Source organism: Stenotrophomonas sp. DDT-1 (assembly GCF_001580555.1).
Taxonomy (GTDB): domain Bacteria; phylum Pseudomonadota; class Gammaproteobacteria; order Xanthomonadales; family Xanthomonadaceae; genus Stenotrophomonas; species Stenotrophomonas sepilia.
In genome coordinates this window covers 1-56501 of record NZ_LEKR01000015.1, presented here as the reverse complement: position 1 = coordinate 56501, position 56501 = coordinate 1, and the positions used below count along the sequence as shown (strand labels likewise).

At 66.9% G+C, this 56501-nt stretch carries 51 protein-coding genes; 34 read left to right on the top strand and 17 right to left on the bottom strand.

Annotated elements, in window-relative coordinates; translation table 11 throughout:
- The first annotated feature begins 145 nt into the window (after nucleotides 1–145).
- Nucleotides 146–577, top strand: coding sequence for an OsmC family protein (locus tag AB839_RS09845; protein ID WP_061479212.1), 432 nt, complete (start codon nucleotides 146–148; stop codon nucleotides 575–577).
- A 99-nt stretch (nucleotides 578–676) separates the two neighbouring features.
- Here the strand turns inward: AB839_RS09845 and AB839_RS09840 are convergent, their stop codons facing one another.
- Nucleotides 677–1555: a PhzF family phenazine biosynthesis protein gene (locus AB839_RS09840; protein WP_061479211.1), complete on the bottom strand. Its 879-nt coding sequence runs from the start codon at nucleotides 1553–1555 to the stop codon at nucleotides 677–679.
- A 113-nt stretch (nucleotides 1556–1668) separates the two neighbouring features.
- The gene (locus AB839_RS09835) at nucleotides 1669–2544 is read right to left on the bottom strand and encodes a PhzF family phenazine biosynthesis protein (protein WP_061479210.1); all 876 of its coding nucleotides are present in this window, start codon (nucleotides 2542–2544) and stop codon (nucleotides 1669–1671) included.
- A 75-nt stretch (nucleotides 2545–2619) separates the two neighbouring features.
- On the opposite strand from AB839_RS09835, the gene AB839_RS09830 reads away from it, so the two are divergent.
- From AB839_RS09830 to AB839_RS09815, 4 genes are all read left to right on the top strand, one after another.
- On the top strand, nucleotides 2620–5214 hold the full coding sequence (locus AB839_RS09830) for a bifunctional aspartate kinase/diaminopimelate decarboxylase (RefSeq protein ID WP_061479209.1): 2595 nt from the start codon (nucleotides 2620–2622) through the stop codon (nucleotides 5212–5214).
- Between the two features lie 76 nt (nucleotides 5215–5290).
- A complete protein-coding gene (murL, locus tag AB839_RS09825) occupies nucleotides 5291–6643 on the top strand; it encodes a UDP-N-acetyl-alpha-D-muramoyl-L-alanyl-L-glutamate epimerase (RefSeq protein ID WP_061479208.1) in 1353 nt (450 codons plus the stop codon).
- Nucleotides 6624–8033: a UDP-N-acetylmuramoyl-L-alanine--D-glutamate ligase gene (gene murD, locus AB839_RS09820; RefSeq protein WP_061479207.1), complete on the top strand. Its 1410-nt coding sequence runs from the start codon at nucleotides 6624–6626 to the stop codon at nucleotides 8031–8033. The genes murL and murD overlap by 20 nt, the downstream gene beginning before the upstream one ends.
- A gap of 95 nt (nucleotides 8034–8128) precedes the next feature.
- Nucleotides 8129–8662, top strand: a complete 534-nt coding sequence (locus tag AB839_RS09815) for a hypothetical protein (protein ID WP_061479206.1) — start codon at nucleotides 8129–8131, stop codon at nucleotides 8660–8662.
- Between the two features lie 59 nt (nucleotides 8663–8721).
- Here AB839_RS09815 and AB839_RS09810 read toward each other — a convergent pair whose 3' ends face one another.
- The gene (locus tag AB839_RS09810; RefSeq protein ID WP_061479205.1) at nucleotides 8722–9315 is read right to left on the bottom strand and encodes an SMI1/KNR4 family protein; all 594 of its coding nucleotides are present in this window, start codon (nucleotides 9313–9315) and stop codon (nucleotides 8722–8724) included.
- 133 nt (nucleotides 9316–9448) lie between these two features.
- On the opposite strand from AB839_RS09810, the gene AB839_RS09805 reads away from it, so the two are divergent.
- A complete protein-coding gene (locus AB839_RS09805) occupies nucleotides 9449–10234 on the top strand; it encodes a dienelactone hydrolase family protein (RefSeq protein WP_061479204.1) in 786 nt (261 codons plus the stop codon).
- A gap of 84 nt (nucleotides 10235–10318) precedes the next feature.
- Here AB839_RS09805 and AB839_RS09800 read toward each other — a convergent pair whose 3' ends face one another.
- Nucleotides 10319–11317: a polyprenyl synthetase family protein gene (locus AB839_RS09800; protein ID WP_061479203.1), complete on the bottom strand. Its 999-nt coding sequence runs from the start codon at nucleotides 11315–11317 to the stop codon at nucleotides 10319–10321.
- 214 nt (nucleotides 11318–11531) lie between these two features.
- Here AB839_RS09800 and AB839_RS09795 point away from each other — a divergent pair, with 214 nt between their 5' ends.
- On the top strand, nucleotides 11532–13145 hold the full coding sequence (locus tag AB839_RS09795) for an alpha-glucosidase family protein (RefSeq protein WP_061479202.1): 1614 nt from the start codon (nucleotides 11532–11534) through the stop codon (nucleotides 13143–13145).
- 220 nt (nucleotides 13146–13365) lie between these two features.
- On the opposite strand, the gene AB839_RS09790 is transcribed toward AB839_RS09795, so the two are convergent.
- Together AB839_RS09790 and AB839_RS09785 are read right to left on the bottom strand one after the other, a co-directional pair.
- Nucleotides 13366–16122 carry a TonB-dependent receptor gene (locus AB839_RS09790; protein ID WP_061479243.1) on the bottom strand — a complete coding sequence of 919 codons (2757 nt, stop codon included), beginning with the start codon at nucleotides 16120–16122 and terminating at the stop codon, nucleotides 13366–13368.
- A gap of 275 nt (nucleotides 16123–16397) precedes the next feature.
- Nucleotides 16398–18452, bottom strand: a complete 2055-nt coding sequence (locus AB839_RS09785; protein ID WP_061479201.1) for a glycoside hydrolase family 97 protein — start codon at nucleotides 18450–18452, stop codon at nucleotides 16398–16400.
- Between the two features lie 237 nt (nucleotides 18453–18689).
- On the opposite strand from AB839_RS09785, the gene AB839_RS09780 reads away from it, so the two are divergent.
- From AB839_RS09780 to AB839_RS09755, 6 genes are all read left to right on the top strand, one after another.
- The gene (locus tag AB839_RS09780) at nucleotides 18690–20891 is read left to right on the top strand and encodes a Six-hairpin glycosidase-like protein (protein ID WP_061479200.1); all 2202 of its coding nucleotides are present in this window, start codon (nucleotides 18690–18692) and stop codon (nucleotides 20889–20891) included.
- Entirely contained in the window at nucleotides 20888–22375 is a 1488-nt protein-coding gene (locus AB839_RS09775) for an MFS transporter (RefSeq protein ID WP_061479199.1), read from the top strand. The genes AB839_RS09780 and AB839_RS09775 overlap by 4 nt, the downstream gene beginning before the upstream one ends.
- Nucleotides 22375–24090, top strand: a complete 1716-nt coding sequence (locus tag AB839_RS09770) for an alpha-amylase family glycosyl hydrolase (protein WP_061479198.1) — start codon at nucleotides 22375–22377, stop codon at nucleotides 24088–24090. The genes AB839_RS09775 and AB839_RS09770 overlap by 1 nt, the downstream gene beginning before the upstream one ends.
- Before the next feature lie 127 nt (nucleotides 24091–24217).
- A complete protein-coding gene (locus AB839_RS09765; RefSeq protein ID WP_061479197.1) occupies nucleotides 24218–24604 on the top strand; it encodes an SseB family protein in 387 nt (128 codons plus the stop codon).
- A gap of 140 nt (nucleotides 24605–24744) precedes the next feature.
- Nucleotides 24745–25209: a GNAT family N-acetyltransferase gene (locus AB839_RS09760; RefSeq protein ID WP_061479196.1), complete on the top strand. Its 465-nt coding sequence runs from the start codon at nucleotides 24745–24747 to the stop codon at nucleotides 25207–25209.
- Nucleotides 25206–25511 carry a hypothetical protein gene (locus AB839_RS09755; protein ID WP_061479195.1) on the top strand — a complete coding sequence of 102 codons (306 nt, stop codon included), beginning with the start codon at nucleotides 25206–25208 and terminating at the stop codon, nucleotides 25509–25511. The genes AB839_RS09760 and AB839_RS09755 overlap by 4 nt, the downstream gene beginning before the upstream one ends.
- A gap of 124 nt (nucleotides 25512–25635) precedes the next feature.
- Here AB839_RS09755 and AB839_RS09750 read toward each other — a convergent pair whose 3' ends face one another.
- Complete coding sequence (locus AB839_RS09750) at nucleotides 25636–26667, bottom strand: LacI family DNA-binding transcriptional regulator (RefSeq protein WP_061479194.1); 1032 nt, start codon at nucleotides 26665–26667, stop codon at nucleotides 25636–25638.
- A gap of 291 nt (nucleotides 26668–26958) precedes the next feature.
- Between AB839_RS09750 and AB839_RS09745 the strand changes: the two genes are divergently transcribed.
- The gene (locus AB839_RS09745) at nucleotides 26959–27531 is read left to right on the top strand and encodes a single-stranded DNA-binding protein (RefSeq protein ID WP_043034165.1); all 573 of its coding nucleotides are present in this window, start codon (nucleotides 26959–26961) and stop codon (nucleotides 27529–27531) included.
- Nucleotides 27532–27654: 123 nt separating this feature from the next.
- Here AB839_RS09745 and AB839_RS09740 read toward each other — a convergent pair whose 3' ends face one another.
- Nucleotides 27655–28566 carry a LysR family transcriptional regulator gene (locus tag AB839_RS09740; RefSeq protein WP_061479193.1) on the bottom strand — a complete coding sequence of 304 codons (912 nt, stop codon included), beginning with the start codon at nucleotides 28564–28566 and terminating at the stop codon, nucleotides 27655–27657.
- Nucleotides 28567–28664: 98 nt separating this feature from the next.
- On the opposite strand from AB839_RS09740, the gene AB839_RS09735 reads away from it, so the two are divergent.
- The 6 genes from AB839_RS09735 to AB839_RS09710 all read left to right on the top strand — a co-directional run bounded on the left by AB839_RS09735 (nucleotide 28665) and on the right by AB839_RS09710 (nucleotide 33923).
- Nucleotides 28665–28991, top strand: a complete 327-nt coding sequence (locus tag AB839_RS09735) for a nuclear transport factor 2 family protein (protein WP_061479192.1) — start codon at nucleotides 28665–28667, stop codon at nucleotides 28989–28991.
- Nucleotides 28988–29770: an SDR family oxidoreductase gene (locus tag AB839_RS09730; RefSeq protein ID WP_061479191.1), complete on the top strand. Its 783-nt coding sequence runs from the start codon at nucleotides 28988–28990 to the stop codon at nucleotides 29768–29770. The genes AB839_RS09735 and AB839_RS09730 overlap by 4 nt, the downstream gene beginning before the upstream one ends.
- A gap of 210 nt (nucleotides 29771–29980) precedes the next feature.
- Entirely contained in the window at nucleotides 29981–30877 is an 897-nt protein-coding gene (locus AB839_RS09725; protein ID WP_197467679.1) for a TIM barrel protein, read from the top strand.
- 27 nt (nucleotides 30878–30904) lie between these two features.
- Nucleotides 30905–32590: a GMC family oxidoreductase gene (locus AB839_RS09720; RefSeq protein ID WP_061479190.1), complete on the top strand. Its 1686-nt coding sequence runs from the start codon at nucleotides 30905–30907 to the stop codon at nucleotides 32588–32590.
- On the top strand, nucleotides 32590–33165 hold the full coding sequence (locus AB839_RS09715) for a gluconate 2-dehydrogenase subunit 3 family protein (protein ID WP_061479189.1): 576 nt from the start codon (nucleotides 32590–32592) through the stop codon (nucleotides 33163–33165). Before AB839_RS09720 ends, AB839_RS09715 begins: the two co-directional genes overlap by 1 nt.
- Complete coding sequence (locus AB839_RS09710; protein ID WP_061479188.1) at nucleotides 33165–33923, top strand: DUF1080 domain-containing protein; 759 nt, start codon at nucleotides 33165–33167, stop codon at nucleotides 33921–33923. Before AB839_RS09715 ends, AB839_RS09710 begins: the two co-directional genes overlap by 1 nt.
- A gap of 10 nt (nucleotides 33924–33933) precedes the next feature.
- On the opposite strand, the gene AB839_RS09705 is transcribed toward AB839_RS09710, so the two are convergent.
- From AB839_RS09705 to AB839_RS09685, 5 genes are read right to left on the bottom strand one after another with little or no spacing between them, the layout of a single operon-like run.
- Nucleotides 33934–34230 (bottom strand): cytochrome c, encoded by a 297-nt coding sequence (locus tag AB839_RS09705; protein WP_005415640.1) that lies wholly within the window; start codon nucleotides 34228–34230, stop codon nucleotides 33934–33936.
- Nucleotides 34231–34248: 18 nt separating this feature from the next.
- Nucleotides 34249–35112: a sugar phosphate isomerase/epimerase gene (locus AB839_RS09700; RefSeq protein ID WP_061479187.1), complete on the bottom strand. Its 864-nt coding sequence runs from the start codon at nucleotides 35110–35112 to the stop codon at nucleotides 34249–34251.
- A 19-nt stretch (nucleotides 35113–35131) separates the two neighbouring features.
- Nucleotides 35132–36256, bottom strand: coding sequence for a Gfo/Idh/MocA family oxidoreductase (locus AB839_RS09695; protein ID WP_061479186.1), 1125 nt, complete (start codon nucleotides 36254–36256; stop codon nucleotides 35132–35134).
- A gap of 12 nt (nucleotides 36257–36268) precedes the next feature.
- Nucleotides 36269–37486: a nucleoside permease gene (locus AB839_RS09690; RefSeq protein ID WP_049416508.1), complete on the bottom strand. Its 1218-nt coding sequence runs from the start codon at nucleotides 37484–37486 to the stop codon at nucleotides 36269–36271.
- 27 nt (nucleotides 37487–37513) lie between these two features.
- Nucleotides 37514–38566, bottom strand: coding sequence for a sugar phosphate isomerase/epimerase family protein (locus AB839_RS09685; RefSeq protein WP_061479185.1), 1053 nt, complete (start codon nucleotides 38564–38566; stop codon nucleotides 37514–37516).
- A gap of 95 nt (nucleotides 38567–38661) precedes the next feature.
- On the opposite strand from AB839_RS09685, the gene AB839_RS09680 reads away from it, so the two are divergent.
- The 4 genes from AB839_RS09680 to AB839_RS09665 all read left to right on the top strand — a co-directional run bounded on the left by AB839_RS09680 (nucleotide 38662) and on the right by AB839_RS09665 (nucleotide 43915).
- Entirely contained in the window at nucleotides 38662–39666 is a 1005-nt protein-coding gene (locus AB839_RS09680) for a LacI family DNA-binding transcriptional regulator (protein WP_061479184.1), read from the top strand.
- A gap of 149 nt (nucleotides 39667–39815) precedes the next feature.
- Nucleotides 39816–40868, top strand: coding sequence for a sensor domain-containing diguanylate cyclase (locus AB839_RS09675; RefSeq protein ID WP_061479183.1), 1053 nt, complete (start codon nucleotides 39816–39818; stop codon nucleotides 40866–40868).
- Between the two features lie 116 nt (nucleotides 40869–40984).
- Nucleotides 40985–42010, top strand: a complete 1026-nt coding sequence (locus AB839_RS09670) for an AI-2E family transporter (protein WP_053497611.1) — start codon at nucleotides 40985–40987, stop codon at nucleotides 42008–42010.
- A gap of 162 nt (nucleotides 42011–42172) precedes the next feature.
- On the top strand, nucleotides 42173–43915 hold the full coding sequence (locus AB839_RS09665) for a GGDEF domain-containing protein (protein WP_061479241.1): 1743 nt from the start codon (nucleotides 42173–42175) through the stop codon (nucleotides 43913–43915).
- Between the two features lie 9 nt (nucleotides 43916–43924).
- Here AB839_RS09665 and AB839_RS09660 read toward each other — a convergent pair whose 3' ends face one another.
- The gene (locus tag AB839_RS09660) at nucleotides 43925–44431 is read right to left on the bottom strand and encodes a PaaI family thioesterase (RefSeq protein ID WP_061479182.1); all 507 of its coding nucleotides are present in this window, start codon (nucleotides 44429–44431) and stop codon (nucleotides 43925–43927) included.
- A 32-nt stretch (nucleotides 44432–44463) separates the two neighbouring features.
- Nucleotides 44464–44901 (bottom strand): hypothetical protein, encoded by a 438-nt coding sequence (locus AB839_RS09655; protein ID WP_061479181.1) that lies wholly within the window; start codon nucleotides 44899–44901, stop codon nucleotides 44464–44466.
- A 285-nt stretch (nucleotides 44902–45186) separates the two neighbouring features.
- Here AB839_RS09655 and AB839_RS09650 point away from each other — a divergent pair, with 285 nt between their 5' ends.
- The 8 genes from AB839_RS09650 (at nucleotide 45187) to AB839_RS09620 (ending at nucleotide 51851) form a co-directional block, all read left to right on the top strand.
- The gene (locus AB839_RS09650) at nucleotides 45187–45618 is read left to right on the top strand and encodes a pyridoxamine 5'-phosphate oxidase family protein (RefSeq protein WP_061479180.1); all 432 of its coding nucleotides are present in this window, start codon (nucleotides 45187–45189) and stop codon (nucleotides 45616–45618) included.
- Between the two features lie 94 nt (nucleotides 45619–45712).
- The gene (locus tag AB839_RS09645; protein ID WP_061479179.1) at nucleotides 45713–46294 is read left to right on the top strand and encodes a hypothetical protein; all 582 of its coding nucleotides are present in this window, start codon (nucleotides 45713–45715) and stop codon (nucleotides 46292–46294) included.
- 204 nt (nucleotides 46295–46498) lie between these two features.
- Nucleotides 46499–46966, top strand: a complete 468-nt coding sequence (locus tag AB839_RS09640) for a DUF2975 domain-containing protein (RefSeq protein WP_061479240.1) — start codon at nucleotides 46499–46501, stop codon at nucleotides 46964–46966.
- Nucleotides 46966–47190, top strand: coding sequence for a helix-turn-helix transcriptional regulator (locus AB839_RS09635; protein WP_061479178.1), 225 nt, complete (start codon nucleotides 46966–46968; stop codon nucleotides 47188–47190). The genes AB839_RS09640 and AB839_RS09635 overlap by 1 nt, the downstream gene beginning before the upstream one ends.
- Nucleotides 47191–47233: 43 nt before the next feature.
- Nucleotides 47234–48775 (top strand): TerC family protein, encoded by a 1542-nt coding sequence (locus AB839_RS09630; protein ID WP_061479177.1) that lies wholly within the window; start codon nucleotides 47234–47236, stop codon nucleotides 48773–48775.
- A gap of 120 nt (nucleotides 48776–48895) precedes the next feature.
- Nucleotides 48896–50032, top strand: coding sequence for a metallophosphoesterase (locus AB839_RS09625; protein ID WP_061479176.1), 1137 nt, complete (start codon nucleotides 48896–48898; stop codon nucleotides 50030–50032).
- Between the two features lie 59 nt (nucleotides 50033–50091).
- Nucleotides 50092–50595 carry a hypothetical protein gene (locus tag AB839_RS21715; protein ID WP_197467678.1) on the top strand — a complete coding sequence of 168 codons (504 nt, stop codon included), beginning with the start codon at nucleotides 50092–50094 and terminating at the stop codon, nucleotides 50593–50595.
- Nucleotides 50592–51851, top strand: coding sequence for an MFS transporter (locus AB839_RS09620; RefSeq protein ID WP_061479175.1), 1260 nt, complete (start codon nucleotides 50592–50594; stop codon nucleotides 51849–51851). The genes AB839_RS21715 and AB839_RS09620 overlap by 4 nt, the downstream gene beginning before the upstream one ends.
- A gap of 4 nt (nucleotides 51852–51855) precedes the next feature.
- Here the strand turns inward: AB839_RS09620 and AB839_RS09615 are convergent, their stop codons facing one another.
- Nucleotides 51856–52803, bottom strand: coding sequence for a nucleoside hydrolase (locus AB839_RS09615; RefSeq protein WP_061479239.1), 948 nt, complete (start codon nucleotides 52801–52803; stop codon nucleotides 51856–51858).
- Between the two features lie 342 nt (nucleotides 52804–53145).
- Here AB839_RS09615 and AB839_RS09610 point away from each other — a divergent pair, with 342 nt between their 5' ends.
- Nucleotides 53146–53541, top strand: a complete 396-nt coding sequence (locus AB839_RS09610; RefSeq protein ID WP_061479174.1) for an SMI1/KNR4 family protein — start codon at nucleotides 53146–53148, stop codon at nucleotides 53539–53541.
- Between the two features lie 446 nt (nucleotides 53542–53987).
- Nucleotides 53988–54308: a hypothetical protein gene (locus tag AB839_RS09605; protein ID WP_061479173.1), complete on the top strand. Its 321-nt coding sequence runs from the start codon at nucleotides 53988–53990 to the stop codon at nucleotides 54306–54308.
- A gap of 127 nt (nucleotides 54309–54435) precedes the next feature.
- Here AB839_RS09605 and AB839_RS09600 read toward each other — a convergent pair.
- The coding region (locus AB839_RS09600; RefSeq protein WP_061479172.1) for a TonB-dependent siderophore receptor at nucleotides 54436–56501 on the bottom strand (2066 nt) is incomplete at its 5' end.

The window sequence follows — 56501 nt, the reverse complement described above, 5'->3', positions numbered from 1 at the left end:
AACAAGAGGAAAATGCGTTCCGGGCTGGCGAGGAAGTGTCCACGCGCCGGGCTCGGGGCGACGTCCGGCGTGCGGCGGAGCGACGCAGGGCTAACGCGTGACGTGCGAGGGTAGCCGTTCATCACCGCCACGCAGGAGCAGCACAATGGGAATCTCGCGACACGCCACCGCGCACTGGGAAGGCGATCTGAAGACGGGCAAGGGGCAGTTGAGCACGCCGCAGAGTGGGCTGCTGGACAAGACCCGCTACGGTTTCAACAGCCGCTTCGGCGACGAAAAGGGCACCAATCCGGAAGAGCTGATTGCCGCCGCGCACGCGGGTTGTTTCACCATGGCGCTGTCAGCCAAGCTCGGCGAAGCCGGCTTTACCCCGACCTCGCTGGATACCGAAGCCAAGGTCGATCTGTCGCTGGAAGGCGGCCCGCAGCTGTCGCAGATCCGGCTGAAGGTGAAGGCGGTGGTGCCGGGCATCGACGCGACGCAGTTCCGTGCGATTGCCGATGACGCCAAGCAGAACTGCCCGGTGTCCAAGGCACTGAGCGCCGTGCCGATCAGCCTGGAAGCCGAGCTGGGCTGAGCCGGCGCATCTGTAGAGCCGAGCCCATGCTCGGCTTCTGCAGCTCCCGTGATCTGGCCGAAGAGCAGCCGAGCGTGGGCTCGGCTCTACAGTGTCCCTTTACCAATCAAGGGTGCCGGTGATGACAGTCTGCACCTGGCCGCCCGACCAGACCTCGCCGTCCTCGTCGACCCGCAGGGTCAGGCGCGCATCGTGGCCGACTTCGCGGCCCTGGCTGACTTCGAACGGTGCACGGCCACGTGGCAGCGCGTCGCGCAGGTCCAGCCACGCGGCCAGCACGGCGTTGGCCGCGCCGGAGGCGGCGTCCTCGAAGCGGCGTCCATTGCCGACGAAGGCACGTACCGCCAGGTCGAAGCCCTCGCTGCCATCGCTGAAGGCATAGGCGAACACGCCCATGCTGTCGGTGGTCTCGGCCAGTGCGGCCACCGCATCCCAGTCCGGCTGCAGCGCGCGCAATGCGGCCTCATCGGCCACCTGCACCACCCACCAGCTCCGCCCGCCCTGCATGCGTGCCGGCGGCAGCGTGCCCAGCGGCCAGCCCTTCAGTGCGGCCTGCAGGCGAGGATCGGTGACCTCGGTCGTCTCGGCCAGCTGCGCGCGCGGGGTGCGGATGGCGATGCGCTGCTGCGCGCCTTCACCGTTGACGCGCAGCGGCAGGGCGCCGGCAATGCCGTCCTGCACCAGCACGCCGTCGATCGGTGTGGCCAGGCCTGCCTGCAGCACCGCATGCGCCGTGCCGACGCTGGGGTGGCCGGCGAACGGCACTTCCTTCTGCGGGCTGAACATGCGCAGCCGGTAGCTGGCACCGGGTGCCTGCGGTGGAAACACGAAGGTGGTCTCGGGCAGGCGCGTCCAGCGTGCGATGGCCTGCATGCTGGCGTCGTCCAGGCCGTCGGCATCGAGTACCACGGCCAGCGGGTTGCCAGCGCCGGCGCGCGGGGAAAACACATCCAGCTGCAGGAAACGGCGGGTGGTCATCGGGGCGAAACTCCAGGATCGGGTGGCGCGCAGCTTAACGCGCGGTTGTAGAGCCGAGCCCATGCTCGGCTGTGTCGGGGTGTGAGAAGAAGCAGCCGAGCGTGGGCTCGGCTCTACAGCCAACGGATCTGGCCGTCGATGACCGGCTGCACCTGGCCGCCGATCCATACCGTGCCCTGCGCATCGACCTGTACCTGCACGCGACCATCGCGACCGACTTCGCGGCCCTGGCTGGCCACGTAGCGGCCCTCGCGGCCGGGCAGGGCATTGTGCTGCCGCAGCCAGGCGCCTATCAGTGCATTGGCACTGCCGGTCACGGGATCCTCGGGCACGGCGGGCGCATCAGCGGGGCAGAAGGCACGCACCACGCGGGTGTGGCCGGTGCCGGCTTCATCGGCGAAGACGGCCAGGCCTGTAGCGTCGGTGGCGAGGCTCCAGTCGGCCAGCGCGGCCATGTCCGGCAGCAGGCTGCGCACGGCGTCGGCATCGCGCAGTGGCAGCAGCCACCAGCGTGCGCCGTTGTCCCAGAGTTCGGGCACCTGCCCGTCGGCAGCGAGCGCCAACAGCGCGGCGGGCGCTCCGCCTGCCTCCGTGTCCAGTTGCCGTGCCGGCGGGCTGGCCAGCTGGATCTCCAGTGCCTCGGCCGGGCCGCTCACCCGTACTGGGAGCACCCCTGCCGCGCATTGCTGCAGCAGGGCGCCGGCGCGCGGTTGGGCCAGGCCGCAGGTCACCGCCGCCCAGGCGGCGCCGACGCTGGGGTGGCCGGCGAAGGCCAGCTCACGGGTCGGGGTGAAGATGCGGATGTGGTAATCGGCGCCGGGCGCGGTGGGGCGCAGGAAGAACACCGTCTCGGACAGGTTCAGCCAGGCGGCCAGGGCCTGCATCTGGCTGCTGGAGAGCGCGTCGGCGTCCAGGATGACGCCCAGTGGATTGCCGGTTCCGGGGCGGGGGCCGAAGACATCGAGCTGCAGGTAACGGAGGACGGCCATCTACGGGGATATTGCGCTTAGAATCAAAGGTTCCGCCCCCGAGGGCGGCTTCCCCACATTCTACATAGCCAATCCATGTCAGCTTCCCCCCTTGTCGATCGTTGGATCGTACTGAAGTTCGGCGGCACTTCGGTGTCGCGTCGTCACCGCTGGGACACGATCGGGAAGCTGGCGAAAAAACGCGCGGAAGAGACCGGATCGCGCGTGCTGGTGGTGGTATCGGCGCTGTCCGGGGTCACCAACGAACTGACCGCGATTGCCGACGGCGCGCCGGACAGCGGTGATCGCGTGGCAGCGCTTGTCGAGCGCCATGAGGGCTTCCTGGCCGAACTCGGCCTGGGCCGCGAGGTGCTGGCCGAACGGCTGGCGGCGCTGCAGGGCCTGCTCGACGATGCGCGGGCGGCCACCCGTCCGCTGGATTGGCAGGCCGAAGTGCTGGGCCAGGGCGAGCTGCTGTCCTCCACCCTGGGCGCGGCCTATCTGCGCGCCTCGGGCCTGGACATGGGCTGGATGGATGCCCGCCAGTGGCTGGACGCGATGCCGCCGCAGCCGAACCAGAGCGACTGGTCGCAGCGGCTGTCGGTGAACTGCCAGTGGCGCGCCGACGCGGAGTGGATGCAGCGCTTCCGCGCGCAGCCGACCCGCCTGCTGATCACCCAGGGCTTCATTTCGCGGCATGCCGATGGCGGTACCGCCATCCTCGGCCGTGGTGGCTCGGATACCTCGGCGGCGTACTTCGGTGCGCTGCTCGGCGCCAGCCGGGTGGAGATCTGGACCGATGTGCCGGGCATGTTCAGCGCCAATCCGAAGGACGTGCCGGACGCACGCCTGCTGACCCGCCTGGACTATTACGAAGCGCAGGAAATCGCCACCACCGGCGCCAAGGTGCTGCACCCGCGCTCGATCAAGCCGTGCCGCGATGCCGGCGTGCCGATGGCCATCCTCGATACCGAGCGCCCGGAACTGCCGGGCACCAGCATCGATGGCAGCGCCGCACCGGTGCCGGGGGTGAAGGCGATCAGCCGCCGCAATGGCATCGTGCTGGTGTCGATGGAAGGCATCGGCATGTGGCAGCAGGTCGGCTTCCTGGCCGATGTGTTCAACCTGTTCAAGAAGCACGGCCTGTCGGTGGACCTGATCGGTTCGGCCGAGACCAACGTCACCGTGTCGCTGGACCCGTCCGAGAACCTGGTCAACACCGATGTGCTGGCCGCGCTGTCGGCCGACCTGTCGCAGATCTGCAAGGTGAAGGTGATCGTGCCGTGCGCGGCGATCACCCTGGTGGGCCGCGGCATGCGGTCGCTGCTGCACAAGCTGTCGGACGTGTGGGCCACCTTCGGCCGCGAGCGCGTGCACATGATCTCGCAGTCGTCCAACGACCTGAACCTGACCTTCGTCATCGACGAGGCCGATGCCGATGGCCTGCTGCCAATCCTGCACGCAGAGCTGATCGACAGCGGCGCGATGCCGGTGGAGGAGACCGAAGTGTTCGGCCCGCGCTGGCGCGAGATTGCCGGCACCGTGCGCCCGCGCGGCACGCCGTGGTGGCGCGGCCAGCGTGCGCACCTGCTGCAGCTGGCCGATGCCGGTACGCCGCGCTACGTCTATCACCTGCCGACGGTGCGCGCCCGCGCCCGTGCACTGGCCGCGATCAAGCCGATCGACCAGCGCTACTACGCGATCAAGGCCAACAGCCACCCGGCCATCCTGCAGCTGCTGGAAGCCGAAGGCTTCGGCCTGGAGTGCGTGTCGCACGGCGAGCTGAAGCATGTGTTCCAGCACCTACCGGAACTGTCGCCCAAGCGCGTGCTGTTCACCCCCAGCTTCTGCCCGCGCAGCGAGTACGAGGCGGCGTTTGCGCTGGGCGTGACCGTGACCGTCGACAACGTGGAAGCGCTGCAGCGCTGGCCGGACCTGTTCCGTAACCGCGAGCTGTGGCTGCGCGTCGATCTGGGCCGGGGGGAGGGCCACCACGCCAAGGTCCGCACCGGTGGCAAGGAGTCCAAGTTCGGCCTGCCGATCGCCCGCGTCGACGAGTTCGTGCGCGCGGCCACCGAACTGGGCAGCCGCGTGGTGGGCCTGCATGCGCACCTGGGCAGCGGCGTGGAAACCGCGCAGCACTGGCGCCTGATGTGCGATGAGCTGGCCGGTTTCGCCCGCCGGATCGGCAGCGTGCAGACCATCGATATCGGGGGCGGCCTGCCGATTCCGTACAGCGATGAAGACGAACCCTTCGACCTGGACGCCTGGGCCGAGGGCCTGGCCGAGGTAAAGGCACTGCACCCGGCATTCCGCCTGGCGATCGAGCCGGGCCGCTACCTGGTGGCCGAATCGGGCGTGCTGCTGACCCATGCCACCCAGGTGGTGGAAAAGGACGGCGTGCGCCGTGTCGGCCTGGACGCCGGCATGAACGCACTGATGCGCCCGGCGCTGTACGACGCCTGGCATGACATCGAGAACCTCAGCCGCCAGGGCGGTTATGCCGAAGCGGCGTTCGATGTGGTCGGCCCGATCTGCGAATCCAGCGATGTGTTTGGCAAGCGCCGCAAGCTGCCGGTGTCGACCGCGCCGGACGACGTGATGCTGATCGCCGATGCCGGTGCCTACGGCTATGTGATGGCCAACACCTACAACCAGCGGATGCTGCCGCGCGAAGACGTGATCGAATGACCACCGCCCGCGCCCTGCACCCGCCCACCGACACGCCCCGCGCCCTCGCGCGGGCCCGTGCCTGACCGGATACACCATGACTGCTTTCGACAAACACCAGGTTTCCCGCTTCCGCTTCGTCCGCTGCGACTTCGCAGCGGATACCGGCGTGGCCCGGCTGGTCTACGCCTTCGACGACGGCCCGGAGATGGTGGAAACCATCACCGTGCCGGGTGCCCCGTTCGTGCTGGACGAGGCGCGCGCCGCCGCCGTGCAGCGTGCGCTGCAGCTGCTGCACCTGATTGCCGGCGTCAGCTACTACAAGGCCGGCGTACCGGATACGGTCAGCATCGACAGTTACAGCATCGATGCCGATACCGCCGCACTGGTGGAGACCATTTACCTCAATGGCCTGGGCGAATTCGCCTACCGCAACGGCCTGAACCTGCGCGGCCGCTTCCGGTTGCCGGTGCAGGGCGAGGCCGTGCAGGCGCCGGCGCTGGGCCTGCGGCCGCACGCGCTGGTGGCCATCGGCGGCGGCAAGGATTCGCTGGTCAGCATCGAAGCGCTGCGCCGTGCCGGCGTGGACGAGACGGTGACCTGGATCGGTGGCTCGCAGCTGATCCGTGCGTGCGCCGAGCGCACCGGCCTGCCGACATTGAACCTGGGCCGCACGCTGGCACCGGAACTGTTCGAGCTCAACCGCCAGGGTGCCTGGAACGGCCATATACCGGTGACGGTGGTGAACTCGGCAATCATGGTGCTGGCCGCCCTGCTGCACGGCGTGGACCAGGTCGTGTTCTCCAACGAGCGGTCGGCCAGCTACGGCAGCCAGATTCCGGGCACCGGCGAAGTGAACCACCAGTGGTCCAAGGGCTGGGCCTGCGAGCAGGCGTTCGGCAGCCATGTGCGCAAGTACGTGGCGGCGGATCTGCAGTACTACTCGCTGCTGCGCCCGATGTCCGAGCTGGCGGTGGCCCGTCAGTTCGCCAAGACCGATTTCTACGACGCGCACTTCTCCAGCTGCAACCGCAATTTCCACATCCTCGGCGAGCGCCCGGTGAACCGCTGGTGTGGCGTCTGCCCTAAGTGCCATTTCGTGTTCCTGGCGCTGGCCCCGTTCATGCCCAAGACGCGCCTGGTGCGCATCTTCGGCCGCAACCTGCTGGACGATGCCGAGCAGGCCGGTGGCTTCGATGCGCTGCTGGAATTCCAGGACCACAAGCCGTTCGAGTGCGTGGGTGAAGGCCGCGAATCGCGTGCGGCGATGGCGACGCTGGCGCAGCGCCCGGAGTGGAAGGAAGACGTGCTGGTGAAGCGCTTCTGCAACGAGATCCAGCCGCAGCTGGATGCCGCCGAACTGGAACTGGCACCGCTGCTGCAACTGCAGGGCGAGCACCGCGTTCCGGCTGCGCTGTGGGAACGGGTGCGTGAAGATTTCGAAGCTTGAAGGAAAGCGCGTCGCGCTGTGGGGCTGGGGCCGCGAGGGCCGCGCCGCGTTTGCGGTGCTGCGTGAGCGCCTGCCCACGCTGCCGCTGAGCCTGTTCTGCCCGGCCGCCGAAGTCGGGGCCGCACGCGTGGAAACACAGGGCGCGCTGGACGTCCGTGGCGAGCCTTCTGCTGAAGCGCTGGCCGCGTTCGACGTGGTGATCAAATCGCCCGGGATCAGTCCCTATCAGCCGATCGCGCTGGCGGCGGCAGCGCAGGGCACCACCTTCATCGGCGGCACCGCGCTGTGGTTCGCCGAACACGCGGCCGACGATGGCATCGTGCACGACACCGTGTGCGTGACCGGCACCAAGGGCAAGAGCACCACCACCGCGCTGGTCGCGCACCTGTTGCGCGCGGCCGGGCATCGCACCGGACTGGTCGGCAACATCGGCCTGCCGCTGCTGGAGGTGCTGGACCCGCAGCCGGCGCCCGAGTACTGGGCCGTCGAGCTGTCCAGCTACCAGACTGGTGAAGTGGCGCGCAGTGGCGCCCGCCCGCAGGTGGCGGTGGTGCTGAACCTGTTCCCGGAACACCTGGACTGGCACGGCAGCGAACAGCGTTACATCGAGGACAAGCTGCGGCTGGTGACGGAAGCCGCGCCGCGCATTGCCGTGCTCAATGCCGCCGATCCGCACCTGGCGGCACTGTCGCTGCCCGATAGTGAGGTGGTCTGGTTCAACCAGCCGCAGGGCTGGCATATGCGGGGCGACATCGTGCATCGCGGCGAACAGGCGGTGTTCGATACCCGCAACACGCCGCTGCCGGGCCGCCACAACCGCGGCAACCTGTGCGCGGTGCTGGCCGCGCTGGAGGCACTGGGGCTGGACGCGGTGGCGCTGGCACCGGCGGTGCAGGATTTCCGCCCGCTGCCGAACCGCCTGCAGCGCATCGGCGTGGCCGATGGCCTGACCTACGTCAACGATTCGATCAGCACCACGCCGCACGCCAGCCTGGCCGCACTGGAGTGCTTCGCCGGGCAGCGCATCGCGCTGCTGGTGGGCGGGCACGACCGTGGCCTGGACTGGACCGACTTCATGCAGCACATGGCGCACGATGTGCCGCCGGTGGAGATCGTGACCATGGGCAGCAACGGCCCGCGCATCCATGCCATGCTGCAGCCGCTGGCCGATGCCGGTCGCTTTGGTCTGCACGCGGCGTCGGATCTGCCCGAGGCGATGGCCTTGGCGCGCGCCGCGCTGGGGGCGCAGGGCGGTGTGGTTCTGCTGTCGCCGGGCGCGCCAAGCTTTGGTGCTTACCGCGACTACGTGGCGCGTGGCCGCCATTTCGCCGTACTGGCCGGATTCGATCCGGACAGCATCAGCGCGATTCCGGGGTTGGGTATCGCCTGATCCGCCGGATCGGGGTCGGATCCCTTTCCTCAGGAAAGGGCTCTGACCCCGGCGAGTTACCATGGGCGCATCCCCGGACGGACCCGGATAGCCGCGTGTGCACCTTCATTACCCTGTTCCTGCCCGCATCCTTATCGCACATTGAAGCCGCCGCGATCATGCAGCGCAGTGGCCGGCGCCTGTTCGCGCAGGATTCGCCCAGCCTGCAGTCAGCGGTCGGGCCCGGTTGGCAGCCGTGGTTGAGTGCCGTGCACTGCGATTGCGGCACGTCGCTGGCCTCGGCGCAGGCGGTTCGTGCGTGGAACGGCGATGCCGAACGCTGGCGCAGGAAGGGCTGGAGCGAAGCGAAGATCGCGCGCGCGTTGGCGGCGCAGTTGGCGCGGCATGAACAGGATCAGCAGGCACGCCGCGATGAAGCGCTGGACGATGCCGGCCAGTGGTTGCAGCGTATCGACGCGCTGTTGCAGGCTGGGGCCGCGCGCATCGGCCTGCTGGTGCGCGATTACGAGGGTTCGGTGGGTGCCCGGCAGCCGAAGCCGCCGGAACGCCACTGGCCGCGCGCGCATCTGGCGGCGTCGGATCTGCTGGCATTCGAGCCGGGCACGTTGCACTGGATCGAGCGTGGGTGAGGCCGTCATCCACGCATGGCGTGGATCTACTGTAGAGCCGAGCCCACGCTCGGCTGCCTTCATCCGTCTTCATCGATGAACGCGTAATCGCCATCGATCAGCTGCTGCAGATACACATCGAAGCTCCGCGCAATGACCGCATAGCTGTCCGGATCGTGCAGGTAGCGCACCACCTGGCCGACGGTGCCGCCTGGCGCGGGATCGAAATCCAGGTACAGCATCGACGTGCCACCGTTGTTCATGCAGTGCGAGAAACACAGCCGGCGGTTCATCGGCAGATCCGCGTCGATGCCCTCGCCGAGAATCTCCGGTTCCTCATCCAGCCACTCTTCGTAGATGGAACGGATGCTGTCGTCCCACTGCTGCTGGTCCTCGAAGATCTGCGCGACCGAGCGCAGGTAGTACGGGTAGCCACCGTCCTCCACGTCCGAGCCCAGCATCAGTACGCAGACCTTGCCGCCGGGGTACTCCCGGTAGTGGGTGCCATCCACGCGCGATAGGAGTTCCACCAGGCTGTCCGGCACCTGCGGCCACTGCGCACGCAGGCGCTGCAGGTCCTCGGCGCTGGCGCCCTGGACATGTGCCCACTGCGGGGCATCCTCGGCAGGCAAACGCGGGATCAGGCCAGACAGAAAGCGATCAACAGGATTCATGCGAAAAAAGGGGACGGAGGGGACTAAGTCGTATCCAACCACACCTGCGTCACGCCGCCAATGCAGAATGCGGCGCGGGAGGGGCGATTACGGCTTAATCCCCTCCGTCCCCTTTTTCTTGCGGAGCAGGCGCATGAATCGTTGGCGTTGCGGTGTGGCGATGATGCTGGGGCTGGCGGCGATGCCGGCCTGGGCGGCGATGAAGACGCAGCCGGTGGAATGGAAACACCAGGGCACGACCTTCAGTGGCGTGCTGGTCTATGACGACGGCGAGCATGACAAGCGCCCTGGCCTGGTGATGGTGCCGAACTGGAAGGGCGTGAACGAATCGGCCATCGAGAAGGCCAAGCAACTGGCCGGTGACGACTACGTGGTGCTGGTGGCCGATGTCTACGGCAAGGGTGTGCGGCCGAAGACCGATGCCGAGGCCGGGCCGGTGGCGACCAAGCTGCGCAACGACCGGCCGTTGCTGCGTGCCCGCGCGCTGGAGGCGGTGAACGTGCTCAAGGCGCAGGCCGGCAAGGTGCCGCTGGATGCCGGCCGGATCGGTGCGGTCGGTTTCTGTTTCGGTGGCACCACGGTGCTGGAGCTGGCCCGCGCCGGTGCGCCGCTGGCTGCTGTGGTCAGCCTGCACGGTGGGTTGGGTTCGCCGTTGCCGGCGCAGGCCGGTGGCACCCATCCGTCCGTGCTGGTGCTCAACGGGGCCGACGACAAGAGCGTGACCGCCGAGGACATCGCCGCTTTCCAGAAGGAAATGGACGCGGCCAAGGTCGATTGGGAGTTCACCAACTACAGCGGTGCCGTGCACTGCTTCGCCGAGCGCGACGCCAACAGCCCGCCGGGCTGCCAGTACAACGAGCGGGCGGCCAAGCGCGCGTGGAAGGCGCTGGATGAGTTCTTCGAGGAACGCTTCCGGTAATAAACGGCGTGCCGACCAACGGTCGGCACCCACCGGAATGCCGGTTTGGTGGGTGCCGACCGTTGGTCGGCACACCTCAACCCATCAATGCGAGCGCTGCACCGCGTAGCGGGCCAGGCCGCGCAGGGCAGCCACGGCGTCATTGTCGCCCAGGCCGTCGAGCGCACGCTCGGCGGCTTCGGCGTACTCTTCGGCACGGCGGCGGCTGTACTCCAGGCCGCCGGTGGCGCGGATCGCGGCCAGCACTTCCGGCATCGCCGAGGCGTCGCCGTCCTGCACGATGGTGCGCAGGCGCTCGCGGGTAGCGTCATCAGAGTGGGCCATCGCGTGGATCAGCGGCAACGTGGCCTTGCCCTCGGCGAGGTCGTCGCCCAGGTTCTTGCCCAGCTCCTCGGCGTTGGCCGAGTAGTCCAGCACGTCGTCGGCGATCTGGAATGCGTAGCCCAGGTGCATGCCGTAGTCGAACAGGGCCTGCTGGGTCGCTTCATCCACGCCGCTGGCCAGCGCGCCCAGGCGGGTACCGGCGGCGAACAGCACCGCAGTCTTGCGCTCGATCACGCGCAGGTAGGCGGCTTCGTCGGTATCCGGGTTGTGCACGTGCAGCAGCTGCAGCACTTCACCCTCGGCGATGCGGTTGGTGGCATCGGCCAGGATCTGCATCACCGGCATGCGCTCCAGCTCGACCATCAGCTGGAAGCTGCGCGAGTACAGGAAGTCGCCCACCAGCACGCTGGGCGCGTTGCCCCACAGCGCGTTGGCGGTGCTGCGGCCACGCCGCAGGCTGGACTCGTCCACCACGTCGTCGTGCAGCAGGGTGGAGGTGTGGATGAACTCGATGATCGCCGCCAGCTGGTGGTGCTCCGGGCCGGCCTGGCCGACCGCGTGGCCGGCCAGCATCACCAGCATCGGGCGCAGGCGCTTGCCGCCGGCGGAAATGATGTGGTCGGCGATCTGGTTGATCAGCACGACGTCCGAGGACAGCCGGCGCCGGATCAGGGCGTCGACGGCGGCCATGTCGGCCGCGGCAAGCGACTGGATCTGGGGCAGGCCCAGGGCGGGACGGGTGTCTTCGGTGATGGTCATGCGATCAGGCTTTCAGGCTCACCATCGATTATAGGCGCTGGCCGTGAATTCGGGCGCAAACCGGCCCGGGCGGCAATTCCAGCCCGGCCTGCGCGGCCCTTCGCGTGAATACGTATGCAGGTTGCGCCATGCCCGCGAGGCCACCGCTAAGCTTGCCGGATCAGGATTTCGGCCCGCTGCCGGCGGGTCCCGCATGCCCGGAGGGGGGCTGTCGATGTCGCACTATCCATGGTGGCGCGGAGCCGTCATCTACCAGATCTACCCGCGCAGTTTCCTCGATGCCAACGGCGATGGGGTGGGCGACCTGCCGGGCATCATCGAGCGCCTGGACCACATTGCCGCGCTGGGCGTGGATGCGATCTGGATCTCGCCGTTCTTCAAGTCCCCCATGGCCGACTTCGGCTACGACATCGCCGACTACCGCGACGTCGACCCGCTGTTCGGCAGCCTGGGCGACTTCGACCGCCTGCTGGCCAAGGCCCATGGCCTGGGCCTGAAGGTGATGATCGACCAGGTGCTGAGCCATACCTCGATCGAGCATGCCTGGTTCCGTGAGAGCCGCCAGGACCGCAGCAATCCGAAGGCCGACTGGTACGTGTGGGCCGACCCGCGCGAGGACGGCACCCCGCCGAACAACTGGCTGTCGCTGTTCGGCGGCTGTGCCTGGCAGTGGGAGCCGCGCCGCGAGCAGTACTACCTGCACAACTTCCTGGTCGACCAGCCGGACCTGAACTTCCATCACCCGGACGTGCAGCAGGCCACCCTGGACAATGTCCGTTTCTGGCTCGATCGCGGCGTGGATGGCTTCCGCCTGGATGCGATCAACTTCTGCTTCCACGACGCGCAGCTGCGTGACAACCCGCCCAAGCCGGCGGAGAAGCGGGTGGGGCGCGGCTTCAGCCCGGACAACCCGTACGCCTACCAGTACCACTACTACAACAACACCCAGCCGGAGAACCTGCCGTTCCTGGAGCGCCTGCGCGCGCTGCTGGATCAGTACCCGGGCGCGGTCAGCCTGGGCGAGATCTCCTCGGAGGACTCGCTGGCGACCACCGCCGAGTACACCCGCGAAGGCCGCCTGCACATGGGCTACAGCTTCGAGCTGCTGGTGGATGACTACAGCGCGGCCTATATCCGCGACACGGTCTCGCGGCTGGAAGCGGCGATGACCGAAGGCTGGCCGTGCTGGGCGGTGTCCAATCACGACGTGGAGCGGGCGGTCAGCCGCTGGGGCGGCCACCCGGCCGATCCGCGCCTGGCGCGGATGCTGGTGGCGATGCTGTGCTCGCTGCGCGGCTCGGTCTGCCTGTACCAGGGCGAGGAACTGGGCCTGGCCGAGGCCGAGGTACCGTTCGAGGCACTGCAGGACCCCTACGGCATCACCTTCTGGCCGAATTTCAAGGGCCGTGATGGCTGCCGCACCCCGCTGCCATGGACCGATGCGCCGTTAGCAGGTTTCACCAGCGGCCAGCCCTGGCTGCCGATTCCGGCCGAGCACCGGGCGGCGGCGGTGGCGGTGCAGGAACGCGACCCGCATTCGGTGCTGGCGGCGTTCCGGGCGTTCCTGGCCTGGCGGCATACCCAGCCGGCGCTTCTGCATGGCAGCATCAGATTCCTTGAAAGCGCCGAGCCAGTGCTGCTGTTCGAGCGTATGCTTGCAGATGAAACCCTCCTGCTGGCCTTCAACCTGTCGGCCGAGGCAGTGACCCATCCGCTGCCGCCGGGCAACTGGCAGCAGGTGGCGGTACCGGGCCCGGATGTGGGCACGGTGCAGGGCAATGAACTCCAGCTGCCGCCGCGCGCGGTGTATTGCGCCCGACGCAGCTGACCGTTTTCTCCGGTGGCGGTACTTGCGGGGACGGGGCCGAAGCGCCCCGTCCCTTTTTTGTGGGTGGGCCTTGCCGACCAACGGCCGGCATCCGCGCAAAAGAAAACCCGCTGCCTGCGCAGCGGGTTTCCGGTCCTGCTCCTGGCTTCCGTCGCCGGGCATGGCCCGGCGCTACCGATGGGGTGGTTGCCGGCCAGCGGCCGGCACTACCCGGCTGTGGTCAGAACTTGTAGTTCACGCCCAGCATGTAGGTGCGGCCCCACTCGATGTACTCCAGCGGGCGGTCCTTGCTGCCGGCGTAGGTGCGGTACGGCTCGTTGGTCAGGTTGCTGCCCTGCAGAAGCAGGGTCAGGCCACGCAGGGCACTGCTGTCGCTGAAGGTGTAGCTGATCTGCGCGTCGGTCACGTTCTCGCCGACCACGTAGCGCAGGCTGCGGTTGCCGTTGAAGTTGCCGATCTCGCCGATGAAGTCCGAACGCCGGCGCTGGCTGACGCGTGCTTCAAAGCCGCTGCGCTCGTAATACGCGGTGAAGTTGTACACGCGCTTGGACAGGCCCGGCAGGCTGATCGGGTCGCTGCCCACGCTGGACGCGCTCTCCGGGTCCAGGATGGTGATGTCGCTCTTGTTGAAGGTCGCGCTGGCCTGCACGCCGAAGCCACGCAGGCTGTCGGTCAGCATCTCCAGCGGGAACGATGCGGTCAGTTCCAGGCCCTTCAGCGTGCCGCCCTTGCCGTTCTGCGGGGCGGAGAAGGTGCCGGTGGTCAGCACCGGTGCCGTCATGCCCGGCGGCGGCACGTAGCTGCCCAGCAGCGCGGTGAAGTCGTAGTTGTCGACCGATTGGGTGTAGACGTAGCTCTTCAGGTCCTTGTAGAAGATCGCGGCGGCCACGTAGGCCTTCTCGCCGAAGTACTTCTCGTAGGACAGGTCCAGCGCGGTGGCACGCCACGGGTCCAGCAGCGGATTGCCGCCGCTGCCGCCGGGGCGGCCGGTGCCGGTGTCCACGCCGAACTCCAGGCCGGCGCGCATCTGGTCCACGCGCGGGCGCGCGACCTGCTTGGCGACGGCGAAGCGCAGCGTCTGCTGGTGCGGGAACAGGAAGGCCAGGTTCAGGCTCGGCAGCCAGTCGTTGTACGTGCGGCCCGCGGAGTAGGGCTGGATGTTGTTGCCGGCCGTTTGCGAGCTGTCCCAGTAGCGCGAATCCGAGCTCTGGTCGGTGTGCTGCATCTGCACGCCGATGTTGCCGCGCACGCCAACCACGCCGATGTCGGTGTTGATGTTCAGGCGCGCCCAGGCGGTGGTGATCTTCTCCTGCACCGTCCACGACTTGGGAATCAGGTAGTCCAGGTTGTCGACCGGGTTGAAGGTCATGTAGCGGCCCACCGCGGCGGGCACGTTCCAGGCCGGGATGGTGCCGAGGCCGGCGAAGCCGAGGTTGACCGGGCGATACTGCAGGTCCGAGGCGATGTTGGCATCGCCCTGCGCACCCAGCAGGATGTTGCCTTCGGACTGGGTCTTCACCTTGCGGCGGTCGGCGTAGTTCACGCCGATGTCGATGTCCGGCGCCCACGAGGCGATCGCTTCGGGCAAGGCGATCGTTGCGGCCAGCTTGCCACCCTTCAGGCGGTCTTCCACCTGCGGCACCTTGCCGTAGCCGGAGCCGTAGATGGTGTTGGTCAGGAACAACGCGTCGGGGTTGGAGTAGTTCAGCCCCGGGCTGATCTGCGAGAAGCCGTCCTGGCGGATCGACACGCCGACCGTATCCAGCTGCGGCATCGGCGTCAGCTGCAGGTTGTTTTCCAGGTTCAGCTCGTCGCGCGTGGCCTTGGAGTAGTTCAGGTCGGCGACCAGCTTGACGCCACTGAAATTGAACTCGTTGTTCCAGCCGAACGCGTCGATCTTGTCCTTGCGCTTGTTGTACATGCCGCGTACCAGCGGGTACACGCCGCTGGCGGTGCCGCCAGTGAACGAACCATTGGCGTTGACCTGCGGGTTGCTGACCAGCAGGCCCGGGGTGTAGTTGCCGTTGTAGTTGCTCAGGTTGAGCTCGAACTGGTTGGCGGTGTCGATCTGCTCGGCTTCGGTGTGGAATGCATCGAAGGTGCTGGTCCAGCTGTTGTTCGGCCGGAACTGGATCGTGGCCATCACGCCGTCGCGCTTGTTGTTGCCGGTGCGGCGCAGCGCCTTGATGCCATCGGAGAAGTAGGTGCCGGCACCCACGCCCGGACGGTCGCCCTTGTCGGTGTGCTCGGTGGTCCACGGTTCGTACAGGCCGACCTGGTTCTCCTGGATCGGCATGTCGCTGTGCGCATAGCCGATGGCGATGCCCAGGGTCTTGTCCAGGAACTGGTCGATGTAGCTGGCGCTGAAGCGGTTGCCGTACGGATCGGTGTTGGCGGCGCGGCCCAGCGAGCTCTTCTGGTAGCGGCCACTGACCGCGATCACGCGCTCGCCGAAGCTGAGCGGGCGCGCGGTCTGCATGTCGATGGTGCCCGACAGGCCCTGGCCGACCAGCGCCGCGTCCGGGGTCTTGTACACGGTCACGCCGTTGACCAGCTCGGACGGATACTGGTCGAACTCGACGCCACGGTTGTCGCCGGTGCTGACCACTTCGCGGCCATTGAGCAGGGTGGTGGCGAAGTCCGGCGACAGGCCGCGGACGCTGATTACCTGCGCGCGGCCCGCCACGCGCTGGGCGGCCAGGCCGGGCAGGCGCGAGATCGATTCGGCGATGCTGACGTCGGGCAGCTTGCCGATGTCTTCGGCGGAGATCGCTTCGACCACCGAGGTGGCGTCCTGCTTGACCGCGATCGCGCTCTCGATGCCGCGGCGGATGCCGGTGACCTGCACCGTATCGAGGTTGGTGGCGGCGGTGCCGGCCGGTGTGGTGGTGCTCTGCGTGGACTGTGCCGACGCCAGCGTCGGCGCCAGGACAATGGCCAGCGCGATGCTCAGCGCGCTGCGCTTGTGGTTCAACATTTTCCCCTCCCAGGCAATGTTGCAGATCGATTTGTGAGCGTTCCGGCGGCGCCGTGAACGTGCGACGCGGTGGCCGCTGTCGTCGCCGCTATGGTAGGCAGCGCGTTCTTCGCGGGAATCACCCTGCATACGTATTCAATGGCGTCTGCAGGGATGTAATCGCTTTCATGTGTCTCGTTCTGTAGAGCCGAGCCCATGCTCGGCTGCATTTCGGTGCTACGCACCGCCGCCCGAGCGTGGGCTCGGGCGCTACGGGGGCGCATGCAGGAAAACGTTCAGCGGATCGGCGTGAAGCGAATGGCCTGGCCACCGCCGGGTGCCAGCACCAGCGTCACTGCATCGGCGCTGGTCACTTCGCGGGTTTCGCGAACGAACGCGAATGGATTGCTGCGGAAATCCGCGCCCTCGCCATCGCGGTAGATCTCGGCGCGGTAGCGCACGCCAGGTTCCAGGAAGCCCAGTGACACCGGCAGCACGCGGCCGTGTTCATCGGTGATGCTGCCGAGGAACCAGTCGCGGCTGTTGCGGTCGCGGCGCACGATCGTCACGTAGTCACCCACTTCGCCATCGAGCACGCGGCTCTGCTCCCAGTCCACCGCCACGTCCTCGATGAAACGGAACGCCTCGCGATGCTGCAGGTAGTGTTCGGGCAGGTCGGCGGCCATCTGGATCGGGCTGTACAGCACCACGTACAGCGCCAGTTGGCGGGCCAACGTACTGGGGATGGCCTGGCCGTGGCGGCCCTTCAGGCTGAGGATGCCGGGGGTGTAGTCCATCGGCCCGGCCAGCATGCGGGTGAACACCAGGTTGACCTCGTGCTCCGGCGGGTTCGGTGGTTGGCCCCAGGCGTTGTACTCCATGCCGCGAGCGCCTTCGCGCGAGATCCAGTTGGGATAGGTGCGGCGCAGGCCGGTGTCCTTGATCGGCTCATGCGGGTTCACCGACAGGTGCCGGCGCGCGGCTTCCTGCACCACCTTCAGATGGTGGCGGGCCATGAACTGCCCGTCATGCCACTCGCGCCACAAGGGGCCCCCCGTGGGATTGCGGCGGTCGACCTGGCCGTCGTCGCAGACGTAGCCGGTCTTGAACTGGTCCACGCCCAGCCGTGCGTACAGGTCCAGCGCGGCGCCCAGCTGGGCCTCGTAATGTTCGATGGCGCAGCCGGTTTCGTGGTGACCGATCAGGTGCACGCCCTTGTTCAGGCCATACGCCGACAGCGATTCGATATCGAAATCGGGCGTGGCGCGGGTGAAATCAAAGTCGTAGCCATTGCCCACCCACATGCCGTCCCAGCCCGGATTCCAGCCTTCCACCAGCACGCCGCGGAAGCCGTGCGCCGCGGCGAAGTCGATGACTTTTTTCGTCTTGGCGGTGGTAGCCGCATGCTTCCGCCCGGTCGCCCAGCTCTCGTTGTCCAGGTGCATCGACCACCACACGCCCAGGTACTTGGCCGGCTTCACCCAGCTCACATCACCCAGCGCATTGGGTTCGTTGAGATTGAGGATCAGGTCCGATTCGACCAGGCCACCGGCGCGGTCGGCGATCTGCAGCGTGCGCCACGGCGTGGCGAAGGGCAGGGTGCGGCGCACCTTCCAGCCTTCGGCCGAGGGCGAGAGCTGCGCGCGCAGGCGCTGCCCCTCGCTGCGGCGCAGCCACATGCCGGCGTAGTCCACCAGCGCGGCCTCGTGAATGGCCACATGCAGGCCATCGCGGCTGCGCAGGGTCATCGGCGTATGCACCAGCGGTACTTCGCGCAGCGGGGTGCGCTGGTACAGGTACTCGTAGTGGATCGGCTCGCCGGCGGGGATCCACCAGGCGGTGGAGTCCTGTGCGATGGCGAACTCGGTCAGCTCGTCATCGATGATGGCCTCGCGCAGATTCGGCTGCTCGGGGAATACGTAGCGGAAGCCGAGGCCATCGTCGTAGACGCGGAACACTACATCCAGCCGGCGCTTGCTGCCGGTGGTTTCGGCCAGCTGCACGGTCAGCTCGTTGAAATGGTTGCGGGTGAGCCGGCGCTCGCCCCACGGCTGCTCCCAGGTGTCATCGACGCTGCGCCGCTGCTGGCCCAGCAGGGTGAAATCGCGGTCCAGGCGACCGTCGCGCAGGGCGAAGCCGAGCTTCGAATCCTCCACCACAGTGTCGCCCAGGCGCTCGACCCGGTAGCGGGCCGTGCCGCCGTCCAGCACCAGGCTGACCTTCAACACCTTGCCCGGCGATTCGACGCTGGCCACCTGGGGCGCGGCCTGGACCAGCGTGGCCCATCCGATCAGGGCCAGGCCCAGCATGTGCGCGAATACCGCGCGTACAGCAGTGGGTGACATCGGCAATTCCCCTCCCAAGGCGCCGTTGGCAGACCCGGACCATAAGCCAGCGCGGCGGGTGCGCTACCGCGCGACGCCATGAATACGTATGCAACTGGACGCAGCCGACAGCCCCGCGTCTACCATGGCGCCAGGGCACCTTGAGGGAGGGGCCGCGCCCGCCCGCCGGCAACGACGGTGCGGACCTACAACGCGTGCAGAGAGGGAGGGAGGCCGACGGGCGCGAGCCGGTCCGCCGCTTCGATGCTGAAGATCATTTGCCTGACCGCTGCCCTGGGGGCAGCGCTGGGGACGACCGCGCAGGCGGCCGACCTGCAATTCGACGGCCGCCATGCGCGCGCCGAAGCCGCTGCCAAGGGCAGCTTCGTGCTGCATGCGCGCACACCGGAAGGGCGCGGCGAGGTGCGCATCGCGCCGATGCCGATGCGCAGCCAGACCGGCAGCGTGATGTTCGATGCCCTGTTCGCACTGGCCCAGCAGGAGATGGACCAGGACCGCGTGGATGCGATCCGTGATCCCGCCTTCGACGAAGGCCGGCCGGTGCCCTGCGAGTGCTTCCAGACCGGCGCGCGCTGGCCCTATGTGTGGACGCGCGATGTCAGCTTTGCCGCCGATCTGGCGCTCGCACGCCTGGATCCGAAGCGCACCCGGCAGTCGCTGCAGTTCAAGCTGTCGGCGGCGCGCGATGGCCATACGCCCGGCCTGTTCGTTGCGCAGGACACCGGCTCCGGCGGCAGCTGGCCGATCAGCAGTGACCGCGTGGTGTGGTTCCTGGCCGCGCGTCACCTGCTGCAGGATCGCGCGTTTGCCGACCAGGTCTGGCAGGCGCTGCAGGCCACGCTGGCGCAGGACCGCGCGATGGTGTTCGACGCGCAGATGGGCCTGTACCGCGGCGAGACCTCCTTCCTGGACTGGCGTGAGCAGACCTATCCAGACTGGACCCGCGAGGATGTGCGTTTCATCGGTGATTCCTACGCACTGTCCACCAACGTGCTGCACTACCAGGCACTGCGCCTGGCCGAACGCCTGGCCGGGCAGCGCGGCGATGCCCGCGCGGCCGACTACAAGGCCTGGGCCGATGCATTGGCCCAGCAGATCGATGCGCGCTTCTGGCGCGAGGATATCGGCCAGTACATGAGCTACATCGGCGAAGCCGCGCACCCGGTGCCGTACGCCAAGGTCGATCTGCTCGGCCTCTCGCTGGGCATCCTCGCCGAGGTGCTGCCGCCCGAGCGCGCGCGGCGTGCGCTGGCGGCGTATCCGATGGGCCCGGCCGGCAGCCCGGTGGTCTGGCCGCAGGAAGCACAACAGCCGATCTATCACAACCGGGCAATCTGGCCGTTCGTCAGTGCCTACTCGCTGCGTGCGGCGCGGCAGCTGGACGATGCGCCGCGCATTGCCGCCGAGATCCGCTCGCTGATGCAGGGTGCCGCGCTGGCCGGCTCCAACATGGAGAACTACGAGCTGGTCAGCCAGGCCGTGCATGTCGATGAAGGTGCGCTCAGCGGGCCGGTGGTCAATTCGGAGCGCCAGCTGTGGTCGGTGGCTGGATATCTGTCGATGGTGGTCGAGGGCGTGTTCGGTGTGCAGGACGATGGCCGCGTGCAGCCCAAGCTGCCAGCCGCGCTGGTCCCCGAACTGTTCGGCAAGCAGCGCCGCATCTCCCTGGAGGCCGATGGCAAGCGCTATGTGCTGGAGCGGCCGAAGCAGGTGGGTGATGGCCTGCTGGTGGCGGGCGAGGTAAAGACGCGTGGTGCCACCACCACCGTGCAGCTGGTGGCCGCGCCGTCGCGCACGTCGCCCGCCAGCACGGTCGATGCCAATGCGCGCGCGCCGGCAACCCCGCCCGCGCCGCAGGCGCGACGCAGCGGCAGAGGTTGGTCGGTACCGGTGGCTGAAGGCCAGGTGCTGTGGCAGGACGGCCGGGCGGTGACCGCGATCACCCAGGGCGTGGCACGCATCGTCGATGACGGCCTGCAGCATTGCCTGAGCCTGACCCGGCGCGACGGCGCATTGGAATCGCTGCACAGTCCGATGGTCTGCGTCGGTCCGCAGCAGCGATTGAAGGGTGCCGAGCGCTGGCAGTTCACCTCGGCCAAGGCGGGGCAGGTGCGCCTGCGCCTGCAGTACAGCAACGCGAATGGGCCGATCAACACGGGCGTGACCGCCGCGGTGAAGCAGCTGGTGCTGCAGTGCCCGGGCCAGCCGTTGCAGCGGCACACCGTCACCCTGCCGCACAGCGTGGCCGTGCAGGACTCGACCTCGGCGACGTTCCCGGTGCCGAAGGGCCGATGCGCGGTCACGCTTGAAGAGGGCTTCAACATGAGCACACTGCAGCACTTCGCGCACTACACCGGGGGCAAGGGCGGGCGCGGCGGCGTGCTCAACCAGGCGCAGGTGCAGGCGCTGACGGTGGCGCCCGTGGCCGTAGAGGGCGCGCGATGAATCGCCCCGCCAAACCCCAGCTGTCGTTCTGGCAGATCTGGAACATGTGTTTCGGTTTTCTCGGCATCCAGTTCGGCTTCGCCCTGCAGAATGCCAACGCCAGCCGAATTTTCGAGACGCTGGGCGCGGACATCGACGCGGTACCGGGGCTGTGGATCGCCGCGCCGCTGACCGGCCTGCTGGTGCAGCCGGTGATCGGTTACCTGTCCGATCGCACCTGGACGCGCTGGGGGCGGCGCCGTCCGTTCTTCATGATCGGTGCGGTGCTGACCACGCTGGCCCTGCTGGTGATGCCGAATTCACCGACGCTGTGGATCGCGGCCGGCACGCTGTGGGTGCTCGATGCCTCGATCAACGTATCGATGGAGCCGTTCCGAGCCTTCGTCGGCGACCAGCTGGCGCCACGCCAGCGTCCGGCCGGCTATGCGATGCAGAGCTTCTTCATCGGTGTGGGCGCCATCGTCGCCAGCTTCCTGCCGTTCATCCTGGCCCACTTCGGCGTTGCCAATACGGCCGCCGCCGGTGAGGTGCCGGACACCGTGCGCTATGCGTTCTACTTCGGCGCGGCGGTGCTGCTGGCGGCGATCACGTGGACGGTGGTCAGCACCCGCGAATATTCACCAGCAGAGCTGGCTGCCTTCGATGATGCCGAGCCGCCGGCGCATCATGCGGGAGCGGTGATCAACGGCCCGGCGCCATGGACGCGGGTGGCCCTGTGGCTAGGGCTGGGTGTGCTGTTGGCGCTGCTGATCACCTGGCGACAAGGCGACAGGATGCTGTACGTGCTGGCAGGCCTGTGCGCCGGCTACGGCCTGCTGCTGGCGGCCGCGCGCGCGTTGCCGGCCACGCATATGCTGGCCGCCATCGTCGGCGACCTGCGCGCGATGCCGGTGACCATGCGCCGCCTGGCGTGGGTGCAGTTCTTCTCATGGTTCGCGCTTTTCGCCATGTGGATCTACACCACTGCTGCGGTGGCCGGTACCCACTTCGGTTCGACCGATCCACAGTCGGTGGCCTACAACGAAGGTGCCAACTGGGTGGGCGTGCTGTTTGGCGCCTACAACGGCTTCGCTGCGCTGGCGGCGGTGCTGATTCCGCCGATGGTGCGTGCGATCGGCCTGCGCTGGAGCCACCTGGTCAACCTGTGGCTGGGCGCTGCCGGCCTGGTCTCGCTGATGTTCATCCGCGACCCGCACTGGCTGCTGCTGTCGATGGTGGGTGTGGGCTTTGCCTGGGCCTCGATCCTGTCGTTGCCGTATGCACTGCTGTCCGACAGCGTGCCTGCGTCGAAGATGGGTGTGTACATGGGCATCTTCAATTTCTTCATCGTGATCCCGCAGCTGGTGGCGGCCAGTGCGCTCGGCTTTGCCCTGCGCGCATGGCTGGGTGGCCAGCCGATGCATGTGCTGGTGCTGGGCGGCTGCAGCCTGTTCGTCGCCGGCTTGTGCGTGCTGCGGGTTCCGTCCCGTCCGGAGGTGGTGTGATGCGTGGTGTACTGGCTGTTGCCGTTTCCCTTGCCCTGTTCGCCGGCCAGGCCGTGGCCACGCCGCGCCCGGACTACGTCGGCACCACCGAACCGTTCGCCAGCGATGCGGTGTACTTCGTGGTCACTGACCGCTTCGTCAACGGTGATCCATCCAACGATCATCGCGGCCAGGGTGGCGCGCACCGCACCTTCGACATCCCGGTGCCATGCCCGGACAAGGTGGACGGCAACATCGGCTACCTCGGCGGCGACTTCCGTGGCGTGCTCGACAATGCGCAGTACATCCGCAACCTGGGGTTCGGCGCGGTGTGGATCACGCCGATCATCGACAACCCCGACCAAGCTTTCACCGGCAGCAAGCCGATCAGCTGCACCAGCACGCTGACCGACCGCGGCAAGACCGGCTACCACGGCTACTGGGGCATCAACTTCTACAGACTCGATGAGCACCTGCCCAGCAGGGACCTGGACTTCGCCGGACTGACCAAGGGCCTGCACGGTGCCGGCCTGAAGGTGGTGCTGGACATCGTCGGCAACCACGGTTCGCCGGCCTGGACCATGCCGACACGGCAACCGCAGTTCGGTCAGATCTTCGACAAGGATGGAAAGTTGATCGCCGACCACCAGAACCTGCCGCCGCAGAAGCTGGACCCGAAGCACAACCCGCTGCACGCGTTCTACAACAACATCGGTCCGGTCGACAGCAAGGACGGCTCGATCTTCGACGGCAACCTGGCCGAGCTGTCCGACTTCAACCAGGACAATCCGGCGGTGATGGATTACCTGGTCGGCGCTTACCTGCAGTGGACCGCGCAGGGCGTGGACGCATTGCGCATCGACACCATCGGCTGGCTGCCGCACCCGTGGTGGCATGAATTCGTCAAGCGCATCCGCGCCGAGCACCCGGGCATGTTCATGTTCGGCGAAGCCTTCGACTACAACGCGGCGACCATTGCCGAGCACACCTGGCCGGCCAACGCCAATGTCAGCGTGCTCGACTTCCCGTTGCGCGGTGCTCTGGAGCAGACCTTCGGCACTGCCGGCAAGGGCTTCGAGACCCTGGCCGAGCCGCTGCACCTGAGCGGCGGCCCGTATGCCAATCCGTACGAGCTGATGAGCTTCTACGACAACCACGACATGCCGCGCCTGCAGGCCAGCGACAACGGCTTCATCGACGCGCACAACTGGCTGTTCACCGCACGCGGCATTCCGGTGGTCTATTACGGCTCGGAGACCGGCTTCATGCGTGGCCGCGCCGAGCACGCAGGCAACCGTGCCTACTTCGGCCAGCCGCGTGTGGACGCTGCGCCGCAGAGCCCGATCTTCGCGCCGCTGCAGCGTATCGCCAAACTGCGTGAAGCGACCCCGGCACTGCAGCGTGGCTTGCAGGTGAACGAGCGGCTGCAGGGCGATGAGGCCGTGTTCTTCCGCGTGCTGCAGCACGGTGACGTGGCGCAGACGGCGCTGGTGCTGCTGAACAAGGGCGATGTGGCGCGCACCTTCGAGGTGGATCGCTACCTGCAGGCCGGCACGTGGCGTGACGCGCTGGATGGCGGCACGGTGAAGGTCGAGCGGCAGCTGAAGACCGACGTGCCGGCGCATGGGGTGAAGGTTTACGTGCTGGATGCGCCCGTGCAGCAGCCGGCACTGCAGGCCGAACTGGACAAGGCGATGGCCGACCAGAAGGCGCGGGACGTGCGTCTGGGGCGTTGATCGGCCTGGGCCAGGCGGCTGTAGAGCCGAGCCAATGCTCGGCTGCGCCTCTGAGGCGCGCAGATAGGGGCAGCCGAGCGTAGGCTCGGCTCTACAATAGGAGCCCCTATCTCCCCGCCGTATCGCCATGACCGACCTCGCCCCGCAGACCCCGATCGAAACCCTGCTGAAGGCGGCGATGGATGGGGCGGTGCCGATCCGCGCCTTCATGGAAGCCTTCGTCGCCTCCGAGGTGGTGCTGCAGACCGGCAGCCTGGTGACCCCCGATGGCAGCGGTTTCGACCCGCTGCTGTTCGACAAGCAGGGCACGCTGCACGTGGCCGTGTTCACCGATCCATCGCGGGTGGGCATCTACAGCCAGCAGGCCGAACACCAGATCCGCTGGCTGATGCTGGACGTGCTGCGCCGCGTGCCCGGCGGCTACGGCGTGGTGATCAACCCCGGCACCCCGCTGGGCTTCGAGATCTCGCCCAGCGGCGTCGGCGAGATCCTGAAGGACTTCGCCCAGGGTTGATTGTCATGTAGAGCCGAGCCCATGCTCGGCTGCCGTTCGCGCAATGCCGGATCAGTCGAGCACGGCGCGACTCTACAGAAGGCTTCCCTTCGAGCGCGGTCCGTGATCCTCTTGGGCAATATCGGAATCAAGGCATTGCCATGGAATTCAGGGTATTACCCGCTGGCGCACCGGAACGGCAGCAATTGGCCGAGTGGTACCACGCACAATGGGGCCACGACGCGGGCCTGTCGCTGGGACAGGAACTGCAGCGGCTCAATCCGCCGCAGGACGCCGAACGTTTCCCGCACCTGATCGCCGCCTTCGATGGAGACCAGTTGGTCGGTGCCGTGCAGCTCAAGCGCAGGGAGATGCAGGCATTCCCGCAGTACGAACATTGGCTGGGCAGCGTGTTCGTGACCGACAGCCATCGCGGGCGTGGGCTGGCTGGTGCGCTGGTGGAGCAGGCAACGGCGCAGGCGGTGCGGATGGGGGTTTCCGAGTTGTATCTACAGACCGAAGCGCTGGATGGCGGCCTGTACGCTCGGCTAGGCTGGAAGCCGCTGCAGGAAGCCGACAACCGCAGCTATCGCGTGCTGTTGATGGTGCGCAGGTTGGTCGCATGAGCGTTTCCACAGCACACCATTCCCGCTCGGCCCTGATCTTCCTGATCGCTGCCATCGTCGCCGCGCTGGTGTCCATGCCCGTGCTACGCGCGGTAGGCATGGTGCAATGGCCGGTGTTTGTCATTGCCTGGTTGATCAACCTGGGCGCCGCCTGGCATCTGGGGCAGTGGGCACGCGGGCAGGGCCGTTCGGCCTGGGCATTCGGGGTGACGGCAGCACTCGGTACCGTCGCCTCGATCGTGGTCTACGTGCTGCTGGCGGTGCTGGGGCCCCGGCCGTCGCCGCCGCGCAGTCCGCGGTGAGCCCGTGAGTACATCGCCGGAGATCCGCTTCCATTGCCTGGCCGGCAACGTGTGATCGCCGACGGTGAGGCCGCCCGTGTGGCGCGGCCGCACTTGGCGGCTGACCGCTCCGCGCAGGGGGGCCTCAATCGCGGACCGAAGACTCTCTTACCACCAGCTTCACCGGGATGCTCTGGCTCTCCACCGGCTGCCGGCCGATCAGCGTCAGCAGGCGCTCCACCAGCAGCTGGCCGGCCTGCTTGGTGTCCTGCTGCACCGTGGTCAGCGCCGGGGATACCGAAGCGGCCAACGGGATATCGTCGAAGCCGGTCACCGCCACGTCCTGCGGTACCCGCAGCCCGGCCTCGCGCAGGGCGCGGATCGCGCCGATGGCGATCAGGTCGCTGGCCGCGCAGATCGCATCGACCGGTTCAGCGCGCGCCAGCAGCGCCTGGCAGGCCTGCTGGCCAGAGGCTTCGGTGGTGATGGCGTCGTGCTGCAGCGCCGGTTCGGCGGCCAGGCCATGTTCCTGCAGGGCCGCGACGTGGCCGCGGTAGCGCTCCTGGAATTCGGGGTAGTGGCTGGAGGCATGGCCGAGGAAGGCGATGCGGCGGCAGCCCTGCAGCAGCAGATGGGTGGTGATGTCATGCCCGCCCTGGAAGTTGTCGCTGCCGATCGAGACACCGGGCTGGCCAGGCAGGGCGGCGCCCCAGCGCACGAAGTGCGTGCCCTGTTCGACCAGCCGCTGCAGGCGGTCGCGCGATTCGTGGTAGTCGCCGTAGCCGAGCAGGATGATGCCGTCGGCCTTGTTGCTGTCTTCGTAATCGGCCTGCCAGTCGGTGGACAGCTGCTGGAACGACACCAGCAGGTCCTGCCCGTGCAGGGCGCAGGCGCGGGTGATCGAGCCCAGCATCGAATGGAAGAACGGGTTGATCAACGAGTCGTCGTTGGTCGGGTCCTCGAAGAACAGCAGGGCCAGCGTGCCGGCATTGCGCAGGCGCAGGCTGGAGGCGTTCTTGTCGACCTTGTAGTTCAGCTCGCGGGCGATGCGCAGGATGCGCTCGCGGGTCTCGGCGTTGACCATCGGGCTGCCGCGCAGGGCCCGCGACACGGTCGGCTGGGAGACCCCGGCCAGGTGGGCGATGTCGAGGGAGGTGGCTTTGCCTTTGATCGTCATGGGCGGGCGGAGCGGGCAGATGGAAGGTGCCCGGGCATGATGCCATGCGCCGACGCGAATGCCCCTCTGAACGTCGGTCGGGGCGCAGGTAAGTCATTGCCGGACAAGGAAATCAGCCTGATCCTTCGGGGCGGTCGGGGTCTCCTGACCGGGCGGACGGCGGCGGCAATGGTAAGATGCGTCGTTCTCGCATTCCCCCAAATTTCACCAGGGGCGGCCCAGCGTACTGCACCCCGCCCGGGGCTGTGCTATCACTGGCGGTCTGCCCCTGGACAACGGACGAAGGTACCTATGGCGCGCGGCATCAACAAAGTCATCCTGGTCGGCAATCTCGGCAACGACCCGGACGTGAAGTACACCCAGGGCGGCATGGCGATCACCCGCATCAGCCTGGCCACCACCAGCGTCCGCAAGGACAAGGATGGCAACCAGCAGGAGCGCACCGAATGGCACCGCGTGGTGTTCTTCGGCAAGCTCGGCGAGATCGCCGGCGAGTACCTGCGCAAGGGCAGCTCGGTCTACGTCGAAGGCAGCCTGCGTTACGACAAGTACACCGGCCAGGACGGCGTGGAGAAGTACTCCACCGATATCATCGCCGATGAAATGCAGATGCTGGGCGGCCGCGGTGAAGGCGGCGGCGGCGGTGGCGGCAACTACGGCGGCGATCGTCCGCAGCGCCAGCAGGCGCCGCGCCAGGAGTACGGCGGCGGTGGCGGCGGCCAGCGTGGTGGCCAGGGCGGTGGCTATGGCAACCAGGGCGGCAACCAGGGCGGCGGTTACGGCAACCAGGGAGGCAACCAGCGTCCGCAGCCGCAGCAGGCGCCGCCGATGGACGACTTCGCTGACGACGATATTCCGTTCTAAGCGCATCTTCGGTGCATCCCGACAAGGGCTCCTGGCATGCCTGCCTGGGGCCCTTGTCGTTCTTGAGGCACTGCCGGGATCCTGTTGTCCGGCGGCGGCCGATGCGGACGTTCCTCGATGTTGTCACCGATTACCGAACACGCCCTGGTCCAGCAGGCAATCAATGAACGCACCCAGCAGGGCGGGGCGGTGCCGCCTGTTCGGGTAGTAAAGAAAAAGCCCGGGGCGCGAGACCGACCAATCCGCCAGTACCCGCACCAGCAATCCCTGGGCCAGCAGTTCCCCCACGCGATCCTGCTCGAAGTGATAGGCGATTCCGAGGCCGGCCAGTGCCGCTGCAATCCCGACGTCAGCGTGATTGGTGACGACAGGACCGTCCACGGCGACCTCCAGGTGGCGGCCTCGCTTCTTGAACTCCCATCGGTACTGCCTGCCGTCACTCTGCAGCCGCCAGTTGATGCAGGCGTGATCCTGCAGGTCCGCCGGAATTCGCGGTGTTCCGCGGCGTGCCAGGTAATCCGGTGACGCCACGGCCACCATGTTCAGGTCCGGGGTGAGGCGGATGGCCACCATGTCCTTCTCGAGCTGACCACCCACGCGGATGCCCGCATCAAACCGGCCACTGACGATGTCGCTGAGCGCGTCGTCGACCACGATGTCGACAACGACATCAGGGTAGGCCTGGTGGAAGCGGGCAAGCCGCGGGGCAATCAGTGTTCTCGCGGCGATGCCCAGCGTATTGATTCGCAGGGTCCCGTTGATCCGTCCGCTCGCTTCGCTGGTTTCAGCGACCGCTACCGCCAACTCCTGGAACAGCGGCGCGATGCGCGCGTACAGTCGTCCGCCACTTGCCGAGGGTGCCACGCTTCGTGTTGTGCGATTCAGAAGGCGGGTGCCGAGACGGCCTTCCAGTTGACGGATGGTCTGGCTCAGGGCCGAGGGCGATACCCCCAGATGTTCCGCCGCCCGCGCGAAGCTCTGACGTTCCACTACCGCCACGAAGGCCTTCAGTTCAGCGAACTCGGATCCGCGCATTATGTAAGATTCGTGACATAACCCATTCGGATTATAGGGCATTCACTTAACCGACCTGCGTGCACATCCTGAGCGCCTCACCACTGCAGGAGCCAGGAATGAATGCGTTGACTCTCCCGGAACCCATCGCCGCGTACTTCGCGGCCGAACATGACCCCGAAGTGCTGGCGCGTTGTTTTGCCGCCCAGGCTGTGCTGAAGGACGACGGGCACACCCTCGTCGGCGTCGACGCCATCAAAGCCTTCCTGGCCGAGGCATCGGCCAAATACAGCGCCACCAGCGTGCCGAGCGCCATCGAACGGCAGGGGAAACACCACGTTGTCCGTGCCATCGTGAGCGGCAACTTCCCCAGCAGTCCGATTCTGCTGAGCTACCGTTTCGAACTGGAACGGGGCCTGATCGCATCGCTGGAGATCACCGCATGAGCTTCGATCTTCAACTCGGTGGCCTGCGGGCCGTGGTGACCGGAGGCACGGCCGGTGTGGGGGCGGCCGTGGTCAGGACCCTCGCCGAGGCCGGGGCCAGGGTGATGACGTCGGCGCGCAGCCTGCCGGCACGCCCGGTGGAAGGAGTCGCCTACGTAGCCGCCGATCTGTCGACGGCCGAGGGCACCGGCATTTTCGCCCACGCCGTGCTGCAGGCATGGGGCGGCGCAGACATCCTGGTCAATGTGCTGGGGGGATCAAAGACACCTGGCGGCGGCTTCGCAGCGATCAGTGATGCGCACTGGCTTGCCGAGCTGAACCTGAATCTGATGCCGGCGGTGCGTCTGGATCGTGCCTTGCTGCCATCCATGCTCGCGCAGCGCGCTGGCGTGATCATCCACGTCAGTTCGATCCAGCGCATGCTGCCTCTGCCGGAGTCCACCACCGCGTATGCCGCCGCCAAAGCGGCACTCACGACCTACAGCAAGTCGCTTTCACGAGAGGTCACCCCCAAGGGCGTGCGGGTGTTGAGCGTAGCGCCGGGCTGGATCGAGACAGAAGCATCCCGGGAATTTGCAGAGCGGATCGCGGCAGAAGCGGGAACCGATTATGAAGGTGGCAAGAGGCTGGTCATGGACTGGCTCGGCGGGATCCCGGTGGGACGGCCCGCGGCACCGCAGGAGGTGGCCGATCTGATTGTGTTCCTGGCGTCTCCCCGGTCGGCGTCGATTGCCGGAACGGAGTATCGGATCGACGGCGGCACGATTTCGACGCTGTAGCCAACAGGCGTCGTCCTGCTCCCACCGCCAGAAGGAAAGCCCCGCTCACGCGGGGCTTTTGTTTTCCAGGTCGGCTGCGGAGTTGTGCCTCGCAGCATTGATTTTCGTGCACTGCGACTTGCAAACACACAAATTCCTCCCCTATGGTGCAATCGATTGCATTGCAGTGAATCCTCAGTGTTTGATGTCGGTTGGGAGGCCGGCAGATGGATGTCCATCCATTCGATCAGACCGGCCCCGGCGATGGGCATCACGCGACGCGACGCGCTACGCCTTGCGGTTGCCGGCGGCATTGGCCTGGGGGCTGCAGGTGTGCTCCCTGCACTCGCCGCCGATTCCCCCCTCAAAGGAAACCTGAAGCAGGCCGTCGCCCGTTGGACCTTCCCGCAGCTGTCGGTTGCCCAGCTCTGCGCGACGGTGAAGGACATCGGTTTCGCCGCGATCGACCTGGTCGGTCCCGAAGACTGGCCCACGCTGAAGGCCCACGGCGTCTACAGCTCGATGTGCAACGGCGCGGAACTGGGCCTGACCAAGGGTTTCGCCGGCCGCGAGTTCCATGACCAGCTGGTAGAGCGCTACACGCGGCACATCGATCTGGTGGCCGATGCCGGTTACCGAAATCTCATCTGCTTCTCCGGCAACCGCAATGGCATGGACCCCCACGACGGCTTGGCCAATGCCGAAGCCGGCCTCAAGCGCATCCTCGGGCATGCCGAGAAGCGCGGCGTCGTGCTGGTGATGGAACTGCTGAACTCCAGGGTCGATCATCGCGACTACCTGTGCGACCACTCCGCATGGGGCGTGGAGCTGTGCCAGCGGCTCGGCTCGGACAATTTCGGCCTGCTCTACGACATCTACCACATGCAGATCATGGAGGGCGACATCATCGCCACCATCGGAAAACACCATGCCTGTTTCAAGCACTACCACACCGCAGGCGTGCCCGGCCGGAACGAGATCGGAGACCAGCAGGAGCTCAACTATCCGGCCATCTGCCGCGCGATCCGCGACACCGGTTTCAAGGGGTATCTGGCGCAGGAGTTCATGCCTGCCGCGCCCGATCCCGTTGCTTCATTGCGCGAGGCGATCCGCCTCTGCGACGTCTGAAACGATATCCACCCAGGTGAGAGACCCATGGCAGATAATCACTACGACGCCATTGTTGTTGGCTCGGGAATCAGTGGCGGCTGGGCAGCGAAGGAGCTGACCGAGAAGGGCCTGAAGGTCCTGATGCTGGAACGCGGGCGCAACATCGAGCACGTCAAGGACTACGTCAATGCGATGAAGGAAGCGTGGGACTTCCCGCATCGCAACCGGCCGACGCAGGCGATGAAGGCCGCTTTTCCGGTGCTGATGCGCGACTACGGCCTCGCCGAGAACCTGGAAGGAATGTGGGCCAACGAGCAGGACTCACCCTACATCGAAACCAAGCGTTTCGACTGGTTCCGCGGCTACCACGTCGGTGGCCGTTCGCTGTTGTGGGGCCGTCAGAGCTACCGCTTCTCCGACCTGGATTTCGAGGCGAACCTCAAGGAGGGCATCGCCACCGATTGGCCGATCCGCTATGCCGACATCGCGCCGTGGTACGACCATGTGGAAAAGTTCGCCGGCATCGCCGGCACGCGCGAGGGACTGGACGTGCTGCCGGATGGTGAGTTCCTGCCGCCGATCCCGTTGAACATCGTCGAAAAGGATGTGGCCGCGCGTATCAAGAAGGCCTTCGGCGGAACGCGCCATATGATCCACTCGCGCACCGCCAACATCACCCAGCCGATGCCCGAGCAGGGGCGCGTCAACTGCCAGTACCGCAACAAGTGCATCCTTGGCTGCCCCTTCGGTGCCTACTTCTCGACTCAGGCGGCAACGTTGCCGGCGGCGATGAAGACCGGCAACCTGACCCTGCGGCCGTTCTCGATCGTCAAGGAAGTGCTCTACGACAAGGATCGCAAGCGCGCGCGTGGCGTGGAGGTGATCGACGCCGAGACCGGGCAGACCTACCAGTACACGGCCAAGGTCATCTTCCTCAACGCATCGTCCTTCAACTCGACCTGGCTGCTGATGAACTCGGCTACCGACGTCTGGGACGGCGGGCTGGGCTCCTCGTCCGGCGAGTTGGGGCACAACGTGATGGACCATCATTTCGGTGCGGGCGCCTCGGGCCGGGTCGAGGGCTACGAAGACAAGTACTACTTCGGCCGCCGTCCCTGCGGCTTCTACATTCCTCGGTTCCGCAATGTCGCCGCCGACAAGCGTGGCTACCTGCGCGGATTCGGCTACCAGGGCGGTGCCAGCCGCACCGGCTGGTCGCGCGAGATCGCCGAGCTGAACATCGGTGCCGACCTGAAGGAAGCGCTGACCGTGCCCGGTGACTGGCGCATCGGCATGACCGGGTTCGGTGAGATGCTGCCGCACCACGACAACACGATCCGCCTGGACCGCGAGCGCAAGGACAAGTGGGGGCTGCCGGTGCTGGCGATGGACGTGTCCATGCGCGCCAACGAACTGGCGATGCGCAAGGACATGGCCGCGGACGCTGCCGAGATGCTGGAGGCGGCCGGGGTCAAGGACGTGAAGATGCACGACAACGACTACGCCCCGGGCAAGGGCATCCATGAGATGGGGACTGCGCGTATGGGACGGGACCGGAAGAGCTCGGTATTGAACCAGCACAACCAGGTATGGGATGCGCCCAACGTCTATGTGACTGATGGTGCCTGCATGACCTCCAGCGCCTGCGTGAATCCGTCACTGACCTACATGGCGCTGACCGCGCGCGCGGCCGACCACGCGGTACGCGAACTGAAAGCGGGGAACCTGTGATGGATCGCCGCGAACTGCTGAAGATGATCGTCGCCGCCACCGGTGCGGCCATGGTCGGCCTGCCTGCGCTGGTGCAAGGCAAAGCGCCAGCGGCCGGGGCGATGGTCCCGTTCTCCGATGCCGATATCGGCACGCTGGACGAGATTGCCGAGACCATCCTGCCGCGGACCCGGACACCCGGGGCGAAAGACGCGGGCGCCGGTGCGTTCATGGCGACGTTCGTCAGCGACTGCTACACCGCCAGGCAGCAGGCGGTGTTCCGCGCCGGGCTGGCGGACATCGACAAGCGCGCCGGTGGCCGCTTCGTGTCGCTCACGCCGGAGGCGCGCACCGGATTGCTGCGTACACTGGATGCCGAAGCCAAGACGCGCAATGCAGACGTGACCGAGACCGGAACGCCCGAAGAGGGCGAAGCCATGCCGCATTACTTCACGATGATCAAGCAGCTGGCCATCTTCGGCTTCTTCACCTCCAAGGTCGGTGCGACCGGGGTGCTGCAGTACGTCGCCGTGCCGGGGCGCTACGACGGTGACCTCGCCTATGTCCCCGGCACACCTGCCTGGGGGACCAGCTGATGGACACCAACCTGATGATCCGCCCTGCGTTGATCACCGCCGGCCTGCTGGCCGCTGCATCTGCGTTCGCACAGGACAGTGCCGACGCTGTGCGTGACCCGAAGAAGACGGAAGTGTGGACCCCTGTGCCCGCGACCGTGGCAACGCCACCCGGCAAGGCACCGTCCGATGCGATCGTGCTGTTCGATGGCAAGGATCTCTCCGCGTGGGAATCGGAGCAGGGTGGCCGCGTGCCCTGGAAGGTTGCCGGAGGCGCCATGACGGTTGTTCCGGGCAGCAAGGGCATCCGTACCCGGCAACCCTTCTGCGATGTCCAGCTGCATGTCGAATGGCGTACGCCCACCGAAACGAAGGGCTTCGACGGCCAGAACCGGGGCAACAGCGGGATCTTCCTGCAGGGACTCTATGAGTTGCAGGTACTCGACAGCTACCACAACCCGACCTACGCCAATGGCCAGGCGGGTTCGATCTACAAGCAGGCCATGCCACGGGTGAACGCCTCGCGCGCACCGGGCCAGTGGCAGGTCTACGACATCCTCTGGAAGGCCCCGCGCTTCTCGCCGGGCGGCGGCCTGACGTCGCCCGCGCGGATCACCGTGCTGCATAACGGCGTGCTGGTACAGGACGATACCGTGCTGGCAGGCAGGACCGAATACATCGGTGCGCCTTCGTACGCACCGCATGGGTGCGCGCCGCTGTATCTGCAGGAACATGACTCCAGGGTCAGCTACCGCAACATCTGGGTGCGCGAGCTGTAGCGCCCACCCGCTACTTCGCCAGGTAGCTGGCGATGTCATCGATCTCCTGCTGTGACAGCTGCGGGAAGGGGGGCATCAGACCGCCGCCCTTCCTGATCCTGTCCTTGACCTGGGCGGGCTGCAGCCGCTTGCCGACATCGGTGAGCGCCGGGAACGTCGGCGGTACACCGGTGCGTTCAGCACCGTGGCAGGCGGTGCAGTGCTGGGCGTAGAGTTTCGCGCCGGCGGCCGGGTCGTCCTTGGCCCACGCTGCCGTCGCAACGTTCATGCCGCCCAGGGCCACGGCCACTGCCAGGATCATTTTCATGTGGGGCTCCTTGATGCGTCAGCGGTGGGCACGGGTGGGCGGGTTGGTGGTCAGGTGTTCACGCAGGTAGTCCGCGCCGGCCTGGATGACCTTGGCCGGGTCGCGTGGCTGGTCGTGTTCGACGATGTACCACTGCACGCCAGCGGTGGCGGCGGCCGGCAGGATCGCGTTCCAGTCCAGCACGCCCTGGCCGACCGCAGCGAATCCACCTTCGTCTTCGGCCTGGCCCTTGGGCGCATTGTCCTTGGCGTGTACCGCAAATATGTGGCCGCGGAACTTGCCAAGCATCACGGCCGGGTCCAGGCCCGCGCGCGCGACCCAGGCCAGGTCCAGTTCGGTCTGCAGCTCGGGGCCGGCGGCGTCGAACAGCAGCTCCAGTCCGGTCCTGCCATTGAAGTCGACCAGCTCGAAGTCGTGGTTGTGGTAGGCCAGCTGCATCCCCTTGCCGCGCACCTGCCTGGCAATCCGGCCCAGCTCCCGGCCCAATGCGGTCCAGCCGGCGGCATCGCGCGGGCGGTCCTTCTGGTCCAGGTAGGGCACCACCAGCGTGCTGTTGCCAATCGAGCGGTTGAAGGCCACCACGGCATCCAGGTTGTCGCGCAGCTCGGCCAGCTGAACGTGCGACGAAACCGCTTTGATCGAGTAACGGTCCAGCAACTGTTTCAGTTCCGCAGCGCTTGCATTCTGCGTACCGACGGTCTCCACCGCACGCACGCCCGCGTCGTGGACGATCTTCAGCTGCTGGTCGAGCGGGCCGGCGTTGCGCAGCGTGTACATCTGCACGGCGATGGGCTTCTGCGCACCGGCTGTGTTTCCTGCGAAGGCGGGCAGGGCGGCGAGCAGCAGGATGAGGATTGCAGTTCTACGGACAGGGATGTTCATCAACAGGTCCTCCCGGGATTCAACCGATGGCGGTCCAGGTGCGTGACCTGGCCGATGCAATGACACGATCGACGATCCGCGCCGAGCGCAGGCCGTCTTCGAAGGTGGGCAGGCCCTGCAGCCGCTCGCCTTCAATGGCGCGATAGGTGTCGGCCACGAACGCTTCGAAGCACTGCCCGTAGCCCTGCGCGTGCCCCGCTGGCAGCGGCGACAACCGGCGTTGTTCGGCACTGCCGGCGCCCGGGCCGCGCACGAAGATTTCCTCGCGCTGCTCGGGCAGGCCGATCCACAGCCGCTCGGCATCCTCCTGGTTGAACGCCACGCTGGCGTTGGCGCCGTCGATCTCGAACCAGAGCCGGTTGTGGCGTCCGGCCGAGACCTGGCTGACCGTCAATGACGCCAGCGTGCCCGCGCCGGTCCTGAACATCGCTGCGGCCACGTCCTCGCTCTCGACCGCTTGCTTTGCGCCGTCTGTCGCCGGCGTGCTGAAACTCTGGGAAGTGGTTGCGCTGCGCTCGGGGATCACCGTGGCAAACGCCGCGTTCACTTCGGCGAAGCACTCGCCGCTGACCCATTCAACCAGGTCGCACCAGTGCGACCCGATGTCAGCGAACACGCGCGATGTGCCACCCAGTGCCGGGTCGACCCGCCAGTTGTTGCTGGCCGGGTCCAGCAGCCAGTCCTGCAGGTAGCTGCCATGGATCAGGTGCAGTGGCCCCAAGTCGCCCTGCGCGATGCGTGCACGTGCCTCGCGGACCACCGGGTGGTAGCGGTAGACGAAGGGGACGGTGGCGACCAATCCGGTCGAGGCGGCCAGCGCCGCCAGCGCCTGCGCATCGTCCAGCGTCGTCGCCAACGGTTTCTCGCAGATCACGTGCTTGCCGGCGTCCAGTGCGGCCTGCGCCATCGCGCGGTGCAGGTGGTTGGGCGTGCAGATGTGCACGACCTGTACCTGGGGATCAGCGACGACGTCCTCGATATCGCGATAGGCGCGCGGGACATTCCACGCGTGCGCCACCTCGCGCGCGCGCTGCGGCGACGAGGCGGCCACGCCGCGCACCTCGGCGCCCGCCAGCAGTGCCGCGCGGCGATGCACCGCGCCGATCATGCCGGTACCAACGATGGCGATTCCAAGCGGGGGCATCGGCCGGTCTCCTCAGGGTGTGGACGACGCGGCCGCCGCTACCGGGCGGTCGCGGAACAGCAGCAGGAAGGCGATCAGCACCACCAGTGCGACGCCGGCCGGGAACAACCAGATCTGCTGCCAGTCCGGGCCCGCTGCAGTGGTGAAGTGCTCCACTACCGCGCCGGACAGGAAGGTGCCGATCAGCATGCCCACGCCATAGGTGGCCAGGGTGATGAAGCCCTGCGCGCTGCTGCGCGCGGCGGGGCCGGCGTGGGCATCGGTGTAGATCTGGCCGGTGACGAAGAAGAAGTCGTAGCAGATGCCGTGCAGCACGATGCCGATCACCAGCAGCGGGAAGCCACTGCCCGCATCGCCGAAGGCGAACAGCGCGTAGCGCACGACCCAGGCCGCCATGCCGACCGCCAGCATGGTCTTCACCCCCAGCCGCACGAACAGGAACGGCATGGCCAGCATCAGCAGCACTTCGGACACCTGGCCCAGCGACTGCAGGCCGGCCGCGCCCTGCACGCCCAGGTCGTTGAGATACGGATTGGTGAAGTTGTAGTAGAACGACAACGGGATGCAGATGGCGATGGAGGCCAGGAAGAACACCAGGTAGGCGCGCGACTTCAGCAGCCGCAACGAATCCAGTCCCAGGATCTGCCCCAGCCCGGCATCGCGCTGCTGTGCCAGTGGCGGCGTGTGCGGCAGGGTGAACGCATACAGGCCCAGCACCAGCGATGCCGCCGCCGCCATCCGGAAGGTCAGTTCAAGCCGATGCGCCTGTTCCCAGCCCAGCCAGCCGATCAGCACCCCTGCGACGATCCAGCCGACGCTGCCGGCCACGCGTACCAGCGGGAACTGCTTCTCCGGCGATTGCATGTGCCGCATCGCCACGCTGTTGGCCAGTGCCAGCGTCGGCATGAACAGCAGCATATAGCCCATGACGCACGCGGAAAACACGCTGAAGCTGGTGGCGGTGGACGCCAGCCACATCAGCACCGCGCCGGCCAGGTGCAGTACCGCCAGGATGCGCTGCGCCGCGAAATAGCGGTCTGCGATCAGGCCGACCAGGAACGGTGCCACGATGGCACCGATGGACTGGCTGAGAAACGCCGTTGCCACCTGGCTTGCGCTGGCCTGCAGCGGGCCCTGTACCAGGTAGGTGCCCAGGGTGACGAACCACGCCCCCCAGATGAAGAACTGCAGAAACATCATCGCGCCCAGGCGCGACATGGCGTGCGTCATGGCTTGCCCTCCCGGGGCGGTCTTGGCTCAGATTCCCAGCATGCGGCGCAGTGATCCAGCGTCCGTGGCGCTCCCGGCAAAGTCGTCGAAGGCGCGTTCGGTTACATGGATGATGTGATCGCGGATGAAGGCGGCACCCTCGCGCGCGCCGTCCTCCGGGTGTTTCAGGCAGCACTCCCACTCCAGCACCGCCCAGCCGGGGAAGTCGTACTGGGCGAACTTCGAGAAGATCGCCTTGAAGTCGATCTGGCCGTCACCGGGTGAGCGGAACCGGCCCGGACGATCGATCCAGTCCTGATAACCCCCATACACGCCGCTGCGCGCGCTGGGGCGATACTCCGCGTCCTTGACGTGGAAAATGCCGATGCGGGCGTGGTAACGGTCGATGAAACCGAGGTAATCCATCTGCTGCAGCAGCAGGTGGCTGGGGTCGTACAGGATCTTCGCGCGGGGATGATGGTCGACCTCATCGAGGAAGCGCTCGAAGGTCGCACCGTCATGCAGGTCCTCGCCCGGGTGGATCTCGAAGCACAGGTCCACGCCGCAGGCATCGAACACATCCAGGATCGGGCGCCAGCGGCGGCCGAGTTCGGTGAAGGCTTCTTCCACCAGGCCCGGCGGGCGCTGCGGCCACGGATAGAAGTAGGGCCAGGCCAGCGCACCGGAGAACGTGGCGTGCGCGCTCAGCCCGAGGCGCTGGCTCGCCTGCGCGGCGAGCCGCAGCTGCTCCACGGCCCAGGCCTGGCGCGCGGGCGGGTTGCCGCGCACGTCTACGGGTGCGAATCCGTCGAACAGGCTGTCGTAGGCGGGATGGACCGCGACCAGCTGCCCCTGCAGATGAGTCGACAGTTCGGTGATCTGCAGACCGTGCCCGGCCAGCATGCCGGCAACATCGTCGCAGTACGCCTGGCTGCGTGCCGCCTCGGCCAGATCGAACAGGTGGGGCGCGGAGGTGGGAACTTGTACGCCAGAATAGCCCAGACCCGCGGCCCACCCGGCCAGCGTATCCAGCCGATCAAAAGGAGCTGTGTCGCCGATGAACTGCGCCAGGAACAGCGCTGGACCCTTGAGCGTCTTCAACGTGATTCGCCCTCGATGCAATCGATTGCATTATCCTAGCAGGGGCGCACGCAGGACCTGTTGTGCACTGCACAGCGGACAGGAGAACTAACGCCATGGCCACCATCTACGACATCGCCAGGCACGTCGGCGTCTCCGCAGGCACGGTGTCACGGGCGCTTTCCCGGCCAGACAAGGTGCTGCCGGCCACCCGTGCGCGCATCGAGCAGGCCGCCGCCGCATTGGGCTATGTGCCCAACACGGTGGCCCGCACGCTCAAGACCCAGCGCAGCGGCAAGATCCTGGTCACCGTCCCGGACATCGCCAATCCGTTCTTCGCACAGATCCTGCAGGGTGCGGAGGAGGCCGCGCAGGCGGTCGGCTACGCGGTTCTGCTGGGCGATACCCAGCATCAACCCGATCGTGAGGAGCGCTACGCACAGATGCTCCGGCGCAACGAGGCCGACGGCATGATCGTGCTGGGCCATCGCCTGCCACCGACCGCGCGCGAAATCGTCGAGCAGCGCGGCGCAGCTGCGCCGGTGGTCAATGGATGCGAGTTCGACCCCGCACTGGGCATCCCCAGCGTCCATATCGACAACGCGGCCGCCGCACGCGCGGTGATGGAGCACCTGTACGGCCTGGGGCACGAACGGATCGCCGTGGTCGGCGGGCCACCTGACAACCCCCTGCACCAGCAGCGGCTGGAAGGGGTCCGGGCCGCCGGCAAGGCGCGGGGTCGCCTGCGCCAGCTGAGCATCGTGCCCGGGGACTTTTCCGTTGAGTCCGGGCATGCGGCGGTGATGGCGCTGCTGGACGGCACGCCCGTGCCGACCGCGGTGTTCTGCTTCAGCGACCAGATGGCACTGGGGGCACTGGCGGCCTGTCGCGACCGGTGCATCCGCGTTCCGGAAGCGCTCTCCATCGTAGGCTTCGACGACCTGGCCTCTTCGCGTTATCTCACCCCGCCGCTGACGACCATCCGGCAGCCGATGCGTGAAATCGGTGAGCGCGCGGTCAACCTGCTGCTCGCCATCATCGAACAGGTCGATGTACCGCTTCAGCAGACGCTGGAGTTCAGCTTCATGCTGCGCGGTTCGACAGCGGCGCCTGGGCGGTAGCGCAGGCGAGGCAGGGCAGCCGGAGCAGGGCGGCCGGCCCGCGCGTCGTGCCGCGACCTTGATCCCGAATTGACGCAAGGCTGTCAGACTCATCGCAGGCAGCCCGGCAAGGGCCGTGGCAGCAGGTGCGATCGCGCAAGGGGGGGGCAATGCCATTCTTCACCGATTCGGCGGAAGGCGCGGTCGAAGGCATTGGCGCGGCACGTCGCATCGGCTGGATGCGTTTCGTCGGCAATGCACTGGGGGCAATCCCCATCGCTTCGATCATCCTCGAGCGCCACGATGGGCCGCTGGCGTGGGTCCTGCTGCTGCTCAACGCGCTGGCGTGGCCTGCGCTGGCATTGATGCTGACCCAGCGCTCCGGCCAGCCCGCGCTCGTCCAGTTCCGCTGCATGGTGGCCGACTCCTTTTTCGGTGGTGGCTGGATCGCCTTCATGGCGTTGAGCGCGGTGCCCAGTGCACTGTTCGCCGCACTGCTGGTGGCCGACAAGATCGCTGCCGGTGGCGTTCGCCTGGCGATGCGCGCCACGCTGGCCCTGATGCTGGGCTTCGCTCTCACCTGGTGGGTGCTCGGCTTCCCTTACCAGCCGGTCACCTCGCAGCGCACGATCGTGCTGAGTGTCCCGTTCCTGTTCGTGTATGGCATCGGCCTGAGCATTCTCAGCTGGCAGCTGGCGCGCCGGGTCAAATCGCAGAACCGCCAGCTGCAGCGTCTCAGCCGGATGGACCCGCTGGTCGAGCTGGCCAACCGTGGCTTCCTGATCCTGCGTGCGCAGCAGGCGCTGGACCGGGCACAGGGCCAGGGCGGGTTTGCCTGCCTGCTGATGCTCGATGTGGACGACTTCAAGCGCATCAATGACTCGCATGGCCACCGCGCCGGTGACGAGGTGCTGCGGCATATCGCGGCGACATTGCGCACCGTTGCCCGGCCCGGTGATACGCCCGCGCGCCTGGGGGGCGATGAGTTCGTCGTGCTGCTGCGCGACTGCGCGCCCGTCGATGCGATGCACGTGGCCGAGCGGGTGCGCCTGCACCTGCTCGAGGCCGCGCGGCAGGCCACGCCGGGTGTGGAATTCAGCGTCAGTATCGGCATTGCGGCCACGCCGCGTGGCGGCAGTGTCGAGGACTGGTTGGCACTGGCCGACCGCGCGCTGTACCACGCCAAGCGGCAGGGCAAGAACACCGCCAGCTACGGCGAGTGAGCGCGCGTGGGGACGGCACGGCTGCCGCCGAACGAGAATGAAATACCCATTCATCCTGCACGCGGAATCGGCACGCCAATCCTCTACCATGGGCCACCCCGCCCGGACGCGCTCCCATGCAAGACGCTCTCGTTGCCCAGCCCAAGCCCCCCATTCCAAGGATCGCGGCGTGGCTGATGATGCTGCTGGGCATGTGGCTGGCGCTGAAACTGGGCCTGGTGGTCACCCTTCTGTCCGGCCTGCTGGTGTTCCAGCTGACCCACCTGCTGGCTTCCACCGTGGAAGGCCGGCTGCCGCCGGGACGCGCACGGGCAATCGCCGTGATCGTGCTGTCGGCGATCATCATCAGCGCGCTGGTGCTGGCCGGGATCGGCGTGGCCTCGTTCTTCCGCAACGAGACCGGTGGCCCGGATGCTTTGCTGGCGCGCCTGATGGAGATCCTCAACACCTCGCGGCACCAGGTGCCGGCGCTGCTGCAACCCTACATTCCCGAAGACATGCCAGCGCTGCGCGCGGCGCTGAACGACTGGGCCGCCGAGCATCAGCGCCAGCTGGGCGTGGCCGGTACCTCGGTGGTCCAGGTGGGTGTGCGCGTGCTGATCGGCATGGTGCTGGGTGCGATGATCGCACTGTATGACGAACTGCCGCTGCCGAAGATGGGTCCGCTGGCGCAGGAGCTGGTCGGGCGCACCAGCCGCCTGGCCACCGCGTTCCGCCAGGTGGTGTTCGCGCAGGTGAAGATCTCGCTGCTGAACACCGTGTTCACCGCGATCTTCCTGCTGGGCGTGCTGCCGTTGTTCGGCGTGCACCTGCCGCTGTCCAAGACCCTGGTGCTGATCACCTTCCTGGCCGGCCTGCTGCCGGTGGTGGGCAACATCATCTCCAACACGATCATCACCATCGTCGCACTGTCGGTCTCGTTCTACGTGGCGGTGGCGGCGCTGCTGTACCTGATCGTGATCCACAAGCTGGAGTACTTCCTCAACGCGCGCATTGTCGGTGGCGAAATCCAGGCGCGTGCCTGGGAGCTGCTGCTGGCCATGCTGGTGATGGAGGCGGCCTTCGGCCTGCCGGGCCTGGTCGCCGCGCCGGTGTTCTATGCCTACGTGAAGCGCGAACTGGTCGACCAGCGCTGGATCTGACGCGGCGGGGCATGACGTATTTGTCCCGATTCGAGTGTCCGCGCGGCCTTGTCGGTGCGTTCGCGGCGGGCACGGTGCACCGACGGCCACGGTTGGCCCGCTAGCGGCTTGGCGCCTGTGCAGGCGGCCGCTACAGTGTTCCGCACGACAGGGGAAATGTGCATGGCCCGCAAGGCGTCGCCCATCGGATTGCGGACCTGGGTCTGGATCCTGGCCGGGCTGTTCGTAGTCTGTACGCTGCCGCTGATGGCCATCGCACTGGTGCAGGGCACGCTGCGCTTCACCGCCGCCGAGGACAACCTGGTCAGCCTGCGCCGGCTGCAGCAGACCTTCGACCTGGCCAACCGGGTGTCGGCCGAGCGCGGCCCCGCCAACAGCCTGCTGGGAGCCAATACGGCCGATGCGGCCGAACAGGCGCGGCTGGCCGCGCAGCTGGCGGTTGCGCGCAAGCGGGTCGACACCGCTCTGCTGCAACTGGACACCGTGTTCAAGGCCGATCCGGGCGTGGTCGACGAACATGGGCTGCTGGCCGACGCGCAACGTCGCCTGCAGTCGGCGCGGGCCGCGGTGGACCAGGTGGCGGCACAGCCGCACGACGCGCGCCGGGTGGAAGACGTGGAGCGCGCGATCAGCAGCATGTTCGCCGTGGTCGATCGCCTGCACGTGTTGACCTCGACGCAGATCAGCGTGCTGGTCAGTGCCGACCGCGAAGCGGCGATCCCGGCGATGCAGGGCCAGGTGCTGATCGACCTGCGCGAGCATGGCGGCCGCCTGGCCTCGAACGTGATGGCGCCGGTGGCGGTACCGGGGGCCTGGCGTGACGAACAGGTGCGGGCGGCATTGCAGACCGAAGGCCGCCTGCTGGAGCTGTGGCGGCTGGCAGGCAGCCATGAAGCCGTGTTCCGCAGCGATCCGACGCTGTCCTGGCATTGGGACATGGCACGCCGGCAGTTCTTCGGCGAATCGCTGCCGATGATCGAACGGCTGATCGAAGATGGACGGCGTGGCGTGTCGCCGCCGTGGACCGCCGCCGAGTTCACCACGCGCTACGTACCGACCCTGCGGTCGCTGGAAGCGCTGCGTGACGGTTACCTGAGCGTGTCCATCGCCCGTTTCGAGCGCACCCGCAACCGCGAAGCGACGCGCCTGGTGGTGCTGGTGGCGACGGTGCTTGGCACGCTGGTGGTGCTGGGCGTGGCGCTGCGCATTGCCCATCTGCAGATCCTGCGGCCGCTGCTGCAGGCACAGAAGCAGGTGATCCAGATCGCCTCGGAAGCGCCCGGCCCGGAACAGCACGTGACCCACCCGCTGGCCGAGATGCAGCGCCTGTTCGATGCCATCGAAGTGCTGCGCGAGAAGTCGCGCGAGCGCTCGGCGTTGACCAGCGAGCTGCGCCAGCTGGCCGGCACCGATGAACTGACCGGGTTGTTGAACCGGCGCGCGCTGGACCAGAGGGTGCAGCAGCGCCATGCCGACGGTGGCAACAGCGCGGTGGTGATCCTGCTGGACATCGATCGCTTCAAGGCCATCAACGACGGCCATGGGCATGCTGCTGGGGACCAGGTGCTGGTGCAGGTGGCACAGCTGCTGCAGCGCCACCTGCGCCGCAGCGACAGCATCGCCCGCTACGGTGGCGAGGAATTCCTGGTGCTGCTGGCCGACGGCGATCTGGCCGGCGGCCGCCAGTTGGCCGAGTCGCTGCGCGTGGCCATGCGGCAGCTGGACATCGCACTGGCCGCAGGCAACGTGCTGCGGGTCACTGCCAGCTTCGGCGTAGCCGAGGGGGGCACCGATGCGCTGGGCTGGCGCACCCTGCTGCGCGCCGCCGACGCGGCCATGTACCAGGCCAAGGCGCAGGGCCGCGACCGCGTGCGGGTGGCCGGCGGCGGCCGCAACGCACGTTGAGGACACGCATCAGCCGATGCGCGCATGCACGCGCCGCAGCGTGCGCGCGATCATCCGGCGCGCGATGGGACGCGGCATCGAGAGCCCGCGCCAGCGCAGCGCACCCACCCGGAAGGTGGCGCTGGCGGTAGCCAGTACCTTGCCGGCCGGGTCGGTCAGCCAGCCACGGGTGAAGGCGATGCTGCCCTTGCTGTGCTCGACTTCGCCCCAGCCGATGATCCGCCCCGGCCGTGCCGGGTTGACGAAACTGGTCTTGGATTCCACCGTGACCGCGATGCGGTTGGCTGGCAGGGTGGCGTAGATCGCCGGCCCCATGCAGTCGTCCAGCATCGCTGACAGGAATCCGCCCTGCACGTTGCCCATCGGGTTGGTGAGCACCGTCCCGGCGTCGAACTCGACCTGGATGCGACGCAGTGCATCGTCATAGCCGATGAAGCGCCAGCCGAGCAGGGTGCCGGCCTGGGAACGTGGAAGATCACCGTTGACCACGCTGTAGAAGATCGATTCGGGGTTCATGGCGGAGCCTCGTGGGGAGGGGGGAAGGGAACTCACCGGGACAGTGACAGCACGGCCAGCGCGAGGCCGAGGAGCAACAGCAGCACCACGGCCGCGCCGGTGGATACCGGGGTACGCGCACCGGTGCGTCGCCGCACGCCGGAGGCGACCAGCACCGGGGGCGCGGTGGCGACCAGGCAGAACAACTGGAACGCCAGCAGCTGTGGCAGCGCGAAGTGACCACCGAAGAAGATCAACCAGGCCAGCATCACGCCGGCACCGGCCAGTGCGATCCACCCGGCGCCGACCACGCGGATGAGTGCCATCAGCAGCACCTGCATGCGCGGTTCGATCTCCGCCCACGACATGCCCACGGCCTGCGCGTGGTAGGGCATGAAGTCGGAACGTTTCAGATAGGCCGCAGCAAACAGCGAGACAATGAAGAACGCCAACAGATAGCAGCCGAACGCGAGCCAGGCGAACGGATCCATGTGGAGGCCATGCGGTTGGGGAGGAGTCGCCGCGTGCACGCCGGCTGCCATGCCGGTCGTGCCACGGGGTTGCGCGATTCTCGGGCACGCCCCTGTTAGCTGGGTGTGGTGCTCCGCAGGGGCGTTCCTCTATCTGCTTTTAACGTAAGCATGGTGGTGTGGAGTGCGTCACGCACGGACCATGCGCCGTATCTCGTTTCCCGTGAAGAGGCCGCAAGTGCTCATCCACTTTCCGGTCACCGCTCTGCGCAGACGCTGGGCGTCCCTCCGATCAAGGACCGCGCCGTGACCGAGCTCACCCTCCCAGAACTTGCCAAGAAAATGGCCGGCATCGATTTCACGATGCTGCAGACCCACGCCAGTGGAGAAATTGCCGGTCGCCCCATGAGCAACAACGGTGACGTGGACTATGACGGTGACAGCTGGTTCTTCACCATGGAAGACACCGACATGGTGCGCGAGATCGAGGCTGACCCCACCGTCGCACTGGGTTTCTCCGGCAGCAAGTCGCTGCTGGGCAAGCCGCCGCTGTTCGTGCACGTGCAGGGAAGGGCGGCGCTGGTGCGCGATCGGGCCACGATGCGCGAGCACTGGGTGAAGGACCTGGAACGGTGGTTCGAACAGGGAGTGGATACACCGGGACTGGTACTGATCCATGTGCGCGCCAGCCGTATCCACTACTGGGATGGCGAGGACGAGGGCGAAATCACAACCTGATCCCGGCGCGGGGAGGCCGGCGGCAACGCGGCCGTTGCGCGCCGCGCCCGGGCTTTGCCATCCTCCCTGCTGTTTTCCGTACCGTGGAGTTCCAATGCGCCCTGCCTCCTGGCTGATCCTGGCCCTGCTGCCTGCCCTGGCGGCGGCGCAGCCTGCACGTTCACCCAAGGCCAGCGCACAGGCGCAGGACCCTTTCAGTGACTTGTTCGATACCGCCTGCATGCAGCACATCGGCGCGCCGGCGCGGTTGCAGTCGTTGATGGAATCCAACGGGCTGTCACCGCTGCAGCCTGCCGAGGCGGCAACGTTGCTGCAGGGGCAGTCGGGCGTGGCCTGGATGGTGCCTCTGGCCAGCGGCCGCTATGCGGTCAGCTGGGCTGACGATGGCACGTGCACGGTCTACGCCGAAAAGGCCGACGCGGCGGTCGTGCAGAAGGGCTTTGCCCGGTTGGTGCAGGCGGCGCCAACGCCGTTGCAGGCGCGCTCGCTGCCAGGCCGTGGGCCGTTGTCGGCGGACCAGGTGGCGATCCAGTACGGCTGGGCCACGCCCGGGCAGGCCAAGCTGCAGGTGCGTTTCCGGCTGGTCACGCGGCAGGCGGCCGAGGCCGGCGTGCAGGCGATGGCCTCGGTGACGCCGGGCGAAGCGATGCTGGAGCAGGCTGCACCCAGCCAATAACGCTGGCCCCGCGCCGCGCAGGCTGCCCATGCCCGCGATTCAGCCTTTCATGCAGGTTGTGATATATCGTTTATCGATAAATCCACCCTGGGGCGGCGAGGCCGCCCCAATGCCGGAGGCCGCTTGACCGCTCGTCCCGCCAGCGCCAGACCCGCGCGAGGCTTGTTCACCCTGGCCCAGGCCGCCGTCCAAGCCGTCCGGGCGATGTGCTGGCTGGGCATCCTGGCCGCACTGCTGGCCGTGCCGCTGGTCGCGCACGACCGTCGCTGGCTGCTCGACAGCGTCCACGATGCCGCTGCCGCTGCTGCACACGGCAACGCTCTGTTCCTGCACTTCTGCCTGGGGCTGGCTGCGATCGTCGCGCTGCTTGTGCTGTGCCTGCTGTTCCTGCGCCATCTGCTGCGGCTGCTGAAATCGGCGGCGCGCGAAAGGCCGTTCACCCACGCCAATGCGCAGCGACTGCAACGGATGGCGTGGCTGATGCTGGCGATGGAGCTGGTGTCGATCCTGATCGGCGCCTACGCGGCCTGGATGGGCCCGGACTTCACCTGGATGGAGGTGGGCGGCGGCATGTCGATCACCGGGCTGGTGGCGGTGATGATGCTGTTCGTGCTGGCACGCGTCTTCGCCGTGGGCGCGGCGATGCGCGATGACCTCGACGGTGTCATCTGATGGCAATCGTCATCACCCTGGACCGCGTGCTGCAGGAACGGGGCATGACCCTGTCCGAGCTGGCCGGGCGCATTGACATCACCCTGGCGAACCTGTCGATCCTGAAGACCGGCAAGGCGCGCGCCATCCGCTTTTCCACGCTGGATGCGATCTGCCGGGAGCTGCAATGCACGCCTGGCGACCTGCTCGGGTACGACCCGTCGCACACGCAGGACGCAGACTGAGTGTTTGTTCTTCTCCCTTACCTACTGACGAAACGGACCTGAAATGGAATGGTTGGCTGACCCCTCGATATGGATGGGCCTTGCAACCCTGGTCGTGCTTGAGATCGTGCTCGGCATCGACAACCTGGTGTTCATCGCGATCCTTGCCGACAAGCTTCCGCCACACCAGCGCGACCGCGCGCGGGTGATCGGCCTGGCACTGGCCCTGCTGATGCGGCTGGTGCTGCTGGCGGCGCTGGCCTGGATCATGAAACTGACCGAGCCGCTGCTTACGCTGTTCGAGCACAGCTTTTCCGGGCGTGACCTGATCCTGCTGGGCGGTGGCCTGTTCCTGCTGTTCAAGGGCACCATGGAGCTGCACGAACGGCTGGAAGGCCGCGCGCACCACGAAGATGGCAAGAAGGTCTACGCCAGCTTCGCCATGGTGGTGGCGCAGATCGTGGTGCTCGATGCGGTGTTCTCGCTGGATTCGGTGATCACCGCGGTCGGCATGGTCGACAACCTGGGCGTGATGTATGCCGCCGTGACCATCGCGATGGCGCTGATGTTGCTGGCGAGCAAGCCGTTGACCCGCTTCGTCAACAAGCATCCCACCGTGGTGGTGCTGTGCCTGGGCTTCCTGCTGATGATCGGTTTCAGCCTGGTGGCCGAGGGCCTGGGCTACAAGATCCCGAAGGGCTACCTGTACGCGGCGATCGCCTTCTCGATCCTGGTGGAAGCCTTCAACCAGTGGGTGCGTTTCAACCGTGAGCGCAACGAGCGTCGCCAGCCGTTCCGGCAGCGCACCGCTGATGCGGTGCTGCGCATGCTCGGCGCGCGCCCGGCCAATGGCCACGACGATGAAGGCCTGGACGCGCAGGTGGACGCCGAAGAGCGCCTGCAGCCGGCCGAACACGAAATGATCCGCAGCGTGCTGGGCCTGGCCGACCGGCCGGTGTCGAGCGTAATGACCGTGCGCGCCGATGTGCAGTGGATCGACCTGGCGCGTGGGCAGGAGGACGTCGTGGCGCGCCTGGTGGCGTCGCCGCACACCCGCCTGCTGGTGGGTGAGGGTGACCTGGACAGCCTGCGTGGCGTGGTGCAGAGCCGCGATCTGCTGGCCGACCTGCTGCAGGGCAGGCCGCTGCAGCTGGAAGGCAACCTGCGCGAGCCGCAGTACGTGCTGTCCAGCGCCAGTGCGCTGCAGGCGCTGGAACTGATCCGCCAGCATCCGGTACCGCTGGCAGTGGCGGTGGATGAGTACGGCAGCGTGGAGGGCCTGGTGACCGCCAACGATCTGCTGGCGGCGATTGCCGGCGATCTGGTCGATACCCAGGACGAGCGCTATGGCGTGGTCGCGCAGGGCGAGGAGCAGTGGGAGGCCGACGGTGCACTGACTCTGGACGACCTGCAGCGGCTGACCGGCGTATCGCTGCCACGCAGTGCCGACTACATGACCATCTCCGGGCTGGTGCTCGAGCAGCTGGGCCGGCTGCCGGACATCGGCGATGCGGTGGAGGTGGCGGGCGTGCGCATCACTGTGCTGGCGATGGAAAAACGCCGTATCGCCCGCCTGCGGGTGCAGCGCCTCGACGGAATGGCTTGACCCACCTGTTGTTGTAGCGCCGAGCCCATGCTCGGCTGCAGATTGAAATGCCGGGCATGGGCTCGGTGCTACACAACACCGCCTGCAGCCGTCACCATGGCGGCCCGCTTTCTTTCCAGGATGGTTGCAGTGCTGAGTACGATCGGTTTGTTGATGGGCCTGTATGTGGCCTGGCGCCTGTTCTGGCCACTGCGCATGTCCACTTGGCTGAAGGTCGTGCTGTCGCTGCTGCTGGTGGGCGTAGCCGTGCAGCTGCGTATCGTCGCCACCTTCTGGGGCACCATGGCGTCGCCGGAAATCCCGAAGCTGGCCATCGCCACGCTGGCCACCGGCTCCACGGCGGTGTTGCTGTTGGCGTTGCTGATGCTGGCGATGGATGTGGGCCTGCTCGCGTCCCGCCTGCTGCGCTGGCCACGTGCGGTAGCCGCATTGCGCACGCGGCGCTTGCGGCCGGCGGCCGGCGTGCTGGCCCTGCTGGTCAGTGGTTATGGTGTCAGCCAGGGCATGGCAGTGCCCCAGCCCCGGCAGATCGAGGTGAGCGTTGCCGGGCTGCCAGCGGCGTTCGACGGCTATCGCGTGCTGCAGCTGACCGACATCCATGCCAGCCGCCTGCTGACCGGCGACTGGGTGCGCAGGGTGGTGGATGAGAGCAACGCATTGGCGCCGGATCTGATCGTGATCACCGGCGATCTGATCGACGGCAGTGTGGAGGCCCGTCGTGACGACGCGCGTCCTCTGGCTGATCTGCGGGCGCCGGACGGTGTCGTCGCCATTACCGGCAACCACGAGTATTACGCGCAGTACCAGGCATGGATGCAGGCGTTCCGTGCGCTGCACATGCAGGTGCTGGAGAACAGCCACCTGCAGGTACGACGCGGTGATGCAGCGCTGACCATTGCCGGGGTCACCGATCCGGTGGCCGCACGCTACGGCCTGCCGCTGCCGGATCTGGACGCCGCCTTGGCCGGCGCCGATCCCTCTGCGCCGGTGATCCTGCTTGACCACCGCCCGCGCAACGCGCGAGAGGCGGCGGCGCGCGGCGTGAAGCTGCAATTGTCCGGGCACACTCACGGTGGGCAGATCATCGGCATGGACCAACTGGTGAGGCGGGCCAATGGTGGCTTCGTCTCCGGCCGCTACGACGTGGACGGGATGACCCTTTACGTGAGCAATGGTGCGGGTCTCTGGGCCGGTTTCCCGGCACGCATCGGCGTGCCGTCTGAGATCACCCTGGTGACATTGCGCCGCGCGCCGTGACCTGAAGTGGGGCAGATCCCGTTCCCGCAGGGAAAGGGAACTGACCCCTGACAAACCACATGGAAGGAACGAAGGCCCATCCCCTTGCCCTGATGGAACGCCTGATCCGAGCCAATGCGGATGAGATCAACCGGTTGCCGCGGGCCATCCGGGAGAGTGCTGCGTTGCGCTGGCGTGACCCGGAACGCAAGCTGCTGCACACCCAGGCCTGCGCGGCGTTCCACCAGCACTACGAACGGCTCGCGTTTCCGGGTGGCTACGCCAACGCGCTGAAGCAACTTGCCGAACACGATCCCAATACGCTGGATGTCGCGCTGGCTACGGGACGCTGGAAACAGGCGTGGATCAGCAGCAGTTCTGCCTCGACGGTGCGCTGCTGGTCTACCGCGCGTTCGAGCAAGGACGCTTCTGCTTCGGCTTTGACGGTGAGCGCTTCAGCGGCCATGAAGCCCAGTACATGCAGGCAGCCGATAGCCGATGACCGGTATTTCACCCCGTCCATGCCACGCTGCGCCGAACCTGCCCAACCGGGATCGAGGCTGTTGAAGGCGAATACGCAATGACTGTGGCGCGACAGCGCTCGATGTGGGTGGCCGGCCTGTCCACGGTGGTGGAGTGGTACGACTTCACCCTGTACCTGTACTTCGCCACGGTGCTGTCGCGGGTGTTCTTCGGCGGTGGCGAACAGGCACTGCTGGTAACCTTGGCCGGATTCGCCGTGTCCTACCTTATGCGTCCGCTGGGCGCGCTGTGCTTTGGTCACCTGGGTGACCGGCTCGGCCGGCGATGGATGTTGCTTGCGTCGATGGCGTTGATGGCAGCGGCAATGCTGGCCACCGCGCTGCTGCCGACCGCGGCCACCGCAGGCGCCACGGCCGGCGTGCTGCTGCTGGTGCTGCGCTGCGTGATGGCGTTCTCGGTGGGCGGCGAATATACCGGCGTGGTGGCGTACCTGCTGGAAAGCGCACCGGCGCGCCGACGCGGCCTGGTTACGTCGTTGGCTTCGGCGGCCAGCGAAGTGGGCGCACTGCTGGCGGTGGCGATCTCTGCACTTACCGTCGCGCTGCTGCCCACACCGCAGCTGGACAGCTGGGGCTGGCGGATTCCGTTCCTCGTCGGCGCTGCGCTTGCGCTGGTGATCCTGATTGCGCGTTCGGGCATGCACGAGTCGCCGGAGTTCGAGCGCCAGCGCCGCGAAGGCAGCATTCCCGCCACACCGCTGCGGCATGTGCTGCAGCATCATCCGTTGGCGGTAGCGCGCACGTTCGCGATTTCGGCGCTGGGATCGATCACCTACTACGTGGGCATCACCTATGTGCCTGCATTCCTGCACGCGCAGGGCCACGATGAGGGTGACGCACTGTGGCTGTCGACGATCGCGGCGGTGGCAGTGATTGCGATCACGCCCCTGTGTGGCGCATTGTCGGACCGGGTCGGACGACGGCCGGTGTTGTTGGGCCTGACCGTGCTGGCAGCGCTGCTGCCGCTGTCCCTGTTTGCGTGGATGGCACAGGCGACGGCGCTGGGCATCGTGCTGGCTGCGGTGCTGCTGGCCTGCGTGGCCGGCGGTGTAAGCGCGGTGGCCGCCCCGGCCACGGCTGAGCAGTTCCCAGGTGAAGGCCGGGTCAGCGGTCTCGCACTGGGGGTAACCATGGCCACTGCCTTCTTCGGCGGCGCAACGCCGTGGCTGGCGCAATGGTGGGTGGAGCGCAGCGGCTGGGCGGCGGCGCCGGGCGCGATGATCGCACTGGTGGCGGTGCTGGTGCTGCCGGTGCTGTGGACCCTGCCCGAGACGGTCCCGGGCAGGGCCAAGCGCTAGACGGTCAGACCTTCAGGGTCTGCTCGATGTCGGCCAGTACCGCGGCCGCATCCACACCGATGGCAATCGACTGCACCACGTGGCCGTCCCACACGCTGGGGCCGAATGCCAGGCCTTCCGGCTTGGGAATGGTCATGCCGCGGGCAACGCCGTCGGTGGCCACACGCACGCTGGCGCGCTCGAACTGGAACAGTTCCGGGCGGGTCAGCGCGATGCATGCGCAGCAGTCGTGCACGACCATGCCCTTGTGGCCGGCCTGTAGGTAGAAGTCGACGTAATCCTGCGACAGCGCACGGACCAGCTCGGCGTCGGCACCGCCGATGGCGGCCAGCCTATCCAGGCCGTCACGGTCCATTTCCACGCGGGTGGTCACGTCCAGGCCGATCGCGGTGACCGGCCAGCTGGCGGTGAACACCACGTCGGCCGCTTCAGCATCGCCCCAGATGTTGGCCTCGGCGGCCGGGGTGATGTTGCCGTTGACGTGGAAGGCGCCGCCCATGATCACCACGCCGCGTACCAGGCCGGCGATGTCCGGGGCCTGCTGCAGGGCCAGGGCCAGGTTGGTCATGCGGCCGACCGCGACCAGGGTCACTTCGCCCGGATGGGCGCGGACCAGATCGATGATCAGCTGGTGGGCGGGGCGCGTGTCGGCGGCCACGTCCAGTTCGGCCGGCACCGGGTGGTTGCCCAGGCCGTTGTGGCCGTGGATGTGCACCGGCCAGGCTTCCGGGGTGGCTTCCGGCTGCAGCGGGCCATCGGCACCGCGCGCGACCGGGGCGGCGAAGCCCCAGGCCTGCTTCAGGTACAGCGCGTTGTGCGTGGTCGACTCCACCGAGGCATTGCCGAAGGTGGTGGTGACACCGATCAGGTCGATCTGGGCGTGCTTGTGCAGGTACAGCAGGGCCAGGGCGTCGTCGACGCCCGGGTCGGTATCGAAAATGACTTTCAGCATGTTGTTGTTCTTCTTCTTCCGTGTGGTGCGAGGGGCGCCGGCGGCCTGGAAGCAGGCCGGCGCGCCCTGCATTGTCCCATCTTCATGACGGGCAGGGCGAACCGGGGCGCCGGTGGGGGCATATCATCGCCTTCAAGGTAGGGTATCGACTCGAACCGTTTGAGAGCTGTCCTGCCAGACTCCGAACCATCTTCATCGATGACGAGCCTGTGCCACTTTGCATTGCCGACACCTACTATGCAGAGAACGGCAGCACTTCCGTATTTGAAGAGCGCACCTGGCTCATTGGCAGGAGGTGTCTCCTTGGTGGAAACAATTGCAGAGAGTTTCAGGAAAATAGCGATGAAATATCAACTAACAGAAGGACAGCTCAATGGTCCAGCTCAACTTTCGGCCATTGATAGCCTGCCAGAAGAATTGAGAACGGCACTCCCTAAGAGCTACCTTGAATTCCTTAAGACTCACGACGGTGGCGAAGGATTCATCGGCGATAACTACATCATTTTTTGGAGGGCAGAAGAGCTGGTTGATTTCAATCGTGAATATGAAGTCGAGACGGATGCGCCCGGTATATTTTTGTTCGGCTCCAGCGGGGGAGGAGAAGCGTATGGATTCGATATGTGGGATGTCGCTATGCCGGTAGTAATGATTCCTTTTATAGGCATGGATCGTCAATACGCCATCTTGGTAGCGGCCGACCTTCCGGATTTATTTGCGCAATTGGCAGAGCGAGAATGATTGGCCTGGATAAGCACGCACGCCCTAAAGGCATGGAGCTGTTCGAGCTTAGACCCGTTATCGTTGGTGGTGATCCGGTCAGCCCTGAGAACAAAGCCTGGTTGACGAGAGAGCAGAATTTTGAGGCTGTGCGCTACTGGAATAGGATTGTCAGAAGTCTGCGTGATGGGCCGAAGTAGATGGAGATAGAAAGGTGTAGAAGGAGTAGGTCGGGAGCGGCCAGCTGCTATATAAATAAGACATCTTGAATTGCTAAGCGAACCGGAGGATGTCCGGCTCGCGCAAGATGGTTTGTAGAATTCCTGCAGGTCTGACTAAAATGCCTGGTCAACATTTATCGATAGCCTCGCAGAATATTTATTCGAACGGAAATTCGATGGAAAAGCCGCGCTGCAACCAATGGATCAGTCGCGGTAGGTATGCCCCCCTGCTCAAGGAGCTGCTCCATGCTGGTGGTAACCCTGGTCCTGGTCGCCTTGGTATTGGGCTTGAACGTCGTCGCCACCTTCGTGGTGCTGGGGCGCGAAGAGGTGTCGGCGGGCGGTCGCACGGTGCAGCTGCTGCTGGTCTGGCTGCTGCCGCTGGTCGGCGCCATCCTGTGCCTGGCGGTGGCCACGGCCGATGGCTCGGGCAGCCGGGGGGATGGCGGCGCAAGCTACGACAGCTCAGGTGGCTACTCAGGTGACAGCCACAGCCATCACAGCCACAGCAGCTCCGACTGCAGCAGTGATGGCGGTGGGGGGGACGGCGGCAGCTGCGGCGATTGAGGTCTCTGTAGCGTCGAGCCATGCTCGACTGCCCTTCGTTCCAAAGCCGCGACGCCTGATCGAGAAGCAGTCGAGCATGGCTCGACGCTACAAGGTGCCGGGCACAGCCCAGCAACCCCTGCCTGCCTCAGAACTTCCAGCGCAGGCTGGCCGACACGAAGCGCGGCTCGCCGAAGTTGTTGTAGTCCAGGTTGGCCCAGTAGGTCTTGTCCAGCGCGTTGCGCACGCTCAGCGTCGCGGTCCAGTTGTCGCTGATGCGGTAGTTGGCGTTGAACTGCACCAGCGAATACGCCGGCTGGTTCACCGTCACCGTGCCGCCCAGCGGGTAGGCGATGTTGTAGCCCTGCACCTTGCTCTGCCACTGCAGGCCACCGCCGATGCTCAGGCGTTCCAGCGCACCGCGCAGCTGCAGTTGCGTGTTGAGCTGCAGCAGGTCCTTGGGCGGGTTGGCGTACAGCAGGTCGGTGGCGGCGCGGGTGACCTTGACGTGGGTGTAGCCGGCATTGACCGTCCAGCCCGGCAGGATTTCGCCGTTGATATCCATCTCCCAGCCACGCGCCTTGGTACCGTTGACGCCGATGTAGGCCGAGCTGCCGTCGCTGAGCGAACCCTCCGGCACGCCCATGTCACGCACCGCGTAGTTGTCCTGCTTGGCCTCGAACACAGCGGCATTTGCGGTCAGGCGGCCATCGAACCACTGCGTCTTGAGGCCCGCTTCCAGGTTCGAGCCCTGCACCGGCGCCAGCAGGTTCTCGTTGCGGTCCTTGTAGTTCTGCGGATTGAAGATCTCGGTGTAGCTGGCATAGGCCGACACGTTCGGGGTGATCTCGTAGACCAGGCCCACGTACGGAGTGACTTCATCGCTCACCTTGTACGCACCGCTGGTGCCGGTATAGGCGCCGGCGGCGTTGTAGGAGCGGGTGAGGGTTTCCCACCGGCTCAGGCGTGCACCGGCGATCAGCGACAGCGGATCGGCCAGGTGCAGGCGGGTGGCCAGATAGACGCCACTCTGCGTGGTCTTGGCCACGCGGCGCGCGCCGGTGCGGCGGTAGGTCACCTCGGAGATGTCGCCGTTCCAGCTGTATACGTTGGGGATGTAGTAGCAGCGCTCGCTGCCACAGCGCGCCCAGTCGGTCGGGTAGTTCAGCGCGAGGGTATTCGTCGTGCCTTCCAGGTCCGACCACTGCGCGCCAACGGTGAGGTCGTGCTCGCGGCCGAACAGGTCGAAGCTGCCGGACAGGTAGGCATCGACATTGCGGCGGGTGTCCTTGGAATCACCGGCGGCGGCACGCAGGTAGATGCCCGAGCCGGTCACCGGGTCTGGGTTGCCGGTGCCGTACAGGCGCACGTTCTGCACGTTGCCACGGGTGTAGGCGGTGTTGATCTTCAACAGCCAGTTGTCGCCGAAACGCTGCTCCAGGTTGGCGAAGGCGGTGTTGCTCTCGCGCTTCCAGTAGCTCCACTTCGGCGACAGGTTGGTCGAGCGCGGCAGATGGGCGAAATTGCCCTGGCTGTCGAAGAACGGCACGGTGCCCCAGGTCGAACCGGTCGGGTTGTTGTCCTGGGTCTGGTAGCCGAGGGTGAGCGTGGTGCTGTCGGTGACATCGCCTTCCAGCACCGCCATGCCGGCCATCTTGTTCTCGTCGTAACGGTCGTAATACAGGCCCCGATCGGTGTAGGCGGCGACCACACGGCTGCGGAAACGGCCGTCATCGGTCAGCGGCGCGGTCACGTCGGCTTCCATGCGGCGGTAGTCCCAGCTGCCGGCACTGACCGCGAACGACGCGTCGAATTCCTTGCCGGGGCGCTTGCGCAGCAGGTTGACCGTGGCCGACGGCACGCCGGCGCCGCTGAGCAGGCCGTTGGCACCGCGGATCACTTCGATGCGGTCGTAGAAGGCGGTGTCGTATTCCTGGTTGGTGGAGCCGCTGTAGGTGGGAATGCCGTCGACCTGGAAGTCGGTGATGGCGAAGCCACGCGCGTAGTACAGCGGGCGCTGCGTGTCATAGAAGGACACGCTGACGCCGGTCACGTTGCGCATCACATCGTTGATGCTGAACAGTGATTCGTCCTGCAGGCGCTGCAGGCTGATCGCGGTGGCCGACTGCGGGGTTTCCTGCAGGGTGATCGGCAGGCGCGTGGTACTGGCGGGCGGCGCCGACTGTTCGGCCCGGACGCTGACCCGGTCCAGGG

Bases quoted from the DNA above. Each gene is read 5' to 3' on its own strand.
- AB839_RS09740 (WP_061479193.1), bottom strand. From the start codon at position 28,566: ATGCGCGGATCCGAGTTCGCTGAACTGAAGGCCTTCGTGGCGGTAGTG.
- AB839_RS09780 (WP_061479200.1), top strand. From the start codon at position 18,690: ATGCTGAAGATCATTTGCCTGACCGCTGCCCTGGGGGCAGCGCTGGGG.
- AB839_RS09605 (WP_061479173.1), top strand. From the start codon at position 53,988: ATGCTGGTGGTAACCCTGGTCCTGGTCGCCTTGGTATTGGGCTTGAAC.
- AB839_RS09610 (WP_061479174.1), top strand. From the start codon at position 53,146: ATGAAATATCAACTAACAGAAGGACAGCTCAATGGTCCAGCTCAACTT.
- murL (WP_061479208.1), top strand. From the start codon at position 5,291: ATGACTGCTTTCGACAAACACCAGGTTTCCCGCTTCCGCTTCGTCCGC.
- AB839_RS09645 (WP_061479179.1), top strand. From the start codon at position 45,713: ATGCGCCCTGCCTCCTGGCTGATCCTGGCCCTGCTGCCTGCCCTGGCG.
- AB839_RS09700 (WP_061479187.1), bottom strand. From the start codon at position 35,112: ATGAACATCCCTGTCCGTAGAACTGCAATCCTCATCCTGCTGCTCGCC.
- AB839_RS09630 (WP_061479177.1), top strand. From the start codon at position 47,234: ATGGAATGGTTGGCTGACCCCTCGATATGGATGGGCCTTGCAACCCTG.
- AB839_RS09775 (WP_061479199.1), top strand. From the start codon at position 20,888: ATGAATCGCCCCGCCAAACCCCAGCTGTCGTTCTGGCAGATCTGGAAC.
- AB839_RS09660 (WP_061479182.1), bottom strand. From the start codon at position 44,431: ATGAACCCCGAATCGATCTTCTACAGCGTGGTCAACGGTGATCTTCCA.
- AB839_RS09760 (WP_061479196.1), top strand. From the start codon at position 24,745: ATGGAATTCAGGGTATTACCCGCTGGCGCACCGGAACGGCAGCAATTG.
- AB839_RS09655 (WP_061479181.1), bottom strand. From the start codon at position 44,901: ATGGATCCGTTCGCCTGGCTCGCGTTCGGCTGCTATCTGTTGGCGTTC.
- AB839_RS09670 (WP_053497611.1), top strand. From the start codon at position 40,985: ATGCAAGACGCTCTCGTTGCCCAGCCCAAGCCCCCCATTCCAAGGATC.
- AB839_RS09710 (WP_061479188.1), top strand. From the start codon at position 33,165: ATGGACACCAACCTGATGATCCGCCCTGCGTTGATCACCGCCGGCCTG.
- AB839_RS09640 (WP_061479240.1), top strand. From the start codon at position 46,499: ATGTGCTGGCTGGGCATCCTGGCCGCACTGCTGGCCGTGCCGCTGGTC.
- AB839_RS09730 (WP_061479191.1), top strand. From the start codon at position 28,988: ATGAGCTTCGATCTTCAACTCGGTGGCCTGCGGGCCGTGGTGACCGGA.
- AB839_RS09680 (WP_061479184.1), top strand. From the start codon at position 38,662: ATGGCCACCATCTACGACATCGCCAGGCACGTCGGCGTCTCCGCAGGC.
- AB839_RS09695 (WP_061479186.1), bottom strand. From the start codon at position 36,256: ATGCCCCCGCTTGGAATCGCCATCGTTGGTACCGGCATGATCGGCGCG.
- AB839_RS09750 (WP_061479194.1), bottom strand. From the start codon at position 26,667: ATGACGATCAAAGGCAAAGCCACCTCCCTCGACATCGCCCACCTGGCC.
- AB839_RS09830 (WP_061479209.1), top strand. From the start codon at position 2,620: ATGTCAGCTTCCCCCCTTGTCGATCGTTGGATCGTACTGAAGTTCGGC.
- AB839_RS21715 (WP_197467678.1), top strand. From the start codon at position 50,092: ATGGAAGGAACGAAGGCCCATCCCCTTGCCCTGATGGAACGCCTGATC.
- AB839_RS09745 (WP_043034165.1), top strand. From the start codon at position 26,959: ATGGCGCGCGGCATCAACAAAGTCATCCTGGTCGGCAATCTCGGCAAC.
- AB839_RS09725 (WP_197467679.1), top strand. From the start codon at position 29,981: ATGTCCATCCATTCGATCAGACCGGCCCCGGCGATGGGCATCACGCGA.
- AB839_RS09735 (WP_061479192.1), top strand. From the start codon at position 28,665: ATGAATGCGTTGACTCTCCCGGAACCCATCGCCGCGTACTTCGCGGCC.
- AB839_RS09810 (WP_061479205.1), bottom strand. From the start codon at position 9,315: ATGAATCCTGTTGATCGCTTTCTGTCTGGCCTGATCCCGCGTTTGCCT.
- AB839_RS09620 (WP_061479175.1), top strand. From the start codon at position 50,592: ATGACTGTGGCGCGACAGCGCTCGATGTGGGTGGCCGGCCTGTCCACG.
- AB839_RS09800 (WP_061479203.1), bottom strand. From the start codon at position 11,317: ATGACCATCACCGAAGACACCCGTCCCGCCCTGGGCCTGCCCCAGATC.
- AB839_RS09625 (WP_061479176.1), top strand. From the start codon at position 48,896: ATGGTTGCAGTGCTGAGTACGATCGGTTTGTTGATGGGCCTGTATGTG.
- AB839_RS09765 (WP_061479197.1), top strand. From the start codon at position 24,218: ATGACCGACCTCGCCCCGCAGACCCCGATCGAAACCCTGCTGAAGGCG.
- AB839_RS09690 (WP_049416508.1), bottom strand. From the start codon at position 37,486: ATGACGCACGCCATGTCGCGCCTGGGCGCGATGATGTTTCTGCAGTTC.
- AB839_RS09770 (WP_061479198.1), top strand. From the start codon at position 22,375: ATGCGTGGTGTACTGGCTGTTGCCGTTTCCCTTGCCCTGTTCGCCGGC.
- AB839_RS09795 (WP_061479202.1), top strand. From the start codon at position 11,532: ATGTCGCACTATCCATGGTGGCGCGGAGCCGTCATCTACCAGATCTAC.
- AB839_RS09845 (WP_061479212.1), top strand. From the start codon at position 146: ATGGGAATCTCGCGACACGCCACCGCGCACTGGGAAGGCGATCTGAAG.
- AB839_RS09720 (WP_061479190.1), top strand. From the start codon at position 30,905: ATGGCAGATAATCACTACGACGCCATTGTTGTTGGCTCGGGAATCAGT.
- AB839_RS09805 (WP_061479204.1), top strand. From the start codon at position 9,449: ATGAATCGTTGGCGTTGCGGTGTGGCGATGATGCTGGGGCTGGCGGCG.
- AB839_RS09755 (WP_061479195.1), top strand. From the start codon at position 25,206: ATGAGCGTTTCCACAGCACACCATTCCCGCTCGGCCCTGATCTTCCTG.
- AB839_RS09665 (WP_061479241.1), top strand. From the start codon at position 42,173: ATGGCCCGCAAGGCGTCGCCCATCGGATTGCGGACCTGGGTCTGGATC.
- AB839_RS09835 (WP_061479210.1), bottom strand. From the start codon at position 2,544: ATGGCCGTCCTCCGTTACCTGCAGCTCGATGTCTTCGGCCCCCGCCCC.
- AB839_RS09705 (WP_005415640.1), bottom strand. From the start codon at position 34,230: ATGAAAATGATCCTGGCAGTGGCCGTGGCCCTGGGCGGCATGAACGTT.
- AB839_RS09615 (WP_061479239.1), bottom strand. From the start codon at position 52,803: ATGCTGAAAGTCATTTTCGATACCGACCCGGGCGTCGACGACGCCCTG.
- AB839_RS09840 (WP_061479211.1), bottom strand. From the start codon at position 1,555: ATGACCACCCGCCGTTTCCTGCAGCTGGATGTGTTTTCCCCGCGCGCC.
- AB839_RS09715 (WP_061479189.1), top strand. From the start codon at position 32,590: ATGGATCGCCGCGAACTGCTGAAGATGATCGTCGCCGCCACCGGTGCG.
- AB839_RS09675 (WP_061479183.1), top strand. From the start codon at position 39,816: ATGCCATTCTTCACCGATTCGGCGGAAGGCGCGGTCGAAGGCATTGGC.
- AB839_RS09790 (WP_061479243.1), bottom strand. From the start codon at position 16,122: ATGTTGAACCACAAGCGCAGCGCGCTGAGCATCGCGCTGGCCATTGTC.
- AB839_RS09635 (WP_061479178.1), top strand. From the start codon at position 46,966: ATGGCAATCGTCATCACCCTGGACCGCGTGCTGCAGGAACGGGGCATG.